Below are 43,970 nucleotides of genomic sequence, written 5' to 3' on the forward strand. Positions count from 1 at the left end.
GGCAGCCGCGCGATGGTCGTCTACCGCCTGCCGCTCAACGAGGTGGTGTTCGACTTCTACGACCGTCTGAAAAGCGCCACCAAGGGCTATGCGAGCTTCGACTACCAGCTCGACGGCTATGAGGAGGGCGATCTGGTCAAGATGCAGATCCTCGTCAACGCCGAGCCGGTGGACGCGCTGAGCATGATCGTCCACCGCGCCCGCGCCGACATGCGCGGCCGCGGCATGTGCGAGAAGCTGAAGGACCTGATCCCCCAGCACATGTTCCAGGTCCCGATCCAGGCGGCCATCGGCGGGCGGATCATCGCCCGCGAGACGATCCGGGCGCTGCGCAAGGACGTGACCGCGAAGTGCTATGGCGGCGACGTCAGCCGCAAGCGCAAGCTGCTCGACAAGCAGAAGGCCGGCAAGAAGAAGATGCGCCAGTTCGGCAAGGTCGAGATCCCGCAGGAGGCTTTCATCTCCGCGCTGAAGATGGATTCTTAGGTCGCTTGCCCCGCAGATTTGTGCAGATTAGCAAGCTGCTCTGCTAAGAATGCAGAAATCAACCCCTCCATTTCTTTCACAATATCGTCAGAAAATCCGCTCTCTTTATATCTCTCGTCAGCAGCTTCGATTGCATCATAATAGGGCTTTCTGTTCTCAAGTATCTGCTCTGGTATCGTTTTCACGCCGGGTAAAAATAGCTGTTCCTTTACACAAAGAACAACATACGATGCGGCCCGTGATGTTCTCCCATTTCCGTCGGTGAATGGGTGAATCCAATTCAGTCTCCACATGACAAACGCGGATAGGTGTATGGCAGACTTTGTCTGCCAATTATCATTAACATAATCGCACATTTCTTCCACCAATTCGGGAACTTGATGCGCACCTGGCGGAATGTGTTTCGACTTTGATATGCTGACTGAGCAAGGTCGAAAATTTCCAGCAAATTGATCGATTCCGCTGATCGCTACCCTGTTCAAGTCAAGCAATAAGGACGGCCTTAGCTTGAATGGGCGTGAGCCATCGACAGTTGAATATATGATACTTTGTACGCGCTCCGCTTGGCGGAGCGCGTTCGCCGCTTCTAATCGGGCTTTTTCGTCCGTGTCCTCTGCTACGAGGACCTTTTCGGGTGTGCTGTGCCTACGGTCGTCGACCATGCCAAGTCAGCCGTTTGCCCGTGCCCGCTTCCTGTCCTCAGCGTCCACCATTTCACGGGTAATGCGTTCATTTTCAAATGACGCATTTCCATAGGCGAAACTTCTGCGCTGTTCAGCTACATCATCATCGGTCACCTTGACTTTGCGCGCCTCTGCCAAAAGATATTCTAGGCGCTTCGTTTGCTCGTGGGTCATCGTCCGCCTCCTCAGGGTTATATTTTTGATCTTGATCTTAGTGCGTTGACGCATCGCTAACCACCAAAAACTTCGTGTCAGCTCACATCCACTATGCGCACCTTACACACTGTAAGCGCTTCGTCAGGCCTGATTCTCTCTGGATATCTCACTAGGAAACGGCTCACACGAACCTCGGATTGTGAAGCCAGCCTTGTCAGGTGGTGGCCCTAAACAGATGTCCTATATCAACACTTACCGCACCCGCGCCTGCGCCAGCACCCCGGTGATCGTCTCCTCCCCGAGGCTGCGGCACGCCTCCAGCCGGTGCAGCCCTTCCACCAGCACGAAGCGGTCGCCGTCCTCGCGCACGCGGATCGGCACGCGCAGGCCCTCCTCCAGGATGCTCTCGGCCAGCGCCGCCGCCTTCGCCGCGTCGAAGCCCTGCTTGCGCTTCACCGGCACGTAGATCGCCGCGATCGGGAATTCCTGCTTCTTCAGCACCGCCGCCTCCCTCAGCCGCCCGCGCGCCATTCGGCCCCGTCATACTGGCCCGCCATACTGCCCCCTCAGGCCCGCTCCGCAAAGAGGGCCCCCGCTCTTGCGGCGCCGCAGGGGGCGACGCATAACGCGCGGACGGCGCAGGCGGAGACGCGGGAGAACGGCATGGCGCAGGGCGACGCGACAGGGGACCCGACGCAGGCGGGCGAGGCGCTGCTGGTCGAGCTGACCGACGGGCTGATGCGGCTGACGCTCAACCGCCCCGACCGGCTCAACGCCATCGACCCCCCTCTGGCCGAAGCGCTGCTGCGCGCGCTCGAGCGCGCCGAGGACGACGACGCGGTGCGCGCGGTGCTGCTGCGCGGGGCGGGGCGGGTGTTCTGCGCGGGCTGGGATTTGCGCGAGCGCGACCCCGGCGGTCCGGAGGCGCCGAGCGATCTGGGCGCCTCGCTCGAAGCCTGGATGATCCCGCTCATCGAGGAGCTGCGCCACATCGAGAAGCCGGTGATCTGCGCCGTCCACGGCGCGGCGGCGGGGGCGGGGGCCAATCTGGCGCTCGCCTGCGACATCACGCTGGCGGCGCGCTCGGCGACCTTCTCACAGGCCTACATCGCGGTCGGGCTGATCCCCGACGCGGGCGGGACGTGGTTTCTCACCCATCTCGTCGGCGAGGCGCGGGCGCGGGCGCTGGCGATGACCGGCGCCGCGATCGACGGCGCGACCGCCGCCGAGTGGGGGATGATCTGGCGCGCCGTGGAGGACGACGCGCTGGAGGCCGAGGCCGAGGCTTTGGCGCGGCGGATGGCGCAGGGCCCGACCGTTGCGCTCGGCCTGACGAAAAAGGCGATCCGCGAGGCGGCGACGCATGGGCTGAGCGTGCAGATGGAGATCGAGCGCGGCCTGCAGCGCGAGGTCGGGCGGATGCCGGACTACGCCGAGGGCGTCGCCGCCTTTTTCGAGAAGCGCCCGCCGCGCTTCACGGGGCGCCGGCGCTGATCCGCCCTTTCCTCTCTGCCCGGCGCGCTATTTTGCAGAGGGTCGCTTCGGGAGGGTCGCCGATGTCCGCGCCGCGCATCGCCTTCATCTGTCTGCTGCTCGCCGCGGCGCCGGCCGCCGACGCGTCGCTCGGCGGGGCCGCGCGCTACGATCTGAGCATCGGCGGCATACCCATCGGCGAGGCGCAGCTGCGCGCGCGCGTCGAGGGCGCGCGCTACGAGATCGCGGCGACGGCGGATGTCGGCTTCCTGTTCTGGGGCGGGGAAGGGGAGGCGCGCGCCTTCGGGGCGGCGCTGGTCGCGCCCGTCCCCGATCTCGCGCCCGAGGCGTACCGACTGGCCTATCAGGGCGTCACGCGCCCCGGCGCGGTGGAGATCGATTTTCTGGACGGCCGCGCGGCGCGGCATCTGCGGACGCCGCCGATCCCGCCCGAATACGCCGCGAACCGCGTCGAGATCGCGCCCGCCCATCTGGAGGGCGTCCGCGATCCGCTCAGCGCCTTCGTGGCGCCGGCGCCCGCCGACATCGACCCCGACGCGCTGTGCCGGCGCGTGCTGCCGGTCTTCAACGGCTATGTGCGCTTCGACATCGTATTGGAGGGGGCGCTCGACGCCGCCCCCGCAGCCGACGGCGCCGTCGCCTGCGCGGCCCGCTACGCGCCGGTTTCGGGCCATCGCGCGGACAGCGAGGGCGTCGCGCGGCTCAGGCGGCCCGGGGCGCTGTCGGTCAGCCTGTCGCCGCTCGCGCCCGGGCTGTGGGGCCCGCACGCCATCGCCGTGGAGACGCGCTTCGGCCCGTTCCGGCTGGAGCGGCGCTGACCCGCGCAAACGCCTGAGGCTGAAGCGCTCCGCCCGGACGCCGCGACGCCGGCGAAGCGGCGGGGCGTCGCTTGAGCCGACGCGCGCGATGGCGCAGAAGAGTCGGCGCAGGCGAGGCGGGGAGAGCGCGATGCGGGCGATGCGGGTGCACGGAAAGGGCGAGCGGCTGCGGCTCGACGAGGTCGCGGCGCCGGCGCCCGGACCGGGTCAGGCGCTGCTGCGGGTGCGCGCCTGCGGGCTGAACTTCGCCGACACGCTGATGGTTTCGGGCTCCTATCAGGAGACGCCGCAGCTTCCCTTCGCCCCCGGCATCGAAGTCTGCGCGACGGTCGAGGCGCTGGGGCCGGGGGCCGGGGGCGTCGAGATCGGCGCGCGGGTCGCCGCGATCACCGGCTGGGGCGGTTTCGCCGAGATGGCGCTCGCCCCGGCGGCGGCCTGCGCGCCGATCCCCGAGGCGATGCCGGACGAGGTGGCGGCGGGGCTTCAGGTGGCCTACGGCACGAGCCATGTCGCGCTCGGCCATCGCGCGCGGCTGGCGCCGGGCGAGCGGCTGCTGGTGCTCGGCGCGGCGGGGGGCGTGGGGCTGACCGCCGTCGAGATCGGCAAGCTGATGGGCGCGGAGGTGATCGCGGTGGCGCGCGGAGCGGAGAAGCTGGCGCTCGCGCGCGAGAAGGGCGCCGACCATCTGCTCGACGTGCAACCCGAGCAGTTGCGCGACGCGGTGAAGGCGCTGGGCGGCGCGGACGTCGTCTATGATCCGGTCGGGGGCGCCTTCTGGCGCGAGGCGTTCCGCGCGGCGAATTTCGGGGGTCGGCTGATCCCCATCGGCTTCGCCAGCGGGGAGGTCCCGCAGATCCCCGCCAACATCCTCATGGTGAAGAATCTCGATGTGATCGGGCTCTACTGGGGCGCCTATCTGCGGCACGCGCCGCATGTGCTCGCCGACAGCCTGCGCCAGTTGCTCGCATGGTGGGAGGAAGGCCGCATCGCGCCCCATGTCAGCCATGTCCTGCCGCTGGAGCGCGCCGAGGAAGGGCTCGACTTGCTGCGCTCCCGTCAGGCGACCGGAAAAGTCGTGCTGACGATGTGAGGCGGCTTCAGCGCAGCGCGTAGGTCGCGAGTTCGGCGTAGCTCGGCCCCGCGCGGCCCAGATGGGAGCGGTAGAGGTGGAACGCCTCCACCGCGACCGGGCCGGCCAGAAACGCCGCGCGCGCGGCCAGCGCCTTGGCGGCCTCCGCGCTGGACACCGTCCCCGGCGCGATGCGCGAAAGGGTGACATGCGGCGTGTAGCGCTCGGCGGGGATGTCGAGGCCGGCGCCGCGCGCGGCTTGCAGGACTTTCGCGCGCAGATGGTCGAGCGCGGGCTCGGGGCGGACTGCCGCGTAGATCAGCTTCGGCTTGGCGCCGCCGAACGCGCCGGCGCCGTCGAGCGTGACCCAAAAGCGCGGCGCGTCGATCGCCGAGAGAGCGGCGTGCAGGTCGACCGCGACCGGCTCCGCGATCTCGCCGAAGAAGGCGAGCGTGAGGTGCAGGTTCTCCGGCGCGACGCGCCGCCCCGGCAGGCCGCGTTGCAAGAATTCGAGGCGCTCCCGCAGATCGGGGGGCGGGGCGATGGCGGCGAACAGGCGCAGCATCGGCTCAGTCGGCGCGGGCGCGCCCGGCGAGTTCCAGAACGAGCGGGCCGATCCGCTCCACGATCTTGGCCACGCCATCCGCGTTGGGGTGAAGCCCATCCGACTGCCAGAGCGCGCGGTCGGAGGCGACGCCATCGAGGAAGAACGGGTCGAGAAGCGCCCCGTGCCTCTCCGCAAGCTCGGGATACATCGCGTCGAAGGCCGCCTTGAACTCCGCCCCGTAATTGAGCGGCGCGCGCATGCCCGACAGCAGCACAGGCAGGCCGCGCGCATCCGCCTCGGTCAGGATCGCGTCGAGATTGGCGCGCGAGGCGGCGGGGTCGATGCCGCGCAGCAGGTCGTTGCCGCCGAGCGCCACGATCAGCGCGTCGGCGCCCTCCGCGAGCGACCAGTCGAGCCGCGCGAGCCCGCCCGCCGTCGTATCGCCGGAGACGCCGGCGTTGACCATCGTCACATCCGGCGCGCCGTTCTCGCGCAGCCATGCTTCGAGCTGAGGGACGAAGCCCTCCTCGGGCGGCAGGCCGTAGCCATGGGTGAGGCTGTCGCCGAGCGCCACGATGCGCAGCGGCTCGGCGGCGGCTGCGGGGAGCGCCAGCAGCAGAAGGGCCGCGACGAGGTTGCGCGCAGCCCCTCGCGCCCCATATCGCAGCGCAGCGCACCCCATCCGGACGAGGCCCATGACCGCCCCCGCACATGACCCGATCATCGAGCTGCGCGACGTGCGGCTGACGCTGCCGAGCCGCGCCGGCGCTGTCGAGATCCTCCGCGGCGCGGGTCTGACGGCGCGCGCGGGCGAGACAGTGGGGGTTGTGGGTCCGAGCGGGTCCGGCAAGTCGTCGCTCCTGATGATCATGGGCGGGCTCGAGCGGGCGACGGGCGGCGTGGTCCGGGCGCTCGGCCGCGATCTGACGGCGATGGGCGAGGATGCGCTGGCGCGCTTCCGCCGCGATCATATGGGGGTGGTGTTCCAGTCCTTCCACCTCATCCCGACGATGACGGCGCTCGAAAACGTCGCCGCGCCGCTGGAGCTGGCGGGCGCACGCGACGCCATGGAGCGCGCGGAGGCGGAACTCGCAGCGGTGGGCCTCGCGTCGCGGGCCGACCATTACCCCGCGCAGCTTTCGGGCGGCGAGCAGCAGCGCGTGGCGCTGGCCCGCGCGGTCGCGCCGCGCCCCGCCATCCTGCTCGCCGACGAGCCCACCGGCAATCTCGACGAGAGCACCGGGGCGGGCATCGCCGATTTGCTGTTCGATCTGCGCGACCGCCACGGCGCGACGCTGATCATGGTCACCCACGCGCCGGAGCTGGCGGCGCGCTGCGACCGAGTGGTGCGGATGCGCGACGGCCGCACCGAAGGCGAGGACGACCATGCCGAGGAGCGCGCCGCCGCAGCCGCCGAGGCCGAAGCCGCAGCACACGCCGCCGCAAGGGCCGCGGAATGAGCCTGCGCGCAGGGCTCGTCGCGCGCTTCGCGGCGCGCGAATTGCGGGGCGGGCTCAAGGGCTTCCGCACCTTTCTCGCCTGTCTGGCGCTGGGCGTCGCGGCAGTGGCCGCGGTGGGCTCGGTCCGCATGGCGATCTCCGAAGGGCTCGCGCGCGAGGGCCGGGCAATCCTCGGCGGCGACGCCGAACTCGAATTCGTCTATCGCGGCCCGACCGAGGAAGAACGCGCCTGGATCGAGGCGACGGCGTTAAGCTACTCCGAAACCGTCGATTTCCGCTCGATGGCCGTGGTCGAGCGCGGCGCGGCGGTCGAGCGCGGCCTCACCCAGCTGCGCGGGGTGGACGCCGCCTATCCGCTCGTCGGCGCCGTCGAGCTCGACCCGCCCCTGCCGCTCGCGGAGGCTCTGGGCGCGCGCGACGGCGTGTTCGGCGTGGTCATGGAGCCCGTGCTGATGGAGCGGCTCGGCGTGAGCCCCGGCGACGCGATCCGCCTTGGCGACCGGCGCTTCGAGCTGCGCGCGGCCCTGATCTCGGCGCCCGATCAGGCCGCCGGCGGCTTCGGCCTCGGCCCGCGCACGCTCGCGCTGCGCGAGGGGCTCGACGGCTCGGGCCTGCTCGCGCCCGGCTCGCTCTACGAGACCGAATTGCGCATGACGCTCCCCGAGACCGCCGATCTGGCGGGCTTGCGCGCCGATCTGGCCGAGACTTTCCCCGAAGCCGGCATCCGCTGGCGCGACCGCACCGAGCCTGCGCCGGGGGTCGAGCGCTTCGTGCAGCGCATCGGCTCCTTCCTCGTGCTGGTGGGGCTCGCCTCGCTGGCGGTGGGCGGGGTGGGGGTCGCGGCGGCGGTCGGCTCCTATCTCGACGAAAAGACCTCCACCATCGCGACGCTCAAGACGTTGGGCGCGTCGGGCTCGGAGATCTTCGCCATATATCTCGCGCAGATCGGGGCGCTGGCGGCGCTCGGCATTGCGGCCGGGCTGGCGCTGGGCGGCTTCGGGCCGGCGCTGATCGGGCCGCTCTTCGCCGATCTGATGCCGCTGCCCGCGCTTTTCGGCGTCTACGCCCGCCCGATGGCCGAGGCCGCGCTCTATGGCGGGCTGACGGCGCTCGTCTTCGCGCTCTGGCCGCTCGCGCGGGCGCGCGAGGTGCGCGCGGCGGCGCTGTTTCGCGACGTGGCGGCCCCGGCGCGGGCATGGCCGGGGCGGCGCGACCTCGCCGTGATCGCAGGGCTCGCCCTCGCGCTCGTCGGCGCGGCTGTGGCCTTCTCCGGCGCGCCCCTGTTCGCCGCCTGGTTCGTCGGCGGGCTCGCCGCGGCGCTCGCGGCGCTGCTCGGCGCGGCTGCGTTGGTGCGCTGGGGCGCGGGGAAACTCGCGCGGGGGCGGCTCGCGCGCGGGCGCCCGGCGCTGCGGCTCGCGCTCGCCTCGGTGGGCGGGCCGGGGGGCGAGACGGCGGGGGCGGTTCTGTCGCTCGGGCTCGGACTGACGGTGCTCGCGGCCATCGGTCAGGTCGATGTCAACCTGCGCAGCCTGATCGAGCGCGAACTGCCCGAGCGCGCGCCCGCCTTCTTCTTCGTGGACATCCAGAACGCCCAGCTCGACCCGTTCCTCGGGATCGCAGGCGGGATCGAGGGTTTCCAGTCCGTCGCCACCGCGCCGATGCTGCGCGGCGTGGTGACGAAACTCGACGGCGTTCCGGCGGCGGAGGCGAAGATCGACCCCGACGCCGCCTGGGTGCTGCGCGGCGACCGCGGCGTGTCCTATTCCGCCCGCCAGCCCGACGCGGCGGTGGTCACCGAAGGCGCATGGTGGCCGGAGGACTATTCCGGCCCGCCGCTCGTCTCCTTCTCCGACGGCCATGCGCGCCAGCTCGGCCTCGGGATCGGCGACAGCGTCACCGTCAGCGTGCTCGGGCGCGAGATCACCGCCGAGATCGCCAATCTGCGCGTCGTGGAGTTCCGCGACATGGGGATCAACTTCCTGATGATCTTCGACCCCGGCGCCTTCGCCGGCGCCCCGCACACCCACATCGCCACCGTCTATGCGGCGCCGGAAGCCGAAGGCGCGCTGTTGCGCGACGTCTCCAACGCCTTCTCCAACGTGACCGCCGTGCGCGTGCGCGACGCGGTGGACCGCGTGTCCTCCGCGCTCGGGCAATTGGCGGCGGCGGCGCGATGGGGGGCGGCGGTGACGCTCGCGACCGGGCTCGTCGTGCTGATCGGGGCTGCGGCGGCGGGAGAGCGCAAGCGCGTCTACGAAGCGGCGGTTCTCAAGACGCTGGGGGCGGCGCGGGCGCGCATCCTGTCCTCCTTCGCGCTTCGGGCGGGGATAACGGGGGCCGCGGCGGGGCTCGTGGCCATCGTCTTCGGTGGGCTCGCGGCCTGGGGGGTGATCACCCAGGTCATGGAGGCGGAGTTCGTCTTCGCGGCGGGGTCTGCGGCGGCGGTCGTGCTGGGCGGGGCCGCGGCGAGCCTTCTGGCGGGCCTCGCCTTCGCCTGGCGACCGCTTTCGGCGCGGCCTGCGCGGGTGTTGCGGGCGCGGGAGTGAAAGAGGCGGCGGCGCCAGCGTGATTCGATGTCGATTCGGATGGCGCGGCGCGACGCTTTGCGCCGAATCCGGTTGAAACGCGCTTCGGGCTACACGATATCTCGCCAGTGAGTTACAACGTCCTCGGGGAATGCGGGGACGTCCGGGATCAACTGCAAGGCAGAGAGGGCAATGGCTCAGTACGAACAGGCGGTCAACCGCACCGGCGTAGGCGTCCAGCAGATCGATGCTGGCCTCCGCGCCCACATGAACGCGATTTACGGCCTGATGGGCGTGGCGATGCTCGTCACCGGCTTCGTCGCGTATATCTTCGGGCAGGATCTGCTCGCGGCGATGGAGACGGGCGCGACCCGGATCATCCCGATGGGCGTCCTCGCCACGCTCTACAGCTCGCCCATGGTCTATGTGATCATGTTCGCACCGCTGCTCGTGGTGTTCGGCTTCGCGGCGATGGTCCACCGGATGAGCCACGCGACGGCGCAACTGGTGTTCTGGGGCTTCGCGGCGCTGATGGGCCTGTCGATCGCCACGATCTTCGTGCGCTTCACGGGCATCTCGATCGCGCAGACCTTCTTCGTGACCGCCATCGCCTTCCTCGGGCTGAGCCTCTACGGCTACACCACGAAGAAGGACCTCAGCGGCATGGGGACCTTCCTGATCATGGGCGTGATCGGCCTCGTGGTCGCGTCGATCGTCAACATCTTCCTGCAGTCGGAAGCGCTGATGTTCGCGGTGTCGGTGATCGGCGTTCTCGTGTTCGCCGGCCTGACCGCCTACGACACTCAGCGGCTCAAGAGCGAATACGTGATGATCACGCAGATGGGCGGCGGCCAGCGCGAGCTGAACGCCTCGGCGGTGTCGGGCGCGCTCAGCCTCTATCTGAACTTTCTCAACCTGTTCATGTTCCTGCTCCAGTTCATGGGCCAGTCGCGCGAGTGACGGCCTGACCTTCAGGAACGGACTTCGGAGGGCCGGCGGCGACGCCGGCCCTTTTTCTTTTGCGCCGTCGCTTCCGCGCGCTCCGGCGTTTGATCCCCAGCGCCCGCGCGCCTAGGTTCCCGGCGCGCGCCGCTTCGCGCCGGAGGTTCCGCCACATGCGCCTTGCGCCCATCCTCGTTCTCGCCGCCGCGCTGGCGCTCGGCGCGCTCGCCCTCCTTCGTCTGAACGCTGGCGCCGAGGGGCTGAGCGTGGCGCGCGTCGCCGTCGAGGGGACGCCGGCGACGCTGCACTGGCGCGATGGCGCGCCGCCCGGCCCCGCGGTGCTGATCGCGCACGGCTTCTCCGGGTCGGCGCGGCTGATGGAGGCCTTCGCGCTCGATCTGGCGCAGGCGGGCTATCTGGCGGTCAGCTACGACGCGCTCGGCCATGGCCGCAATCCGGCGCCTCTGTCGGGCGACGTCGCGCGGGAGGACGGGGCGACCGAGCGGCTGCTCGCCGAGATGGCGACGGTGGCGCAGTGGGCGCGCGCCCAGCCGCAGTCGGACGGGCGGATCGCCGTTCTCGGCCATTCGATGGCCGCCGACATCGTCGTGCGCCACGCCCAGCGCCATCCCGAAACGCAGGCGGTCGTCGCGGTCTCGATGTTCTCGCCCGTGGTGACGGCGGACAGCCCCCGCAACCTGCTGGTCGTGGTCGGCGCGCTGGAAGGCGGATTGACCGACGAGGCGGTGCGGGTGCTGCGGCTCACGGCTGGGCCAGAGGCGGGCGAGGGCGAGACCTTCGGGGATTTCGACTCGCCGGGGTTTGGGGCGCGGCGGGTCGTCTTCGCCGATGGCGTCGAGCATGTCGGCGTGCTGTTCGCGACCGAGAGCCTGCGCGAGGCGCGGGGTTGGCTCGACGCGGCGTTCGGGCGGACTTCCGACGCCGCTCCGCCGCGGGCCCGGGGGCCGTGGATCGTCGCGCTGATCGCCGCCGCCGTCGCCGCCGCCTGGCCGCTGTCGCGCCTGCTGCCGCGCCTCGCCGAGCCGTCTCGCGCCTTCGGCTGGCGCGACGTGGCGCTGATCGGCGGTCTGCCGGCTGTCGCGACGCCGCTGATCCTGTGGCCGACCGACATCCGCTTTCTGCCGATCGCGGTCGGCGACTATCTGGCGCTGCATTTCGCGCTGTTCGGCGCGCTGATGTGGCTGGGATTGGCGCTGCGCCGAGGGCTTCCGAAGGGCGGCGTCTCGACGGGTCGGCTCGCGCTCGCCGCGCTGGCGGCGGCGCTCTTCGCGCTGGTCGTCGTGGGCGGCGTGATCGACCAGTTCGTCACCAGCTTCGCGCCCACGCCCGAGCGGCTTCCGCTGTTCGCCGCGCTGCTGCCCGGAACGCTGCTCTATTTCCTCGCGGACGAGCGGCTGACGCGGTCCGGCCCGCCCGGCGCCTATGCTGCGACGAAGCTTCTGTTCCTCATGTCGCTCGCGCTCGCCGTGGCGCTGAACCTGCCGCGCCTCTTTTTCCTGATCATCCTCGCGCCGCCTTTGGTCGCGTTCTTCGCGGTGTTCGGTCTGTTCAGCTACTGGGCGCACCGGCGGACCGGGCATTGGGCGGTGGGGGGGCTCGCCAACGCCGCCATCTTCGCGCTCGCCATCGCCGTCACCTTCCCGATGGTCGCGGGCTGAGGGCGTCAGAGATCCGGCAGGCTCGGCGCCAGCGCGCCGCCGAGGCGCAGCGGGGCGACGCTGCGGGCGCGCCCGGTCGCGTCGTCGGTCTCCACGAAGACGCCCGACAGCGTCGCGGGGCCGGAGGCGGGCTCGAAACGGTCGCCCGTCATGCCGGTGACGAAGCGGCGCAGCGGCTCCTTGCGGTCCATCCCGATGACGCTGAGATAGTCGCCGCACATGCCGGCGTCGGTCTGATAGGCGGTGCCTTTCGGCAGGATCATCGCGTCGGAAGTGGGCACATGGGTGTGGGCGCCGACGACGAGGCTCGCCCGCCCGTCGAGCCACCAGCCGGTCGCCATCTTCTCCGACGTCGCCTCGGCGTGGATTTCGACGATGGCGGCGTCGACGCCGGCGCCCAGCGGCGCGGCCTTGAGCGCCGCATCCAGCGCGGAGAACGGGTCGTCATAGGGCTTGCTCATGAACACCCGACCGAGCGCCACCGCGACGGCCACCTTGCGCCCGCGCGGGGCTGGGAAGATGCGGAACCCCGCGCCGGGGGCGGCGCGCGCGATGTTGAGCGGGCGCAGGATGCGCGGCTCGCGGTCGAGCGCCTGCAGCATGTCCTTCTGGTCGAAGGCGTGGTCGCCGAGGGTGACCGCGTCGGCGCCGGCGGCGAGGATGTCCTCGGCGATCTTGCCTGTGCAGCCGAAGCCGCCGGCGGCGTTCTCGGCGTTCACGGCGACGAAATCGAGCCGCAGTCGCGCGCGCAGGCCCGGAAGCTCCGCCACCACCGCGTCGCGCCCCGACCGCCCGACCACGTCGCCGAGATAGAGCAGCCGCATCAGCCGGCCTTTCCGAACAGGATGGGGCCGGTCTCGGTGACGACGGCGTCGAGCGGCGCGTCATGCGGGTCGGCGGGGAGGCTCGCCACTTCCTGCGCGGCGAAGGCGAAGCCGATTGCCCGGACCGGGCCCTGCGCGCGCAGCGCCGCCAGCGTGCGGTCGTAATAGCCGCCGCCATAGCCGAGCCGCGTCCCCCGCCGGTCGAAGGCGAGCAGCGGGACGATCAGCGCGCGCGGCGTAGTCTCGGCGCCGTCGGTCGGCGCGGCGCAGCCGAAGCCGTCGCGGACCAGCGCGCCGCCCGGCCGCCAGATCCGGAAGACCAGCGCCGCGCCGCGCGCGACCACGACCGGGACGCAGACCGCGACGCCGTCCTCGTGGAGCGCTGTCATGGCCGGCGCCGGATCGATCTCGGAGCGGATGGCCAGATACCCCGCGACCGGCCCCCCCGGCGCGCCGATCAGATCGCGCAGATGCGCGCAGGCCGCGCGCGCGGCGTCCGGGCCGATGCGCGCCTGCGCTTCGGCGCGCCGGGCGAGGGCTTCGGCGCGCAGCGCGGGCTTGCGGTCGGCGGCGGTCGGCGCGGGATCGACATGTCGGCGGTCGGTCATGCGTCGGGTCCGGCGATGCGGGAGGGCGGCGGGTCCATCGCGACCGTGGAGGCGCAGATCCTCGCGAGCCTGGTTGACCAGGTGGGCGCCAGGTGCTTCAGGCCACGACCCGAGGCAGAGCCGGCTCCCGCGAGAAGTTTTAAGGCCACCGGGATTCAGTCCCCTCACGGGAAGGACAGAGCCCGCCTGCGTTCAACATAGCCCTGACCGGGGAGATTGGAAAGGCGCGGGTCAGGATGCGCCGCTCCGCTCATGCGCGGCGATGAGCGCGTCGAGCCGGTCGAGGCTCTCGCCGAGCGCCGGGGCGTCGGCTTCCGGCGCGGCGGCGCCCTGAGTGGCGCGCAGCTGCGCCTCGGTCTCGTGCAGCCGGTCGGCCATCATCAGCGCGGTCATCAGCAGGAGGCGCGCCTCGCCGATGATGCCGCCGGCGGCCGACAGCGCGCGCGCCTCGCCGTCGAGCATCGCGGCGAGCGCGCGCAGATGCGGCTCCTGACCGTCGTCGCAGGCGAGGCGGTAATTCCGGCCCGCCACCGACACGTCGAGCTCAGCCATGTCCCTGCGCTCCCGTTGCGGCGCCGGCCCGCGCGCTCTCGGCGCGCGCGGCGGCCTTGAGGTCGGCGATGGCGGCGTCGAGCGCGTCGGCGGCTTCTCGGCGCAGCCGCGCGTCATGGGCGCGGGCGGCCTCGGCTTCGTCGAGGGCCGCCTTCAGCCGGGCGCGCTCGGTTTCGGCCGCGTCGGCGCGGGCGGTCGCGGCGGCGAGCGCCGCGTCGCGTGCGGCGAGCAGCCGGGCCAGGCGCCGCGCCAGCGCGTCGATCCGGTCCGCCGGGCCAGCGAAAACGCCGCGCTCTTCGTCCATGCTCTGACCTTTCCGCTCCGCCGCTTTGACGAATCGCAAATTCCTTCGACCGGTGATAGAATATGAGAGGAACTCGGTTCTGTCACATCCGGCGGTCGCTGGCCGCGCCTGCGGCGTGACCGGAACGCGGAGCAGCGCCATGTTCGAAACCGACCGACTGGCTGTGCGGCGCTATCGCCCCGCGGATCTCGCGGCCCATCTGCGCCTGCGCGCCGATCCGCTGGTGCGCCAGTTCATGCATTGGGCCGAGGACGAGGCCGCCTGGCCGCGCCGCGTGGTCGAGGCCGCCGCGCGACACCCGTTCGACGGGCGCGGCTGGATCAATCTCGCCGTGGCGCGGCGGCGCGACGGCGCGGTGATCGGCGATCACGGGTTGCGGGTGGAGGGCGGCGAGGCGTTCATCGGGCTCGCTCTGCTGCCCGAGGCGCGGCGCTGCGGCTTCGGGGCGGAGTTGGTGCGCGGCGCGACGCGGTGGCTCGCGGCCTCGGGCGTCGGGCGCTGCGTCGCCGAGATCGACTTCGGGAACGCGGCGAGCTTCGGGCTGTTCGAGCGGGCGGGGTTCCGCACCCTGCGCGAGGGCCGCGACGCCTTCGGGCCATTCGCCGTGATGTTTTGCGACCTCGCCGCCGCTGCGCCCGGCGACGTCGCCTGAGCGCTCAGAGCCTGTGCGCGCGCAGCGGCATCCCGCCTTCGGGCCGGAGGGTGAGGATCATCCGGGGGCGCGGGGCGAAGCCTTCGGGAAGGGCGAAGGCGAAGCGCGCGAGCACGGTCGCGAGCAGGATTTGCGCCTCCATCACGGCGAACCCCATGCCGATGCAGATCTTCGGCCCGGCGCCGAACGGCAGGAACGCGGCGCGGTGGCGACCCGCCGAGGCGTCGGGGGCGAAGCGGTCCGGCTCGAACGAGTCGGGCGCGTCCCACAGCAGGCGGTGGCGGTGCATCGCATAGACCGGCAGCATGATCGTGTCGCCCGGCCGCACCGGATGGCCGCCGATGTCGTCCTCCGCTTTCGCCGTGCGCGCGAGAAAGCCCGCCGGCGGGTAGAGCCGCAGCGCCTCGTCGATGGTCTGGCGCAGGAAGGGCAGGCGGGGCAGGTCGCCCGCCGAGGCCGCCCGGTCGCCGAGTGCGGCCTGCGCCTCGTCGCGCGCGCGGGCCTGGGCTGCGGGGTCGAGAGCGAGCAGATAGAGCGTCCAGGCGATGGTCAGCGCCGTCGTCTCGTGGCCGGCGACGATCAGCGACAGCAGGTTGTTGCGCTGCTCGGCGGGCGAGAGGGCGCGGCCCGTCTCCGCGTCGCGCGCGCTCATCAGCAGGTCGAGCAGGTCCGGCGCTTCGCCCTCGGCCTTCGGATTGGCGGCGCGGGCGGCGATGATCGCGTCGATCCGACGGTCCAGCGCGCGCCCGCCGGCGAAGAGCCGCCCGGGACGCGGAACCCAGTTCGGCGCGCCGAACACGTCGAGCAGCGACAGCTTGCCGGCCACCGTGATGAAGCGGTCGATGCCGCGGATCACCGCGTCGCGGTCGAGCGCCTCGCGCCCCGACAGCGCGGCCTCGGTGATCACGTCGAATGTGGCGGCGACCGAGGCCGCGCTGACATCCGCCGTCTCGCCCGCATCCGCCGCCGCGCCGATCCGCGCCGACATCGCCTCGGCGGCGGCGGTCATGGCGGGGGCGAAGGCGTCGAGATTGCGCGGCTGGAACATCGGCGCCATCGCCCGGCGCTGCCAGCGCCAGCCTTCCCATTCGGCGGTCAGCAGGCTGTCGCCCTCGCGCGGCTTCAGCACGCGGCGGGTGATGTCGGAACGGGGGTAGTCGCGCGCGCGGGTCTTGAGCACATGCTCGACCCATTCCGGCGCCATGATCATCATCCAGCGCGACGCGCCCAGACCGATCATGCCGCCGCCCGAGAGGATCGGTTCGCGATAGGCGGGCGCGGGGATCAGCTCCAGCACGTTGCGCCGGGCGGTGCGGAACGTGCCCCACAGGCCCAGCGGCTTCGGCGGCGCAGGAACGCCCACGGGGAACGGCGGATCGACGAGGTCGCGGGGCATCTGCCGCCTCCTTGCGGATCGTTCTGGACGCAACGGCAGATAGCGCCGCCCGGCAGGCGGGCAAACCGCGCGCCATCTCCCCCATGCGAACGCGCAACTTTCGTTTCTCCTTGCGCATCGTTATAAGGCCGGCGACATCAACCCGCGCGCGGCGCGTGCTCAATGACATCGGGGGAAGACACATGGCGGTGAAGGTCGCGATCAACGGGTTCGGGCGCATCGGACGCAACGTTTTGCGCGCGCTGATCGAATCGGGGCGCACCGATGTCGAGGTGGTGGCGATCAACGATCTCGGCCCGGTCGAGACCAACGCGCATCTGATCCGCTACGACAGCGTGCATGGCCGCTTCCCCGGCACGGTGACGGTGGACGGCGACAGCATCGACGTCGGCCGCGGCCCGATCCGCGTGACCGCGATCCGCGATCCCAAGGAGCTGCCCTGGGGCGATGTCGACGTCGCGATGGAGTGCACCGGCATCTTCACCGACCGCGACAAGGCCGCCTTCCACCTCGCCAACGGCTCCAAGCGCGTGCTGGTCTCGGCGCCGGCGGGCGGGGCCGACAAGACCATCGTCTACGGCGTCAACCACGACGTGCTGACGAAGGACGATCTCGTCGTCTCCAACGCCTCCTGCACCACCAACTGCCTCGCCCCCGTGGCCTATGCGCTGAACAAGGCCATCGGGATCGAGAAGGGGTTCATGACCACGATCCACAGCTACACCGGCGACCAGCCGACGCTCGACACGCTGCACAAGGACCTCTACCGCGCCCGCGCCGCCGCGCTGTCGATGATCCCGACCTCGACCGGCGCCGCCAAGGCCGTGGGCCTCGTGCTGCCCGAGCTCAACGGCAAGCTCGACGGCGTGGCGATCCGCGTGCCGACGCCCAACGTCTCGGTCGTGGACCTGAAGTTCATCGCCGCGCGCAAGACCTCGGTCGCCGAGATTCAGGAGGCGATCAAGGCCGAGGCCGACGGTCCGCTGAAGGGGATCCTCGGCTACACGTTCGAGCCGCTCGTCTCCTCGGACTTCAACCATGACTCGCACTCCTCGGTCTTCCACATGGACCAGGCCAAGGTGATGGACGGCACGCTCTGCCGCGTGCTGAGCTGGTACGACAATGAGTGGGGCTTCTCCAACCGCATGCTCGACACGGCGACGGCGCTGGCGAAGACGATCTGAGGCGATCTGCGGATGAAGGAGGAACTGGCTGGACGCCTCGCAGACGCGGCATTCATGCTGGAGGATGCATTCCCAGGCTTCACCTGTCTGCGATGTGGTTACGACCAGTTCCTGCTTCGGCTCATCGTCGACGATGTTGCGGCGACCGAGAACGGAGAGTGCTACCTGATCGAGACCGCCTGCAAGCGGTGCGGCATGGTTGAGAAGCATCGGGTCGATCTTCTTCGCGACGCGCTGCTGTCGGAATCTCTGCCAAGGGCGTCTGATGCCTGATAAGTTTGAGCGAGAGGGCGTGACCGACCTTAACGCTGTTCGCGCAAAGAGGGTGGCGGGTGGCGGCGGCCCGGAGGATCCGATGATCGAAGCGCGCGTCTCAAGACTGGAGGAAGACTTCAAGGAGATCCGGCGCGACATCGCCTCGATGAAGGAAACGCTCGCCCGGATCGACGGGCGCGTGTCGTCGATGCCAACCGCCTTCCAACTCTACCTCGCCATACTCGTGACATGGGGCGCGGGCGCGGGGATCGCGCTGACGCTCATCCGCTTCGCCGCGCCCTGACCGGGGCGGGTTTCTCGACAGACCGCAGTCGCGGGGAGCAGCCGGAACGCCGATGGACCTCGCCGCCCTGATCCGCGACTTCATCACGCTGTTCGTGGTGATCGACCCCATCGGGTCGGTCCCGATCTTCATCCACGCCACGCGCAGCGCCCCCGCCGACCGGCATCGCGCCATCGCCGTGCGCGCCGTGCTGGTGGCGGGCGGCGTGCTGATGTTCTTCCTCGTGGCGGGCCAGCTCCTGCTCGAGGGCATCGGCATCTCGCTGGCCTCGTTCCGCATCGCGGGCGGGATCGTGCTGTTTCTCTTCGCGCTGTCGATGATCTTCGGCGACAGCAAGCCCGAGACTGAGCTCGCCGAGGCGGATGCGGACGATTCTATGGACAAGGCGGTGTTTCCGCTGGCGATGCCGTCCATCGCATCGCCGGGCGCGATGCTGGCGGTGGTGGCGCTGACCGACAACGACCGGTTTTCGGTCGCGCAGCAGGCCGTCACGGCGGGGTTGCTGGTCGGCGTGCTCGCGATCACGCTGGCGGTGCTGTTCGCCGCCGTCCCGCTCAACCGCCGGCTGGGGTCGTCGGGGGCGAGCGTGATAAGCCGGGTGATGGGGATCATCCTCGCCGCAGTCGCCGTCGATGCGGTGCTGCGCGCGCTGGTGGACATCGGCGCGCCGCTGTCTCTCGGGTGACGGCGCGCAGGGACTTATAGGGGGAGAGAAAGATCATGGGTTTCAAAACGCTCGACGACATGGACCTGGCAGGCAAGCGCGTGCTGACGCGGGTCGACGTCAACGCGCCGGTGCATGACGGCGTGGTGACCGACGACACGCGCCTGCGCGCCATCGCGCCGACCATCCGCGACATCCTCGCCCATGGCGGAAAGCCGATCCTGCTGGCGCATTTCGACCGGCCCAAGGGCAAGGTCGTCCCGTCGATGAGCCTGTCGCAAATCCGCCCCGCGCTCGAGGCCGCGCTCGGCGTTCCGGTCGAGTTCGTCGAGGAGTGCGTCGGCGAGGCCGCGGAGAAGGCCAGCCAGAAGCTCGCCCCGGGCCGCGCGCTGCTGTGCGAGAACACCCGTTTCCACCCCGGCGAGGAGGCCAACGACCCCGCCTTCGCCGCCGAACTCGCCAAACTTGGCGACGTCTATTGCAACGACGCCTTCTCCGCCGCCCATCGCGCGCACGCCAGCACCGAGGGCGTGACGTTCTACCTGCCGTCCTGCGCGGGGCGCCTGATGGAGGCCGAGCTCAAGGCGCTGGAGAAGGCGCTGACCGCCCCCGAGCGACCGGTGATCGCGGTGGTCGGCGGCGCCAAGGTCTCGACCAAGCTCGACCTGCTCGGCAATCTGATCTCGAAGGTCGACCAGCTGGTGGTCGGCGGCGCGATGGCCAACACCTTCCTGCTCGCCCAGGGCGCCCAGATCGGCAAATCGCTCGCCGAGCCCGACATGCTCGACACCGCGCGCGACATTCTGGCCAAGGCCGGGAAGGCGGGTTGCGAGATCATTTTGCCGTCGGACGTCGTCGCCGCCGAGGCCTTCGCGGCGAACGCCCCGCATGTGGTGGTTCCCGCGACGCAGACCCCGGACGGATCGATGATTCTCGACGCCGGCCCCGACAGCGTCGCCGAACTCGCCCGCCGCTTCGAAGGCGCCAAGACGCTGGTCTGGAACGGCCCCCTCGGCGCGTTCGAGCTGACGCCCTTCGACGCGGCGACCAATGCGGCGGCCTTGAAGGCGGCGGAGCTGACGCGCGCCGGCGAGCTGCTGACGGTCGCGGGCGGGGGCGACACTGTGGCTGCGCTCAACGCCTCCGGGGCGGCGAAGGACTTCTCCTTCATCTCCACGGCGGGCGGCGCGTTTCTGGAGTGGCTGGAGGGCAAGACCCTTCCGGGCGTCGCCGCGCTCTCGCGCTGAGACGCCCTAAAGCTGGGCGAGAAGCTCGATCCGCTTCTCGACCCCGCTCGGGCCGGCGGCGACCATGCGGTCGTAGTCGAACAGATGACGCAGATGCAGATAGCGCGCGCCGTCGATCATCTTGAGCTCCCAGCCGCAGAATCGCCGCGCCTCGACGATGTCGCGCAGCAGAAGCGCGACGTCGAAATGGCGGGGGTCGACCTGGATCGCGGCGAACAGCGCGTCGATCACGGCCTCCTCGCCTTCGATAACCTGGAAGAATTCGACCGCGTTGAAGAACAGCGCGCCGGTCACGCCGCGTGCGGCGTTTTTGCGGGCGCTCGTGCGGATGAGGTCGAGAAACTCGACGCTGCGCCCGTCGATCAGCGCCCGCGAGGCGTAGGCAAGTCTGCACAGCATCGCAATATCCTCGACCGGGCGGGGCCGAAGGTAGCAGAAGACCACTCAAGTCAGATTGACCGGGAGCAATTCCTCCGGCGCCGCGGCGCCGCATGGCGCCAAGGCGCCGGTTTGACGCCGGTCAAGGCGGGGCGAAGCTGCGCCGGCGACGCTCGGGGCGAGCCGCGTTGCGACGGCAGGGGGAAGACCGCATGGATCCGATCATCGCCAAACACGCCAACCGACGCGTGCCGCGCTATACGTCCTATCCGACCGCGCCGCATTTCGCGCCGGACTTCCCCGAGGCGACATGGCGGGAATGGCTGGGCGCGACGCCCCTCGACGCGCCGCTGTCGCTCTATCTGCATGTGCCGTTCTGCAAGAAGGTCTGCTGGTATTGCGGCTGCAACATGAAGCTCGCCGCGCGCGAGCAGCCGGTGCGCGACTATGCCGGGGTGCTCGCTACGGAAGTCGACCTGCTCGCCGGCGCGATGCCGGGGCGGATGCAGGTCGGCCATGTCCATTGGGGCGGCGGCACGCCCACCGCCATGCCGGCGGACTGCATGGCCGCCGTGATGACCCGCCTGCGCGAGGCCTTCGCCGTCCGCCCCGACGCGGAGATCGCCGTCGAGATCGACCCGCGCACGCTTGAGGATTCGATGGCCGCCGCGCTCGGCGAGATGGGCTTCACCCGCGCGAGCCTCGGCGTGCAGGAATTCGACGCCGACGTGCAGAAGACGATCAACCGCGTGCAGCCCTACGAGACCGTCCGCCGCGCGGTGGAGAACCTGCGCGCCGCAGGCGTCAACGCCATCAATTTCGACCTGATGTACGGGCTGCCCCGCCAGACCGTCGAATCTCTCGCCGCGACCGTCGAGCGCGCCGTCGACCTGCGCCCCTCGCGCATCGCGCTGTTCGGCTACGCGCATGTGCCGTGGATGGCCAAGAATCAGCGCATGATTCCCGAGGACACGCTGCCCGATCTGGAGGCGCGCTTCGAGCAGGCCGACGAGGCGGCGAAAATCCTCGTATCGCACGGCTATGAGCGCCTCGGGCTCGACCATTTCGCGCTGCCCTCCGACCCGCTGACCCGCGCCGCGCATACCGGTCGGATGCGGCGGAATTTCCAAGGCTACACCGACGACCAGTCCGAGCACCTGCTGGGCCTCGGCGCCACCTCGATCAGCCAGACGCCGCAGGGCTACGCGCAGAACATCGTCGAGACGGGCGCATGGGCGCGCGCGGTGAAGGCCGGCCAGTTGCCGGTGCATCGCGGGCGGGCGCTGATCGGCGACGACCGTCTGCGCCGCGACGTGATCGAGCGGATCATGTGCGACATGGAAGTCGACCTGCCCGCCCAGGCCTTCGCCCATGGCGAGACGCCGGACTATTTCGCCACCGAGATGGAGGCGCTGAAGCCCTTCGTCGAGGACGGTCTCGTCGAGATGCGGCAGGGCCGGGTGCGGGTCGCCGATCGGGGTCGGCCAGCGCTGCGCGCCATCGCCGCGGCCTTCGACGCCTATCTGGCGCAGGGCGGCGGCGGGGCGCGGCACGCCATCGCGGTCTGAGCGGGCGCAGCGCGGCTTTTGCGCTGCGGCGAAAACGGTTGACCGGTCGGGCGCGCGCGGCTAGCGGATCACGGGTCTGTCCGCCCCCGCACAGGAGCCGCATCCGATGAAAGCCAGCCGCGCCGTCCAGAAGATCCTCGCCAACTACGAAGGCGAGACCCCCGGGGTGAAGGCCCAGCTCTGCCGCATGCTGATGGCCGGCAAGCTCGGCGGCACCGGCAAGATGGTGATCCTGCCGGTCGATCAGGGCTTCGAGCACGGCCCGGCGCGCAGCTTCGCCCCGAACCCCGCCGGCTACGACCCGCATTACCACTATCAGATGGCCATCGACGCGGGGCTGAACGCCTACGCCGCCCCGCTGGGGATGATCGAGGCGGGCGCCGACACCTTCGCCGGCCAGATCCCGACCATCCTTAAGGTGAACTCCTCCAACTCGCTGGTGCCGAAATCGGCGCCCTACGATCAGGCGATCACGGCCTCGGTCGAGGACGCGCTGCGGCTCGGCTGCTCGGCGATCGGCTTCACGATCTATCCCGGCTCGGCGGCCGGGCTCGACATGTTCGAGGAGATCGCCGAGATGCGCCGCGAGGCCGCGTCGCTCGGCATCGCGACGGTGATCTGGTCCTATCCGCGCGGCGAGGACCTCTCCAAGGCCGGCGAGACCGCCATCGACGTCGGCGCCTACGCCGCGCAAATCTCGGCGCTGCTCGGCGCGCACATCATCAAGATCAAGCTCTCGACCGACCATCTCGAGCAGGACGAAGCCCGAAAGGTCTATGAGGGTCAGAAGATCGACGTTTCGACCCAGGCGGCGCGCGTGGCGCACTGCATGCAGGCGGCGTTCGGCGGCCGGCGCATCGTCGTGTTCTCGGGCGGCGCCGCGAAGGGCGCCGACGCGGTCTATGACGACGCCCGCGCGATCCGCGACGGCGGCGGCAACGGCTCGATCATCGGGCGCAACACCTTCCAGCGCCCGCGCGACGAGGCGTTGGCGATGCTGGCCAAGCTCATCGAGATCTACAAGGGCAAGGACTGACGCGCGGGCGGCGGCGGCGCTGGCGCCGTCGCCATCGCCGGCCACGCGCTCCAGCCGCCGAACAGCCGTTCGCAACGCGCGGCCATCGTCAGGAGCAGCGGCTCGCCGCCGAGATCGGCGACGAGCTGAAGCCCCACCGGCGATCCGTGCGCGTCGCGCCCGCATGGCGCGCTGAGCGCCGGGCAGCCGATCGCGTTGACCCATCCGGTGTAGATCGCGTGGCCGCGCGGGCCGACCGCGACGCCGTCGATTTCGGGCGGGTGGCTTTCGCCTTTCGGCCAGGGCTGCGCTGCGCAGGCGGGGGTCAGGATCAGGTCGATCTCGGCGAAGGCCCGGCTCGCCGCGCTGCGCAGCCGGTCGATCTCCTCGATGATCGCGAGCAACCGGGTCGCGGGGAGCGCCGCGCCCTCGTCGGCCATCGCGCGGTATTTCGGGCTCGCTTGCGCGAAGCCGGGGAGGGTCTCGGCGAGGCGCGCAAGGCCGATCTTCGCGATCTCGGGCCACATCGCCGACAGGGGGGCGACATCGAAAGGCAGGGCGCCCTCCGTCACCGCGCAGCCGTCGGCGGCGAGCGCCGCCGCGGCCTCGCGGAGGCGCGCGGCGATGACGGGGTCGAGCGGCGCGTCGCCGAAGCGCTCGACGAACAGGATGCGCGGGCGCTGCGGGACCGGCGCCTCGGGGGCCTGCGCCCGCGCGCGCGGGTCGCGCCGGTCGGGGCCCGCCAGCACCGCGTCGAGCAGCGCGAGGTCGCGCGCCGACCGGGTCAACCCGCCGACCACCTCCATGTCGAGCAGCACTTGCGGCAGGCCGCCGGCGCGCGCGTAGCGCCCGATCCCGGCCTTGAGGCTGAACAGCCCGCAATAGGCGGCGGGCCGGCGCAGCGAGCCGCCGCCGTCCGTGCCGAGCGCGAGCGTCGCCATCCCCGCCGCCACCGCGGCGACCGATCCGCCGGACGAGCCGCCGGGGGTGAGGTCGGGCGCCCAGGGGTTTCCGGTGTCGCCGAACAGCGCGTTGCCGGTGTAGCCCTCGACGGCGAATTCGGGCGTGTTGGTCTTGCCGAGCGCGACGGCGCCGGCGGCGCGCAGCCGGGCGACGGGAAGCTCGTCCTGCGCCAGCGGCGCATCGGGAAAGGTCGGCCCGCCCCAGCGCGCCGGCATGCCGCGCGCCGCCAGATTGTCCTTGAGCGCGACGGGAACGCCGTCGAGCGTCCCGAGCGGCGCGCCGGCCCGCCAGCGCGCCGCGCTCGCCTCGGCCTCTGCGCGGGCCTGCGGGTTCGGCGCGACGAACGCGCCGAGCGCGGGGTCGAGCCGGGCGATGCGGTCGCGCGCCGCCTCGAGCGCCTCCACCGGGTCGGCGCTTCCCGCGCGATAGGCCTCGACCAGTCCCGCCGCGTCGAGCGTCCAGAGATCGCTCATCCGTACATGCCCTGCGGGAGCCACAGCACGATCTGCGGAAAGGCGATGATCAGCAGCGTGAACAGCAGCATGATGACGACATAGGGGATCGCGCCCTTCACCACGTCGCGGAACGGGCCGCCATCGGTCCGCACGCCCTGCACGACATAGAGGTTCATGCCGACAGGCGGGGTGATCATCCCCAGCTCGCACATCAGCACGATGAAGATGCCGAACCAGATCGGATCGACCCCCACCGCCGTCACGATGGGCAGGGCGACGGGGATGGTCAGCACCTGCATCGACAGCACGTCCATGAACATGCCGAGGACCACGTAGAACACGATCAGCGCCAGCAGGAGCCCGGTCGCGCTGAGGCCCAGCGAGGCGACCCACGCCGTCATCGCCTGCGCGACGCCGCCGAGCGCCAGCGTGACGTTGAGCATGAAGGCCGCCGTGATGATCAGCAGGATCATGCCGGAGGTGCGGGCGGTCTGGCGGAAGGCGGCGTCCATCAGCGCCCAGTTCAGCCGCCCCTCGCGCCACACGAAGACCAGCGCCGCCACAACGCCGAGGGCCGCGGATTCGGTCGGCGTCGCGATCCCGGCGTAGATCGAGCCCATCACCACGCCGAAGATCACCGCCGGCGGCGCCAGCCAGCGCAGAGCGGCGAGCTTCTCGCGCAGCGGGGCGGCGACGTCGGCGGTCGCGCCGCCGTCGCGCAGCAGCGACTCGATGGCGATCCACGCCATGAAGCAGGCGGTGAGCAGCAGGCCGGGGACCAGCCCCGCGATGAACAGCCGCCCGATCGATTCGTTGGCGAGCGAGCCGTAGATCAGCAGGTTCACGCTCGGCGGAATGAGGATCCCGAGCGTGCCGCCGGCGGCCAGCGAGCCGAGCGCGCGGGCGGGGTCGTAGCCGCGGGCGTCGAGCGCCGGCAGCGCCACCGTGCCGACCGTCGCCGCCGTGGCCACGGACGAGCCCGAAGTCGCCGCGAACAGCGCGCAGCAGCCGATATTGGTGTGCAGCAGCCCCCCCGGCAGCCGTCCCAGCCACAGCGCGAGCGCGCCGTACATCCGGTCCGCCACGCCCGAGCGCAGCAGCAGCTCGCCCAGCAGGATGAAGAGGGGGATCGCGGTGAGCAGGTTCTCGTTGAGCACGCCCCACACAACGGGGCCCATCGCGTTCAGCAGCGGCCAGCCATAGAGCAGCACGCCGCCGACCACGCCGAGCAGCACCATGATCGCGGCCACCGGCAGGCTCGCCAGCAGCAGGGCCATCATCGCGAGGAACCCGCCGAGGACCGCGCCTACGCCCATTGCGCGGCCCCCGTCACCGCGACGCCCCCGATTGCAGCTCCTCCGCGAGTTCCTCCATTGCGCCGCGCGGGTGGAACTCGGAGGTCAGCCCGGCGCGACGCCCGCTCCAGTAGAGCCAGGTCGCCCGCACGCCGAGCAGCACGGCGGTGAGCGCGAACAGGCACAGCGCGCCGAACCACAGCGCCTGCGGCCAGATCAGCGGCGTCGCCCAGGGCGTCGGCGCCGTGCTGCCATAGGCCAGCGTGTCGGCGATGGTGTCGCGCGAAACCCAGACGAGGAACGCGCCCAGCGCGCTCATCGACAGCATCGCCAGCCAGTCCGCCAGCTCCTGAAAGCGCGCGGGCAGGCGGGCGTGCAGCACGTCGATGCGGATATGCGCGCGGTCCACCAGCGCCACCACGAAGGCGAGGCAGGAGCCGACGGCCAGCACGTAGCCGCCAAGCTCGTCAGCGCCTTCGAACGAGAAAGAAGCGACTTTGCGCAGCACCGTCTCGAGCGCGATGAAGAGCGACAGGGCAACCAGAGCGACGCCGAAAAGCCGGCTGGCGTTGGCGGCGAAGGCTTCGAGCAGACGGTTGGTCGCGGCGCGTGCGGGCGCGCGGCTGGCGGGGCGCGCGGCCCCGCCCTCCACCTGCGCCATCAGAAGCCGACCTTCTTGCCGACGCTGGCCCTCCACCCCTCCGAGCAGCCCGGATTGGTCTTGTCGCAGATCTCCGCCCAGGTCGGGAAGGAGATGTCCTTGACGGCGTTGGCGATCAGCGCGCGGTCGGCTTCGGTGATCTCGACCAGCTTCAGATCGTAGGTCTTGCCGGTCTCGCAGGGCGTCGCGCCGACATTGCAGCGCACGGCGTCGTCGAACAGCGTCTCGGAATAGGCCCAGATGTCCTCGATCAGCGCGTCGAAGCCGGCCTGGAGCTTGGTCTGATCCTCGGGCGACAGCTTGTTCCAGGCGTCGAGGCTGACGCCGTAGCCGTTCATCGCGAGCTGGAAGGCGATGGGCAGGGTGTAGGCGGTCACTTCCGGCCAGCCGGCGGAATTCGCCGAGCTCGGCCCGGTGATCGCGCAATCGACCACGCCGCGGGCGAGCGACTGGTGCACGTCGGGAAAGCTCAGCGGCACCGGCGTTCCGCCGACCGAGGACACGAAATTGGCGAGGTTCTGGTCGTAGACGCGCACCTTCAGCCCCTCGAGATCGGCGAGCTGCGCGATTTCGGGTTTGCAGAACAACACTTGCGGGCCGAACGGCCAGACGCCGAGCAGTTTGGTCCCGAACTTCGCCTGAAGCTGCGCATCCACCGCGTCCTTGTATGCTGCGACGGTCTCGCGCCCGGTCGCATAGTCGGGGTTCAGGCCCACGAGGTCGAGCCCGAGAATGGTCGGCTCGTCGCGCGACACCTGGCTGAGGCGCAGCGAGATGATGTCGAACAGCCCCGCCTTGAGGATGCGCAGCTGTTCGGTGTCCTTGATGCCGGTGACGTCGATGGGCTTGTAGTCCACCACGGCGTCGATGCCGGTGCGTTCGCCGAAATTCTCGAAGAAGGGCTGTTCGACGTTCTTCTGGATGTTGCCGGTCGCGACCGGCTGGCCCATCGCCTTGAAGCTGTAGGTCTGGGCGGCGGCGCCGGTGGCGAGCAGGGCGGCGACGGTCGCGCTGGCGAGGAACTTCATGCGGGTTCTCCTTGTCTTGCGTGAGAGGCGGGGGGGCGTTGGAACAGTCTTCCCCAGCCGGCGATTCCGGAAGGGTCGGCGCCGGCGGCGCAGAGCGCGCCCCAGGCGGCGACGGCGATGCTGTCGAGAACGGGAATCCCGGTCTCGGCTTCGAGGCGGGGGGCGACGCGCGTCCCGCGGAAATTGGTGCAATAGATCAGGATCGCGTCGGGCTTCGCGGCGGCGACGTCGCGGAACATGCCCTCGATCAAATCCTCGGCGAACTCGGCGAAGGAGAAGTTGCCGCGGTCGCCCAGATGCCGCTCGGCGACCGTCTCGAAGCCGGCGGCGGCGAAGTTGCGCAGGATCGCCGCCTGCACCTCGGGCAGATAGGGCGTGACGAAGGCGATCCGGCGCGCGCCGAAGGCCGCCAGCGCGTCGAGCGTGGCGAGCGTCGCCGTGGTGGCGGGCGCCCCGGTGCGCGCTTCGAGGGCGGCGCAGAGCGCGCGGTCGGCGTCGAAGCCGCGCCAGCCGCCCGAAGTGCCGTTCCAGACGATGGAATGGACTTTCGCGTCGGCCAGCAAATCGGCGGCGGCGAGAAAGGGCGCCGCGTCGAACTGGCCGAGCGCGGCGTCCGTCAGCGCGATTTCGGTCACGCGCAGCCGGGCGAAATGCGCGCTGACATGCGGAGCGCCGGCCAGCAGCGCCGCCGTAGCAGGCTCAAGCGCCGTGTTGGAGGACGGCGTCAACATCCCCAGACGGACTTGCGCCGCGCTCATGCGGCGGCGCCTTCGGCGATCAGCCGGGCGAGGGCGGGGTGGAGACCTTCGGAGGGTTTTCCCGGCGGTCGGGCGAAGCGGCCCCGATGCGCGCCGCGCGGGGCGAGCTTGGCCAGCGTCTCGGCCTGGCGCACCGCCGCCGAGACGGGGTCCACCAGCACGGCGGGGCAGTCCTCGGCGAAGGTCTCGGCGAGGCCCGCGAGCGGCGCGCCGCCGAGGATCACCACATCCGCCCCGTCTTCGAGCGCGCTTTCGCGGGCGAGGGCGAGCAGCATGTCGCGCATGGTCTGCGCGACCAGCGTCACTGGCCCCACCGCCTCGGGCGGCGTGCGCATGCCGACGAAACGTCCGGTCAGGCCGGCCTCGACGACGTTGTCGCGATACCAGGGGGTCATGCGCGGGGTGAACGTCACCAAGCCGAACGTCTCGCCGAGCATGCAGGAGGTCAGCATGGCGGCCTCGGCCATGCCGACGACGGGGATGTCGAACAGCTCGCGCGCCGCCCGCAGGCCCGGGTCGCCATAGGCCGCGATCACCACGGCGTCCGCGCCCTCGCGGTGCTCGGCGATCATCTCGAGCGCGATGGTCCCCGCGATCAGCGATTCCGCGCGCGAGGAGATGTAGGGAAAGCCCCGCGTCGCGGTGAGCGGCACGATTTCGGTCCCGGCGCTCGCCGCGCGCCGCGCCACGGCGGCGAGGCGGTCGGTCATCTCGCAGGTCATGTTGGGATTGACGAGCAGCAGGCGCGTCATGGCGCTCACCCCTGGATCATGCGGTTGAGCCCGACGGTCCGCGCGCCCAGGATCAGCGCGGCCAGCGCCATCAGGATCAGGCCGCTCGACATGGCGGCGATGCTCGGGTCGGGCTGTTCTTCGAGATATTGCAGCATCTTGATCGGCAACGTCTTGTTGCGCGCATCCGTCAGGAAGATCGAGATCGGGTAGTTGTCCATCGAGGCGAGGAAGGCGAAGAGCCCCGCCGTGAGGAAAGCCGGCGCGAGGTTCGGCGCCAGCACCTTCAGCGCCGCCCTGGGCCAGCTCATGCCCAGCGTGCGCGCCGCGTCGATCAGCGAGAAGTCGAAGCTCGCCATCGCCGCGAGCAGCGTGCGCATCACGAAGGGCAGGGTGATCAGGATGTGGCCGATCAGCAGGCTCCAATAGGCGTCGCGCAGGCCCATCTCGCGGAGGAACTGCAACAGCGCCACGCCCACCACGAGCCCCGGCATCATCAGCGGCGAGACCGAGAAGGTCGCGATGGCCGAGCGGCCCGGAAACGTCCCCTGCGCCACCGCCATCGCCACCGCCGTCCCCATGACGAGGCTGATCGCGGTGGAGACGAAGGCGAGGTTCAGCGACAGCGTCAGCGCCTCCATGAGCCCCGAGCGCCGCCCCATCGCCTCGTACCAGCGCAGCGACCAGTCGGGCGGCGGCAGGGTGTAGACCGAGGAGGCGCTGAAGGACACGACCACCGTGACGACCAGCGGCGCCATCAGAAAGACCACGGCGAAGCCCGCGATCCACCAGCTGACGCTGCGGGCGATGCGGTCGGCGCGGGTCATGCGCGGCCCCCCGACATCCGGGCGACCAGCCAGCTCGACCCCATCACCACCGCCACCGCGATCATCAGCAGGATCGCCGAGACGGTGGCGCCGAACTGTTCGTCGCGCAGGAACAGGAAGGAGCGCGCGATCAGCATCGACAGCACCTGCTGGCGCTCGCCCACGATCAGCGACGGGATCACATACATCGACACCGCCAGCGAGAACACGAAGGCCCCGCCGGCCACGACGCCGGGCGCGGTCAGCGGCGCGACGACCCGGGTGAAGCGGAACCAGGGCGTCGCGCCCAGCGAGGCGGCGGCGGCGGACAGCGCGGGGTCGATCTGGCGGATCACTGCGTAGATCGGCAGCACCGCGAAGGGCAGGAACACATTGGCCGCGCCGATGATCAGCGCCGTCTCGGTGAACAACAGCCGCAGCGGCTGTTCGACGATCCCGAGCCCCGTCAACATCTGGTTGATCGGGCCCTGCGTGCGGAACAGGATCGACCAGGCGAAAGCCTTGACGATCACCCCCACCGACAGCGGCAGCACCATCGCGGCGAGGATCAGCGTCTGCGCGAGCCCCTGCGCGCGCGCCAGCGCGAAGGCGGTGGGCCAGGCGATGAGGAGCGCGAGCAGCGTCGTCAGCGCCGCGACCCGGAGCGTGCGCCACAGCACGCTCATGTTGAAGGGGTCGGCGAAGAAGGCCGCATATGAGGCGAGCGTGAACGCGCCGTCCGCGTCGCGCAGGCTGTCGAGCAGCAGCAGCGCGAGCGGCAAGGCGTAGATCAGACCCAGATAGGCGAGGCCTGGCGCGGCGAGCAGCGCGAAGCGGTCGAGCTGCGGCAGGCGCAGCGGCGCGGGCTCGGCGCGGGCGGTCATGGCGCCGCCGGGTAGATCAGCGTTTCGGCGACCGGCCAGACGAGGCGCACGCTCGCGCCGACAGGCGGAGCGGCGACGGCGCCGGCCATCTCGCACAGGATGCGGTCCTCGCCTTCGGCGGCGCCGTGCAGATGGGTTTTCGAGCCGAGGCACATGACGTCGGCGACGGTCGCCGAGATGGCGTTGGCGCCGGGCGGCGGGGCGTCGGCGAGCGCCACCAGTTCCGGCCGCACCCCAGCCAGCGCCAGAGCGCCGAACGGCAGGGCGCCCGGGCCGCGCACCCGGCCATGCGCCGTCTCGATCTCGACGATGCCGCCGACCGAAGCCGTGACGCGCCCGGCGAGCCGCGTCGACAGCCCGACGAAATCGAGTGCGAAGGGCGTGGCGGGGCGGGCGTAGAGCTCGGCGGGCGGCGCGAACTGCTCGATCCGGCCCTTGTTCATCACGGCGATGCGGTTGGATACGGCCAGCGCCTCGTCCTGATCGTGCGTGACGAAGACCGCCGTGATGCCGCGCGCGCGCAGCAGCGTCTTGAGCTCGACCTGCATGGTTTCGCGCAGCTTGCGGTCGAGGGCCGAGAAAGGTTCGTCGAGCAGCAGCAGATCGGGCTCGACCACCAGCGCGCGCGCCACCGCCACGCGCTGCTGCTGCCCGCCCGACAGCGCCGAGACCCGCCGCCTCGCGAAATCGGACATGCGCACGAGACTCAGCGCCTCGGCCACCCTCGGCCCGATCTCCGCGGCTCGCCGCCCGCGCGCCTTGAGCCCGAAGGCCACGTTCTCGGCCACGTCGAGATGCGGAAACAGGGCGTAGTTCTGGAACACCACCGAGACGTTGCGCCGGTGCGCGGGCGTGCGGGTCACGTCGCGCGCGCCGATGGCGACGGCGCCCTCGTCCGCCTCGACCAGCCCCGCGATCAGGCGCAGGAGCGTGGTCTTGCCGCAACCCGAAGGCCCGAGCAGCGACACCAGCTCCCCCCGCGCCACCGCGAAGTCGAGCCGGTCGATCACGCGCGCCCCGCGATAGCTTTTCGAGACCGCCGCGACGTCGAGATATCGGGCGTCGCCCACCGCCTCGGGAAGAGGCGGCGGCGACGCCACGGGTCGCGCCGCCAGCGCCATCAGGCCGCCATCAGCTTGTCGAAGCGGTCGATCCATGCGGCGCGGTTGGCCGACACGAAAGCCCAGTCGGGCGAGAACACGGAAATCCCCTCGGGCAGCGCGACGCTCGCCTTCGCTTCGGTGTTGGCGGGCAGCGAGGAGGCGAATTCGGCGAGCCGGGTCTGCAAATCCGCGCTCAGCATCTCGTTCATGTAGGCGTCGGCGAGCTCGGGGTTGGGGCCGCCCTTCACCAGCGTGATCCCCGAGGGCATGGCGAAGATGCCCTCCTGCGGGGCGGCGAGGTCGACCGGCGCGCCCTCGACCTTGCGCGGCAGCGCATAGGACGAGAAGCTGCCCGACAGCATCGAAATCTCGCCCTGCTCGAGCAGGTTGAACGCCTGGCTCATCACCGAATAGGTGGTCAGCAGGTTCGGCTTGAGGGCGGCGAGCTTCTCGAAGGCCGCGTCGGTCTCGTACTGCGCCTCGGCCATCGGCTTGCCGGTGGCGAGTTGGGCGGCGGCGAAGAGCGTCCACATGCCTTCGGTGTTCTGCAGGCCGGGGATGATGACCTTGCCCGCAGCCTCCGGCGCCCAGAGCGCCTCCCAGCTCGGAACTCCGCTCATCAGGCCGGTGTTGTAGGCGATCCCGGCCCAGGGCTGGACGTAGTTGCACCACATCCCGTCCATGTGGGTCGCGCCCTCGCGCAGCTTCGCCATGTTGGGAACGATCGCGGGCGTCGCCGGGCGCAGCAGACCTTCCTCGACGGCGAGGATCATCACGGGATCGTCCATCTGCACGACCGAGAGATAGGGCGCGGCCTTGTTGGCGCGCATCTTCTCGAGGTTCACGGTGGATTTCGTGCCTTCGAAGAGGATCGTCGCGCCGAACTTCTCCTTCATGTGCGGCAGCACGATCTGCTCCATCCAGATGGTGTGGCTGCCGGCGCATCCCACGACGATTTCGTTGGTCTGCGCGCGCAGGATCGCGGGCGCGGCGAGAGCGCCGGCGGTGGCGAGGGCGGTTGTGCGGAGGAAGGCGCGGCGGGTGGGCCCGCGCGGGGCGAGGCGGTCGATCATGGTCGGCTCCCTGTCGGCGCGCGACGGATCGCGCGAATGGAATTCCATTTTCAGCCAGAGTCGGCGCGCGGCGATCCTTTCGCAAGGGTTAATCTCCCAGATCGACGGCATGACCTGAAAGGCGCCCGAGCGTTGGGCGCGAACGGAGGCCAGCTGCTCAAAGATCGGGCGTTGTCGCAGACGCAAGGGGAGGGGGTGGACGGCTCAGCCGGTCGTCGCGCAGGCGTCGCCGCCGGCCAGCGCTTCGGCGACCGAATGCCCGGTGGCGGCGAGATGCGCCCGCCAGACCGCATGGGCGGCGGCGGCGTCGCGGGCGCGGAAGGCGCGCATCAGGGCCTCGTGCTCGGCGACCGCCTGCCGCCAGCGCGCGGCGTTCATGATCGCCATGTAGCGCCCCCTGCGCGCCAGCAGCATCAGCCGCCGCCGGCTCTCGGCGAGGACCGGGTTGCCGCAGCCCTCCACGATCAGATCGTGGATCGCGCTGTTGACGTCGAAATAGTCGTCGAGGCGCGCGGCGTCGTACTCGGCCAGCATTTGCGCGTGCAAGACCTCGAAGCGCGCGAGCAGATCGGCGTCGAGGTTGCGCGCCATCCGTTCCGCAGCGGCGGCTTCGAGCGCGCCGATGGCGTCGAACAGGTCGATCGCAGCGCGTCCGTCATAGGCGGTGACGCGGGCGCCGCGATTGCGCGAAATCTCCACCAGCCCGTCCTGCCGGAGAAGTTTCAGCGCCTCGCGCATCGGCGTTCGGGACACGTCGAGTTCGGCGCAGAGCCGCCGCTCGACGATGCGCTGGCCCGGCGCCAGGGCTCCGCGCACCACCATGTCGCGCAGCTGGTCGGCCACCTTCTCGGCCAGCGCGACATGCCCTGGCGGCGACTCCTGCGCGAAGTCCGCCGCAGCGCGCGTCATGGGCGCTCCGCCGGGGCGAAGGCCGGCAGACCCATTCGGGCGCGCCAGTGCCGGGCGATGTCGCAGCGGCGCGCGAACCAGACGTCCGGCGTCGCGCGCATCCGCTCCAGCAGCGCCTCCAATCCGCCGATCCGCCCCGGCCGGCCGATGATGCGCAGATGCAGCCCGACCGACATCATCTTCGGCGCGGTTTCGCCCTCGGCCATGAGCCGCGCGAAAGCGTCGCCGCAATAGCGCGCGAAATCGGCGCCGAAGACGAAGCCGCCCTGTTTCGTGAAGCGCATGTCGTTGGTGTCGAAGGCGTAGGGCAGCACCACATGCGGGCGCCCCGCGACCTCCACAAGATAGGGCAGATCGTCGTTATAGGCGTCGCTGTCGTAGAGAAATCCGCCTTCTTCGACGAGGAGGCGACGGGTGTTCGCCGACGCCGACGATCGGGTGTGCCATCCGACAGGGCGAGAGCCCGCCGCCGCTGCGATGGCCGACACCGCGCGCGCGATCACGGCGCGCTCCTGCGCTTCGTCCATATTGGCGTGGCGCTCCCACAGCCAGGAATGCGCGCTGATCTCGTGGCCGCGAGCGAGGATGTCGCGCGCCATCCAGGGCGACCGTTCGAGCGCGCGGGCCGATGCGCTGAAGGTCGCCTTGACGCCGAAGCGGTCGAGCGTCTCGGCGATGCGCCAGTAGCCGGCGCGCGCGCCGTACTCGAAATGGCTCTCCATGCACAGATCGGGCGCGCCGACCACTTCCTCGACCACTTCGTGCACGGTCTCGTTGCACGGGTCGCCATCGCCGATGCTGAGCTCCGCGCCTTCCTCGACATTGACGACGACCGAGACGGCGAGGCGCGCGCCGCAAGGCCAGTTCGGGTCGAAGGGCCGTCCCCCGCGCCCGAAAAAATCGCGGCGGTCGGGCCGGGGGAGAGGGGAGGCGGTATCGCCGCTCGGGTCGAACGCCATGCGCTGCTCTTCGCTTCGCGTCGATCCGGGGCCGGGCGCCGCGCCGGCGACGCGCAGCCGGCCCGGCGTCAGACTGGGCCGGGCCGGATGCGGCGGTCAATCCCGCTCGGCATTCTCCGCTGCGGCCTCCTCGAGCGAGGGATCGACGGCCGTCCCGCGCGAGCGCCTCTCGGGCGCCGAGATGCGGGCGGGCGCTTTCGGCGCGGCGTCGGCCTGACGGATGTGGATGTCGGTCTGGGGGAAGGGGATCGAGATGCCGGCGGCGTCGAACGCCTCCTTCACCTGGCGCGTCAGGTCCCAGTACACCGTCCAGTAGTCGCCGCTGCGCGTCCATGGCCGCACGATGAAGTCGACGGAGCTCGCGCCGAGAGCCGCCACCCGGATCACCGGCGCGGGGTCCTTCAACACCAGCGGATGCGCGCCGACGACCTGCTCCAGCACGCGCTGCGCCTCCTCGATGCTGTCGTCGTAGCCGATCCCGAACGTCAGATCGACGCGGCGGGTCGGGCTGGTCGTTACGTTGGTGATGGTGTTGCCCCACACCGCCTTGTTGGGGATGACGATCACCTGATTGTCCGGCGTGACGACGGTCGTCGCGACGATGCTCACCGCCTTCACCGTGCCCGCGGTTCCGGCGATGTCGACGAAATCGCCTTCGTCGAAGGGGCGGTTGATCATGATCATCAGCCCCGATGCGAGGTTGCCCAGCGTGTCCTGAAAGGCGAAGGCCATGATGAAGGACGCGCCGCCGATCAGCGCGAAGACCGGCGAGATGTCGATCCCGAGCCCCGCCAGCACGATCAGCAGCCCGAAGGCCATCACGAGCCAGTAGACCAGCATGGCGAGGAAGGCCTGCAGCAGCTTCGACAGGTTCGGCACCCGACCGAAGCCCCGGCGGGCCACCCGCCGCACCACCCGCGCCACGATCAGCAGCCCCAGCAGCGAGGCGACGATCACGCCGGTCTGGATGGCGAGCCTTATCCCGCCTTCCTCCGACATCGCCCAGGCCAGCGCCTGCTTGGCGAGCGTTTCGGCGTCGGCGGTGCGGGTTTCCTCCACCACGATGGAGTTGCGATAGGCGCGGAACTGGGCGATCGCCGCCGCGTCGCCGCCCTTCTTCTCCCAGCTGTCCACGACCGTGCCGTAGAGGCGGAACAGATGGTCGCGCTCCTGCGTGCGGTCGATCAGGCGCTCGCGGATGCGGTCGGCGGCTTCGGCCTCTTCGGTGCGCAGCAGCGCGACCTGCGCGTCCGCGACGCGCTGCGTCGCGCTCTTGACGATGTCGAGCCAGGCGGCGGCGGCTTCCGCCAGCTCCGGCTCGGTCAGGGGAACGAGGCGGAAGGTCAGTTCTTCGGGCGGGATCGCCGGGTCGGTCACTTCGGACGGAAGCGTCGAGGCGGGCGCTTCAGCGGCGGCGGGCGCGTCCTGCGCGGCTTCCTGCGCGGGCGCGACGAGGGCGAGCGCCGCCCAGAGCATGGCCGCGATCGCGAGCCTCAAAATCTGCATGCGAACCTCCGAAATCCGGTCGGGGGTTCCTTAACGCGATGCGGCGGCGCTCGCAAAGAACGCCGCCGCAAAATTCTTCCGACCGATCAGAGCGACGCGACGACCGCCGTGCGCAGCGCACCGTAGCCGTTGAAGCGCGTGGCCGTCACCGAGCCGTAAGCGCCCATTGCGTCGAAGACGAGCCAGTCGCCTTCGGCCAGCGCCGCCGGAACGTCGGGCTGGCCCGGCAGACGGTCGAGCGAATCGCAGGTCGGGCCGAACAGGACGGCGGGGCGGGTCGGGCCGTCATGCGCGGTTCCGTCGGCCTTCAGCGCGCGGAAGGAATGCGTCTGACCGAGCACCGGGAACTCGTCGAGACCGCCATAGATGCCGTCGTTCAGGAACACTGCCCCGTCCTCGCGCACCAGCTTGACCTTGGCCGCGAGCGCCATGCTGTCGGCCACCATCCCGCGCCCGGGTTCGCAGACGAGCGCCGGCGCGTCGTCGCCGAACGCCTCGCGCGTCGCCCCTTCGATCGCCGCGAAGAAGCCCTCGAGGTCGAAATGGTCGCCATAGAGCGCCGCGGGGAAGCCGCCGCCCACGTTCAGACGCGCGATCCGCACGCCCGCCATCTCCGCGATCTCGGCGGCGCGGCGGATGTAGGACACCCAGGCGAAGGACGTCTCGCACTGCGTGCCGGGGTGGAAGGTCAGGCTCGGGGTCATGCCGAGCGCCGCGGCCTCGGCCAGCAGCGCCGCCGCCTTCTCCGGGTCGGCGCCGAACTTCGAGCCGAAATCATAGGCCGCGCCCGCCACCGGCAGCCGGAAGCGCACCGACGCCTCGATCTGCAGCCCCTGCGTCATCTCCGCGAGCTTGGCGAGTTCCACATGGCTGTCGAACGAGAAGGTCCGCACCCCATGCGCCAGCGCGAAGGCGATCTCGTCGCGCGCCTTGGCGGGGTTGTGGTAGTGCATCGCCGCATCCGGGGCGAGGCGATGGATGAGGGCGATCTCGTCGGGGGAGGCCACGTCGAAGCCGCGCACACCCGCCGCGATCAGCGACAGGAGCACCGCCGGCTCGCTGTTGGCCTTGACCGCGTAAGTGGTCAGACCCGGGAAGCCCGCGAGAAACCGTCTGGCCGTCCGCTCGAGCGCGGAGGGCGCGAAGAACAGCACCGGCGCGTCGGGGCGCTCGGCGGCGAGATAGGCTTCTGGGGTCCGCCAGATCGGCGCGGTCGTGCTCATCCGTGGGGTCTTCCTCTCGGCAAGGGGCGCCATCTCGCTGACGGCCCTCAGGGTATAACAGTTCAGATTGTCGGAGTTGACCAGCCGGATTTGCGAATCGCCGTGGAAATCTCGGCGGAACGCCGTTAATCTGACGATATGACGAAAGCAGACCTCGACGACACCGACCATGCGCTGATCCGGCTCCTGCGCCGCGACGCCCGCACGCCCACCGCCGAGCTCGCCCGTCGCCTCGGCGTCTCCCGCACCACCGCGCAGGCGCGCATCGAGCGGCTGGAGCGGCAGGGGGTGATCGGCGGCTACACCATCCTGACCGGCGACGCTTACGACCCCGGCGTGATCCGCGCCACGGTTCTGATTCAGGTCGAACCGCGGATGACCGCCGCCACCGTCGCCGCCCTGCGCAAGATGCGCGAAGTGGAGGGGCTGTTCACCACGGCGGGGCGCTTCGACATGGCGATCCAGCTCGCCTCCGCCGGCACGCCGCAGCTCGACGCAGCGCTGGACCGGATCGGCGAGATGGAGGGCGTGCGGGGGATGGAGAGCCTGATCCACCTCACCGCGAAGATCGACAAGCGGCGCTGAACGGGGGAGGTTGACGCTCCGTCAGTTCAGCCAGCGCTTGCGGCGGCGGTAGCTGCGCACGTCGCGAAAACTCTTGCGGCCCTCGGCGGCCATGCCGAGGTAGAATTCCCGCACGTCCGGGTTCTGGCGCAGCGCGTCGGCCGGACCGTCCATCACGATCCGCCCCGATTCCAGAATGTAGCCGTGATGGGCGTAGCGCAGCGCGACGTTGGTGTTCTGCTCGGCGAGGAGGAAGCTCACCCCCTGCTCCTCGTTGAGACGCTTCACGATCTCGAAGATCTGCTCCACCAGCTGCGGCGCCAGCCCCATCGAGGGCTCGTCGAGCAGGATCGTCTCCGGGCGGCTCATCAGCGCGCGCCCGATCGCCACCATCTGCTGCTCGCCGCCCGAGGTGTAGCCCGCCTGGCTGCGCCGCCGCTCCTTCAGCCGCGGGAAATAGGCGTAGACCATCTCCAGATCATGGGCGACCGCCTCGCGCCCGTCGCGCCGGGTGAAGGCGCCGGTGAGGAGGTTCTCCTCCACCGTCAGATGCCCGAAGCAGTGCCGCCCCTCCATCACCTGGATGACGCCGCGGCGCACCAGATCGGCGGGGGCGGCGCCGGTGATCGGGTCGCCGCGATAGAGGATCGAGCCCTTGGTGACTTCCCCGCGCTCTGATTTCAGCAGGTTCGAGATCGCCTTGAGCGTGGTGGACTTGCCCGCCCCGTTGCCGCCGAGCAGCGCCACGATCCCGCCCTTGGGCAGGCTGAGCGAGACGCCCTTCAGCACCAGCGCGACGTGGTTGTAGATCACTTCGATGTTGTTGACGGCGAGCAGCGTCTCCATGCCCGCCAGTTCGGCCTCGTCGCGCATCGCCCGTCCTCTCCCGGTCGAAGACCGCGCCGCCGGTCGGGCGGCGCGGCGAGGCCCGTCAGTCGCAGGTCCGCGGCGTGATGCCCGCTTCCTGCGCGAAGGCCGTCGAATCCGCCTCGATCAGCGGGCCGATGATCTCGCGGTCGGGCGCGATGAAGTCGGTGATCAGGACGAACTTTTTCTCGGTCGCGTCCCATTGCTGGATCATGCCGACGCCGGGGCCCCCGTGATCGGCGCAGCTGACCGAGAAGGGCGCCGCGAAGCCCGGCAGGCCGATTTCCGAAAGGCGCGCCTCGGTGATCTCGAGCGCCTCCATCCCGTCGCGCATCATCACGGGCGTGATCTTGGAGACGCCATGGATTTCCTGCGCCTTGCGCGCGGCTTCCGCCGCGAACATCGCCGCCATCATGCCGCGGTTGTAGAGCACTGTGCCGAGATTGGATGCGTCGCCCGCCGCCTTGCCCGCGTCGAGCACGTATTTGCGCAAGTCCGCATAGATCGGGTAGCCGTCGCCCACGCCGTGCATGGTGACCGCCTTGTAGCCATGCGCGCCCTCGCCGGCGGGCGCCACGTCGTTCTCCGAGGCCGACCACCAGACGCCGATGAAGCGGTCCATCGGGAAGCGGATCGAGACCGCCTCCTGAATCGCGACCTGGTTCATCACGCCCCATCCCCACATCGTCACGAAATCGGGCCGATCACGGCGGATCTGGAGCCACGTCGCCTTCTGCTCCTGACCGGGATGGTCGACCGGCAGCAGCATCAGCTCGAAGCCGTGCTTCTTCGACAGCTCCTCCAGCGTGCGGATCGGCTCCTTGCCATAGGCCGAGTTGTGATAGACGAGCGCGATCTTCTTGCCTTCGAGGCTCCCGCCCTCGACGTCGAGCATGTGCTTCACGATCACCGAAGCCGCATCCCAGTAATTCCCCGGGTAGTTGAACACCCAGGGGAACACCGTTCCGTTCGCAGCCGAAGTCCGGCCATAGCCCATGGTGTGAAGCGGGATCTGGTCGTTGGTGACTTTGGGGATCAGCTGGTAGGTGATGCCGGTCGAGAGCGGCTGATAGACCAGCACGCCGCGCCCCTTGGTGCTCTCGTAGCACTCCACCCCTTGCTCGGTGTTGTAGGCGGTCTCGCAGGTGAGATACTCGATCGGCTCGCCGCCGATGCCGCCGTCGCGCGCCTGAAGAAGTGTGAAATAGTCGGCGTAGCCGTCGGCGAAGGGCACGCCGCCGGGCGCATAGGGCCCGGTGCGGTAGTCGAGCCCGGCGAAGACGAGCTGCGCGCTCGCAGCCGAGGCCATGCCGAGAAATGCGGCGGTCGCCAGAAGGGTCTTTCTCATCGGTCGTCTCTCCCTGTAGGTCGGCGCGCCCGTTGCGGCGGGCGTCGGTTCGGCGGAATTCAGTAGGGGAAGGGCCAGGTGCGCAGCCGCTCCTTCGTGGTCGCCCAGAGCCGCGCAAGGCCGTGTGGCTCGACGATCAGGAACAGGATGATCAGCGCGCCCAGCGAGGTGATCTCGACATATTTCGCGAAGGCCGTGCCGAGCAGGAACAAATCCACCAGCACGGTCTTGAGCAGGATCGGCAGCAGCACGATGAAGGCCGCGCCGAGAAAGCTCCCCAGCATCGAGCCGAGGCCCCCGATGATGATCATGAACAGCACTTCGAAGGAGACGTTGATCCCGAACGCCTCCGTCGGCTCCGCCGCCCCGAACCACACCGCGAAATAGAGAGCGCCGGCCAGCCCGACGAAGAAGCTCGACACGCCGAAAGCCGAGAGCTTGGCGCGCAGAGGGTCGACGCCGATGATCTCGGCGGCGATGTCCATGTCGCGGATCGCCATCCAGCTCCGCCCGATCCGCCCGCGCACGAGGTTCTTCGCCACAAAGCCGAAGATCACGACGAAGGACAGCGCGAAGAGATAGGTCGCCCAGGGTTCCGCCCCCGCCCCGGTCACCTGCACGCCGAAGGCGGTGCGCTCGGGCGCGGTGATCTGGCCGGTGGCCGAATAGTTGTAGAACCACGGCACCTTGTTGAAGAGCCACACAAGGAAGAACTGCGCGGCGAGCGTCGCCACGGCCAGATAGAACCCCTTGATCCGCAAGCTCGGCAGCCCGAAGGCGATCCCCACCGCCGCCGTCATCGCGCCCGAGGCCAGCACCACCAGCGTCATGTCGAGCCCGGGGAAACCCGTCATCAGCTTGTAGGCGGTGTAGGCCCCCACCGCCATGAAGCCCCCTGTCCCTAGGCTGAGCTGCCCGCAATAGCCGGTGAGCAGGTTCAGCCCGATGGCGGCGAGGCTGTAGACGAGAAAGGGGAGAAGGATCGATTTCTCCCAGTAGCTGTCGATGAAGACCGGCACGACGAGGAACGCGACCGCCATCAGCGCCCAGAACGCGTAGCGATCCTGCGCGATGGGAAATATCTGCTGGTCGGCGGCGTAGCTCGTCTTGAAGTCGCCGGTCTCGCGATAGATCACCGAAGCGCTCCGAACGGCTTCGGCGTTTCATGGGCGACCCGACGCGGCGCCGACGCCTCGATCCGCGCGCGCCGCAGCGCCCGCAGGCCCTCCCGCATGGCCACCAACAGGCCGAACGCCACCAAAGCGAGCAAAGCGAGCTTGATCGTCATGGCTAGACCCTCTCGATGATCTTGTCGCCGAACAGGCCTTGCGGCCTGACCAGAAGAAACGCGAGCGCAAGCACATAGGCGAACCAGTTCTCGATCGCGGTGAACCAGCTCGCCTGAAGGCCGAACAGGGCGTTCATGGTCGATCCCAGATAGATCTCGGCCCATTTCTCGCCGACGCCGATGATCAGCCCGCCGAGAATGGCGCCGGGGATGGACGTGAACCCTCCCAGAATGAGCACCGGCAGCGCCTTGAGCGCAATCAAACTTAACGAAAATTGAACGCCCGACTTTGCGCCCCACATCACCCCCGCCACCAGCGCGACCGCCCCCGCGATGGACCACACGATCACCCAGATCATGCGCAGCGAGATGCCCACCGACAGCGCCGCCTGATGGTCGTCGGCCACCGCCCGCAGCGCCCGCCCGATCCGCGTGTATTGCGAGAAGGCCATCAGCGCGAGCACCAGCGCCCCCGCCACGACCGCCGCAGCGATCTCGAGCTTCTCCACGTAGAGGTCGAAGCGGTCGAGGAAGAAATCCGACGCACCGCTCGGAAGGCCCACGTCGATGGGTCGCACCTGCGAGCCCCAGACGATGTCGCCCACCCCTTCCAGCACATAAGCGAGCCCGATGGTCGCCATGAACAGGATGATCGGCTCCTGATTGACCAGATGGCGCAGCACCAGCCCCTCGATGGCGAAGGCGACGCCGATCATAACCAGCAGCGTCAGCGGGATCGCGGCCAAGGGCGGCAGCCCGAACTCCATCATGAAGCCCGCGCAGAACATGCCTGCGAAGAGCGCCATAACCCCTTGCGCAAAATTGAATATCCCCGAGGACTTGAAGATCAGCACGAAGCCGAGCGCGACGAGCGCATACATCACCCCTGCAAGCAGCCCCGAAATCGTGACTTCCATAAAGAACAGCCGGTCGCGCGCGTCGATGCTCGCGAGCCACACGAGCCCATAGGCGAGAAAGGCGAGCAGCAGCGCGAGCCCTATCCCTTCGGGCGTGGCGGCGCGGCGGGCGAGCGCGCTCATCGGACCGCCTCAGTCATGCGCCACTCCCAGATAGGCGTCGATCACGTCCTGGTTGGCGCGCACCTCCGCGGGCGTCCCGTCGCCGATCTTGCGCCCGTAATCGAGCACGACCACCCGGTCGGAGATGTCCATCACCACCCCCATGTCGTGCTCGATCAGCGCGATGGTCGTGCCGAACTCCTCGTTCACGTCGAGGATGAAGCGGCTCATGTCCTCCTTCTCCTCAACGTTCATCCCCGCCATCGGCTCGTCGAGCAGCAGGAGTTTCGGCTCGGCGGCCAGCGCGCGGCCCAACTCCACCCTCTTCTGCAACCCGTAGGGCAGCGCGCCGACCGGCTTCTTGCGGATGTGCTGGATCTCGAGGAAGTCGATGATCTTCTCGACCTGCTCGCGGTGGCGGATCTCCTCGGCCTCCGCCGGGCCTTTCCAGATCGCCTGCCAGCCCATATGCGCGCGCATCATCGTCAGACGCCCGGTCATGATGTTGTCGAGCGTGCTCATCCCCTTGAACAGCGCGATGTTCTGGAAGGTGCGCGCGACGCCCTGCCGGGCGATCTGGTGCGGGCGCATCCGCGGGCGACGCGCGCCGCGGAACCACACCTCGCCCTCCTGCGGGTGGTAGAAGCCGTTGATGACGTTGAGCATCGACGACTTGCCCGCGCCGTTCGGCCCGATGATCGCGCGGATTTCTCCTTCGCGGATGTCGAAGCTGATGTCCTTGAGCGCGGTCACGCCCCCGAAGCGCAGCGTGATGTTGCGCACCTCCATGACAACGTCCCCGATGCGGCGGGGCTGGAGGCCGTGGCGCTCCTCGACCGCCGCATAGGTCGCGTCGTCCGGCGCGGCCTCGGCGACATATGCGAGCGGGCGGTTCACGCGGCGCGCTCCGTCGCGGCGATGGGCTGGACGGCGGCGTCCCTGATCTCGAGCGTCGCCGCCACCACCCCCTTTCGCCCGTCCTCATAGGTGACTTCGGTCTCGGCGCGGACGCTGGCCGAGCCGTCGTAAAGCGCCTCGATCAGCGGCGCGTAGCGCTCGGCGATGATGCGGCGGCGCACCTTGCGGGTGCGGGTCAGCTCGCCGTCGTCGGCGTCCAACTCCTTGTGCAGCACCAGGAAGCGGCGGATCTGGCAACCCGCGAGCATCGGGTCTTCGGCCAGGCTGCGGTTGACCGCCTCCACATGGCTCTGCATCCGCGCATAGACCTGCGGATGCCCCGCCAGCTCCTGATAGGAGGCGTAGGCGATGTTCTCGCGCTCCGCCCAGGCGCCGACGGCGGCGAGGTCGATGTTGAGGAACACCGCGCAACAGGGCCGCTCATGCCCGAAGGCGACCGCCTCCAGAATGTCGGGGAAGAACTTCAGCTTGTTCTCGACGTATTTCGGCGCGAACAGCGCGCCGTCCTGAAGCCGCCCCACATCCTTGGCGCGGTCGATGATTCGCAGATGCCCGGTTCCCTCCTCGAAGAAGCCGGCGTCGCCGGTGGCTACCCAGCCTTCGGGGTCCTTCGTCTCGGCGGTGGCTTGCGGGTTCTTGTAGTATTCGACGAACACGCCCGGCGAGCGGTAATAGACTTCGCCGTTCGCCCCGATCCGCACCTCCACCCCCGGCGAGGGCACGCCCACCGTGTCGGCGCGCACTTGCCCGTCGGGCTGCTGGGTGATGAACACGCTCGCCTCGGTCTGGCCGTAGAGCTGCT

General features: G+C 70.1%; 47 protein-coding genes and 2 pseudogenes. 17 read left to right on the forward strand and 32 right to left on the reverse strand.

The window, feature by feature from the left end:
- A pseudogene (locus tag V7Q31_RS07455) lies at window positions 1-486 on the forward strand (elongation factor 4); the annotation flags it as partial.
- Here V7Q31_RS07455 and V7Q31_RS07460 read toward each other — a convergent pair.
- The 3 genes from V7Q31_RS07460 to V7Q31_RS07470 all read right to left on the reverse strand — a co-directional run bounded on the left by V7Q31_RS07460 (window position 483) and on the right by V7Q31_RS07470 (window position 1,826).
- On the reverse strand, window positions 483-1,148 hold the full coding sequence (locus V7Q31_RS07460) for a Fic family protein (protein WP_333833065.1): 666 nt from the start codon (window positions 1,146-1,148) through the stop codon (window positions 483-485). The pseudogene V7Q31_RS07455 and the gene V7Q31_RS07460 overlap by 4 nt on opposite strands.
- A gap of 6 nt (window positions 1,149-1,154) precedes the next feature.
- Complete coding sequence (locus tag V7Q31_RS07465) at window positions 1,155-1,343, reverse strand: hypothetical protein (protein WP_333833066.1); 189 nt, start codon at window positions 1,341-1,343, stop codon at window positions 1,155-1,157.
- Between the two features lie 234 nt (window positions 1,344-1,577).
- Complete coding sequence (locus V7Q31_RS07470; protein ID WP_333833067.1) at window positions 1,578-1,826, reverse strand: ParB N-terminal domain-containing protein; 249 nt, start codon at window positions 1,824-1,826, stop codon at window positions 1,578-1,580.
- Between the two features lie 162 nt (window positions 1,827-1,988).
- Here V7Q31_RS07470 and V7Q31_RS07475 point away from each other — a divergent pair, with 162 nt between their 5' ends.
- The 3 genes from V7Q31_RS07475 (at window position 1,989) to V7Q31_RS07485 (ending at window position 4,727) form a co-directional block, all read left to right on the forward strand.
- Window positions 1,989-2,819 carry an enoyl-CoA hydratase-related protein gene (locus tag V7Q31_RS07475; protein ID WP_333833068.1) on the forward strand — a complete coding sequence of 277 codons (831 nt, stop codon included), beginning with the start codon at window positions 1,989-1,991 and terminating at the stop codon, window positions 2,817-2,819.
- Between the two features lie 62 nt (window positions 2,820-2,881).
- Window positions 2,882-3,637, forward strand: coding sequence for a DUF3108 domain-containing protein (locus tag V7Q31_RS07480; RefSeq protein WP_333833069.1), 756 nt, complete (start codon window positions 2,882-2,884; stop codon window positions 3,635-3,637).
- Window positions 3,638-3,767: 130 nt separating this feature from the next.
- Window positions 3,768-4,727 (forward strand): NADPH:quinone oxidoreductase family protein, encoded by a 960-nt coding sequence (locus V7Q31_RS07485; protein WP_333833070.1) that lies wholly within the window; start codon window positions 3,768-3,770, stop codon window positions 4,725-4,727.
- 7 nt (window positions 4,728-4,734) lie between these two features.
- Here V7Q31_RS07485 and thpR read toward each other — a convergent pair whose 3' ends face one another.
- Entirely contained in the window at window positions 4,735-5,271 is a 537-nt protein-coding gene (thpR, locus tag V7Q31_RS07490) for an RNA 2',3'-cyclic phosphodiesterase (protein ID WP_333833071.1), read from the reverse strand.
- A gap of 4 nt (window positions 5,272-5,275) precedes the next feature.
- Window positions 5,276-5,950 (reverse strand): arylesterase, encoded by a 675-nt coding sequence (locus V7Q31_RS07495; protein ID WP_333833072.1) that lies wholly within the window; start codon window positions 5,948-5,950, stop codon window positions 5,276-5,278.
- Here V7Q31_RS07495 and V7Q31_RS07500 point away from each other — a divergent pair.
- The 4 genes from V7Q31_RS07500 to V7Q31_RS07515 all read left to right on the forward strand — a co-directional run bounded on the left by V7Q31_RS07500 (window position 5,949) and on the right by V7Q31_RS07515 (window position 11,859).
- Complete coding sequence (locus V7Q31_RS07500; protein WP_333833073.1) at window positions 5,949-6,713, forward strand: ABC transporter ATP-binding protein; 765 nt, start codon at window positions 5,949-5,951, stop codon at window positions 6,711-6,713. The two genes, V7Q31_RS07495 and V7Q31_RS07500, sit on opposite strands and share 2 nt — an antisense overlap.
- Window positions 6,710-9,259: an ABC transporter permease gene (locus V7Q31_RS07505; protein ID WP_333833074.1), complete on the forward strand. Its 2,550-nt coding sequence runs from the start codon at window positions 6,710-6,712 to the stop codon at window positions 9,257-9,259. Before V7Q31_RS07500 ends, V7Q31_RS07505 begins: the two co-directional genes overlap by 4 nt.
- A gap of 171 nt (window positions 9,260-9,430) precedes the next feature.
- Window positions 9,431-10,198 carry a Bax inhibitor-1/YccA family protein gene (locus tag V7Q31_RS07510; protein ID WP_333833075.1) on the forward strand — a complete coding sequence of 256 codons (768 nt, stop codon included), beginning with the start codon at window positions 9,431-9,433 and terminating at the stop codon, window positions 10,196-10,198.
- A gap of 155 nt (window positions 10,199-10,353) precedes the next feature.
- Entirely contained in the window at window positions 10,354-11,859 is a 1,506-nt protein-coding gene (locus V7Q31_RS07515) for an alpha/beta hydrolase (RefSeq protein WP_333833076.1), read from the forward strand.
- Between the two features lie 5 nt (window positions 11,860-11,864).
- Here V7Q31_RS07515 and V7Q31_RS07520 read toward each other — a convergent pair whose 3' ends face one another.
- From V7Q31_RS07520 to V7Q31_RS07535, 4 genes are all read right to left on the reverse strand, one after another.
- Window positions 11,865-12,683 (reverse strand): TIGR00282 family metallophosphoesterase, encoded by an 819-nt coding sequence (locus V7Q31_RS07520; RefSeq protein ID WP_333833077.1) that lies wholly within the window; start codon window positions 12,681-12,683, stop codon window positions 11,865-11,867.
- A complete protein-coding gene (locus V7Q31_RS07525) occupies window positions 12,683-13,291 on the reverse strand; it encodes a 5-formyltetrahydrofolate cyclo-ligase (RefSeq protein WP_333833078.1) in 609 nt (202 codons plus the stop codon). The genes V7Q31_RS07520 and V7Q31_RS07525 overlap by 1 nt, the downstream gene beginning before the upstream one ends.
- A gap of 231 nt (window positions 13,292-13,522) precedes the next feature.
- Entirely contained in the window at window positions 13,523-13,843 is a 321-nt protein-coding gene (locus tag V7Q31_RS07530) for a cell division protein ZapA (RefSeq protein ID WP_333833079.1), read from the reverse strand.
- Window positions 13,836-14,147 (reverse strand): hypothetical protein, encoded by a 312-nt coding sequence (locus V7Q31_RS07535; protein WP_333833080.1) that lies wholly within the window; start codon window positions 14,145-14,147, stop codon window positions 13,836-13,838. The genes V7Q31_RS07530 and V7Q31_RS07535 overlap by 8 nt, the downstream gene beginning before the upstream one ends.
- 139 nt (window positions 14,148-14,286) lie before the next feature.
- Between V7Q31_RS07535 and V7Q31_RS07540 the strand changes: the two genes are divergently transcribed.
- Complete coding sequence (locus V7Q31_RS07540; RefSeq protein ID WP_333833081.1) at window positions 14,287-14,799, forward strand: GNAT family N-acetyltransferase; 513 nt, start codon at window positions 14,287-14,289, stop codon at window positions 14,797-14,799.
- Between the two features lie 4 nt (window positions 14,800-14,803).
- Here V7Q31_RS07540 and V7Q31_RS07545 read toward each other — a convergent pair whose 3' ends face one another.
- On the reverse strand, window positions 14,804-16,195 hold the full coding sequence (locus V7Q31_RS07545; RefSeq protein ID WP_333833082.1) for a cytochrome P450: 1,392 nt from the start codon (window positions 16,193-16,195) through the stop codon (window positions 14,804-14,806).
- Window positions 16,196-16,377: 182 nt separating this feature from the next.
- Between V7Q31_RS07545 and gap the strand changes: the two genes are divergently transcribed.
- The 5 genes from gap (at window position 16,378) to V7Q31_RS07570 (ending at window position 19,849) form a co-directional block, all read left to right on the forward strand.
- Window positions 16,378-17,379 carry a type I glyceraldehyde-3-phosphate dehydrogenase gene (gene gap, locus V7Q31_RS07550; protein ID WP_333833083.1) on the forward strand — a complete coding sequence of 334 codons (1,002 nt, stop codon included), beginning with the start codon at window positions 16,378-16,380 and terminating at the stop codon, window positions 17,377-17,379.
- 12 nt (window positions 17,380-17,391) lie between these two features.
- A complete protein-coding gene (locus tag V7Q31_RS07555; protein WP_333833084.1) occupies window positions 17,392-17,652 on the forward strand; it encodes a hypothetical protein in 261 nt (86 codons plus the stop codon).
- Window positions 17,653-17,734: 82 nt separating this feature from the next.
- Window positions 17,735-17,938 carry a hypothetical protein gene (locus V7Q31_RS07560; protein ID WP_333833085.1) on the forward strand — a complete coding sequence of 68 codons (204 nt, stop codon included), beginning with the start codon at window positions 17,735-17,737 and terminating at the stop codon, window positions 17,936-17,938.
- A gap of 52 nt (window positions 17,939-17,990) precedes the next feature.
- Complete coding sequence (locus tag V7Q31_RS07565) at window positions 17,991-18,623, forward strand: MarC family protein (RefSeq protein WP_333833086.1); 633 nt, start codon at window positions 17,991-17,993, stop codon at window positions 18,621-18,623.
- Between the two features lie 35 nt (window positions 18,624-18,658).
- Complete coding sequence (locus tag V7Q31_RS07570; RefSeq protein ID WP_333833087.1) at window positions 18,659-19,849, forward strand: phosphoglycerate kinase; 1,191 nt, start codon at window positions 18,659-18,661, stop codon at window positions 19,847-19,849.
- A 6-nt stretch (window positions 19,850-19,855) separates the two neighbouring features.
- On the opposite strand, the gene V7Q31_RS07575 is transcribed toward V7Q31_RS07570, so the two are convergent.
- A complete protein-coding gene (locus V7Q31_RS07575; RefSeq protein WP_333833088.1) occupies window positions 19,856-20,248 on the reverse strand; it encodes a BLUF domain-containing protein in 393 nt (130 codons plus the stop codon).
- 191 nt (window positions 20,249-20,439) lie between these two features.
- Here V7Q31_RS07575 and hemN point away from each other — a divergent pair, with 191 nt between their 5' ends.
- Both hemN and V7Q31_RS07585 read left to right on the forward strand, forming a co-directional pair.
- Window positions 20,440-21,795, forward strand: a complete 1,356-nt coding sequence (gene hemN, locus V7Q31_RS07580; RefSeq protein ID WP_333833089.1) for an oxygen-independent coproporphyrinogen III oxidase — start codon at window positions 20,440-20,442, stop codon at window positions 21,793-21,795.
- Window positions 21,796-21,901: 106 nt separating this feature from the next.
- Entirely contained in the window at window positions 21,902-22,831 is a 930-nt protein-coding gene (locus V7Q31_RS07585; protein WP_333833090.1) for a class I fructose-bisphosphate aldolase, read from the forward strand.
- On the opposite strand, the gene V7Q31_RS07590 is transcribed toward V7Q31_RS07585, so the two are convergent.
- The 14 genes from V7Q31_RS07590 to V7Q31_RS07655 form a co-directional block, all read right to left on the reverse strand.
- Window positions 22,813-24,246 (reverse strand): amidase, encoded by a 1,434-nt coding sequence (locus V7Q31_RS07590; RefSeq protein ID WP_333833091.1) that lies wholly within the window; start codon window positions 24,244-24,246, stop codon window positions 22,813-22,815. The genes V7Q31_RS07585 and V7Q31_RS07590 overlap by 19 nt on opposite strands.
- Window positions 24,243-25,544: a TRAP transporter large permease gene (locus tag V7Q31_RS07595; RefSeq protein ID WP_333833092.1), complete on the reverse strand. Its 1,302-nt coding sequence runs from the start codon at window positions 25,542-25,544 to the stop codon at window positions 24,243-24,245. The genes V7Q31_RS07590 and V7Q31_RS07595 overlap by 4 nt, the downstream gene beginning before the upstream one ends.
- 13 nt (window positions 25,545-25,557) lie before the next feature.
- Window positions 25,558-26,184 (reverse strand): TRAP transporter small permease subunit, encoded by a 627-nt coding sequence (locus V7Q31_RS07600; protein ID WP_333833093.1) that lies wholly within the window; start codon window positions 26,182-26,184, stop codon window positions 25,558-25,560.
- Window positions 26,184-27,212, reverse strand: a complete 1,029-nt coding sequence (locus tag V7Q31_RS07605) for a TRAP transporter substrate-binding protein (RefSeq protein ID WP_333833094.1) — start codon at window positions 27,210-27,212, stop codon at window positions 26,184-26,186. The genes V7Q31_RS07600 and V7Q31_RS07605 overlap by 1 nt, the downstream gene beginning before the upstream one ends.
- Window positions 27,209-27,970: a maleate cis-trans isomerase family protein gene (locus tag V7Q31_RS07610; RefSeq protein WP_333833095.1), complete on the reverse strand. Its 762-nt coding sequence runs from the start codon at window positions 27,968-27,970 to the stop codon at window positions 27,209-27,211. The genes V7Q31_RS07605 and V7Q31_RS07610 overlap by 4 nt, the downstream gene beginning before the upstream one ends.
- Complete coding sequence (locus V7Q31_RS07615; RefSeq protein ID WP_333833109.1) at window positions 27,967-28,722, reverse strand: aspartate/glutamate racemase family protein; 756 nt, start codon at window positions 28,720-28,722, stop codon at window positions 27,967-27,969. The genes V7Q31_RS07610 and V7Q31_RS07615 overlap by 4 nt, the downstream gene beginning before the upstream one ends.
- Before the next feature lie 5 nt (window positions 28,723-28,727).
- Window positions 28,728-29,528, reverse strand: coding sequence for an ABC transporter permease (locus V7Q31_RS07620; RefSeq protein ID WP_333833096.1), 801 nt, complete (start codon window positions 29,526-29,528; stop codon window positions 28,728-28,730).
- The gene (locus V7Q31_RS07625) at window positions 29,525-30,391 is read right to left on the reverse strand and encodes an ABC transporter permease (protein WP_333833097.1); all 867 of its coding nucleotides are present in this window, start codon (window positions 30,389-30,391) and stop codon (window positions 29,525-29,527) included. The genes V7Q31_RS07620 and V7Q31_RS07625 overlap by 4 nt, the downstream gene beginning before the upstream one ends.
- Complete coding sequence (locus V7Q31_RS07630) at window positions 30,388-31,512, reverse strand: ABC transporter ATP-binding protein (protein ID WP_333833098.1); 1,125 nt, start codon at window positions 31,510-31,512, stop codon at window positions 30,388-30,390. Before V7Q31_RS07630 ends, V7Q31_RS07625 begins: the two co-directional genes overlap by 4 nt.
- Complete coding sequence (locus V7Q31_RS07635; RefSeq protein ID WP_333833099.1) at window positions 31,512-32,567, reverse strand: extracellular solute-binding protein; 1,056 nt, start codon at window positions 32,565-32,567, stop codon at window positions 31,512-31,514. The genes V7Q31_RS07630 and V7Q31_RS07635 overlap by 1 nt, the downstream gene beginning before the upstream one ends.
- A gap of 204 nt (window positions 32,568-32,771) precedes the next feature.
- Window positions 32,772-33,476 (reverse strand): GntR family transcriptional regulator, encoded by a 705-nt coding sequence (locus V7Q31_RS07640; RefSeq protein WP_333833100.1) that lies wholly within the window; start codon window positions 33,474-33,476, stop codon window positions 32,772-32,774.
- Window positions 33,473-34,435 carry a polysaccharide deacetylase family protein gene (locus tag V7Q31_RS07645; protein ID WP_333833101.1) on the reverse strand — a complete coding sequence of 321 codons (963 nt, stop codon included), beginning with the start codon at window positions 34,433-34,435 and terminating at the stop codon, window positions 33,473-33,475. Before V7Q31_RS07645 ends, V7Q31_RS07640 begins: the two co-directional genes overlap by 4 nt.
- A 96-nt stretch (window positions 34,436-34,531) precedes the next feature.
- On the reverse strand, window positions 34,532-35,941 hold the full coding sequence (locus tag V7Q31_RS07650) for a mechanosensitive ion channel family protein (protein ID WP_333833102.1): 1,410 nt from the start codon (window positions 35,939-35,941) through the stop codon (window positions 34,532-34,534).
- Between the two features lie 86 nt (window positions 35,942-36,027).
- The gene (locus V7Q31_RS07655; protein ID WP_333833103.1) at window positions 36,028-37,164 is read right to left on the reverse strand and encodes a type III PLP-dependent enzyme; all 1,137 of its coding nucleotides are present in this window, start codon (window positions 37,162-37,164) and stop codon (window positions 36,028-36,030) included.
- 138 nt (window positions 37,165-37,302) lie between these two features.
- Between V7Q31_RS07655 and V7Q31_RS07660 the strand changes: the two genes are divergently transcribed.
- Window positions 37,303-37,749 carry an Lrp/AsnC family transcriptional regulator gene (locus tag V7Q31_RS07660; protein WP_333833104.1) on the forward strand — a complete coding sequence of 149 codons (447 nt, stop codon included), beginning with the start codon at window positions 37,303-37,305 and terminating at the stop codon, window positions 37,747-37,749.
- Window positions 37,750-37,770: 21 nt separating this feature from the next.
- On the opposite strand, the gene V7Q31_RS07665 is transcribed toward V7Q31_RS07660, so the two are convergent.
- The 7 genes and pseudogenes from V7Q31_RS07665 to V7Q31_RS07695 form a co-directional block, all read right to left on the reverse strand.
- Window positions 37,771-38,601, reverse strand: coding sequence for an ABC transporter ATP-binding protein (locus V7Q31_RS07665; RefSeq protein WP_333833105.1), 831 nt, complete (start codon window positions 38,599-38,601; stop codon window positions 37,771-37,773).
- A 58-nt stretch (window positions 38,602-38,659) separates the two neighbouring features.
- Window positions 38,660-39,943: an ABC transporter substrate-binding protein gene (locus V7Q31_RS07670; RefSeq protein WP_333833106.1), complete on the reverse strand. Its 1,284-nt coding sequence runs from the start codon at window positions 39,941-39,943 to the stop codon at window positions 38,660-38,662.
- A 59-nt stretch (window positions 39,944-40,002) separates the two neighbouring features.
- Window positions 40,003-41,079 carry a branched-chain amino acid ABC transporter permease gene (locus V7Q31_RS07675; protein WP_333833107.1) on the reverse strand — a complete coding sequence of 359 codons (1,077 nt, stop codon included), beginning with the start codon at window positions 41,077-41,079 and terminating at the stop codon, window positions 40,003-40,005.
- Window positions 41,076-41,231 carry a hypothetical protein gene (locus V7Q31_RS07680; protein ID WP_333833108.1) on the reverse strand — a complete coding sequence of 52 codons (156 nt, stop codon included), beginning with the start codon at window positions 41,229-41,231 and terminating at the stop codon, window positions 41,076-41,078. Before V7Q31_RS07680 ends, V7Q31_RS07675 begins: the two co-directional genes overlap by 4 nt.
- A gap of 2 nt (window positions 41,232-41,233) precedes the next feature.
- Window positions 41,234-42,148, reverse strand: a complete 915-nt coding sequence (locus tag V7Q31_RS07685; RefSeq protein WP_333833110.1) for a branched-chain amino acid ABC transporter permease — start codon at window positions 42,146-42,148, stop codon at window positions 41,234-41,236.
- 132 nt (window positions 42,149-42,280) lie between these two features.
- Window positions 42,281-43,039 carry an ABC transporter ATP-binding protein gene (locus V7Q31_RS07690; RefSeq protein WP_333833111.1) on the reverse strand — a complete coding sequence of 253 codons (759 nt, stop codon included), beginning with the start codon at window positions 43,037-43,039 and terminating at the stop codon, window positions 42,281-42,283.
- 104 nt (window positions 43,040-43,143) lie between these two features.
- Window positions 43,144-43,970: pseudogene (locus V7Q31_RS07695) on the reverse strand (long-chain fatty acid--CoA ligase); the annotation flags it as partial.

This window comes from Rubrimonas sp., assembly GCF_036788415.1.
In the GTDB taxonomy this organism is placed as follows: Bacteria; Pseudomonadota; Alphaproteobacteria; order Rhodobacterales; family Rhodobacteraceae; genus Rubrimonas.

Coding starts and splice junctions, on each gene's coding strand:
- V7Q31_RS07465 (WP_333833066.1), bottom strand. CDS start 1,343: ATGACCCACGAGCAAACGAAGCGCCTAGAATATCTTTTGGCAGAGGCG.
- V7Q31_RS07555 (WP_333833084.1), top strand. CDS start 17,392: ATGAAGGAGGAACTGGCTGGACGCCTCGCAGACGCGGCATTCATGCTG.
- V7Q31_RS07645 (WP_333833101.1), bottom strand. CDS start 34,435: ATGGCGTTCGACCCGAGCGGCGATACCGCCTCCCCTCTCCCCCGGCCC.
- V7Q31_RS07615 (WP_333833109.1), bottom strand. CDS start 28,722: ATGACGCGCCTGCTGCTCGTCAATCCCAACATGACCTGCGAGATGACC.
- V7Q31_RS07640 (WP_333833100.1), bottom strand. CDS start 33,476: ATGACGCGCGCTGCGGCGGACTTCGCGCAGGAGTCGCCGCCAGGGCAT.
- V7Q31_RS07685 (WP_333833110.1), bottom strand. CDS start 42,148: ATGGAAGTCACGATTTCGGGGCTGCTTGCAGGGGTGATGTATGCGCTC.
- V7Q31_RS07495 (WP_333833072.1), bottom strand. CDS start 5,950: ATGGGCCTCGTCCGGATGGGGTGCGCTGCGCTGCGATATGGGGCGCGA.
- V7Q31_RS07625 (WP_333833097.1), bottom strand. CDS start 30,391: ATGACCGCCCGCGCCGAGCCCGCGCCGCTGCGCCTGCCGCAGCTCGAC.
- V7Q31_RS07545 (WP_333833082.1), bottom strand. CDS start 16,195: ATGCCCCGCGACCTCGTCGATCCGCCGTTCCCCGTGGGCGTTCCTGCG.
- V7Q31_RS07475 (WP_333833068.1), top strand. CDS start 1,989: ATGGCGCAGGGCGACGCGACAGGGGACCCGACGCAGGCGGGCGAGGCG.
- V7Q31_RS07590 (WP_333833091.1), bottom strand. CDS start 24,246: ATGAGCGATCTCTGGACGCTCGACGCGGCGGGACTGGTCGAGGCCTAT.
- V7Q31_RS07520 (WP_333833077.1), bottom strand. CDS start 12,683: ATGCGGCTGCTCTATCTCGGCGACGTGGTCGGGCGGTCGGGGCGCGAC.
- thpR (WP_333833071.1), bottom strand. CDS start 5,271: ATGCTGCGCCTGTTCGCCGCCATCGCCCCGCCCCCCGATCTGCGGGAG.
- V7Q31_RS07665 (WP_333833105.1), bottom strand. CDS start 38,601: ATGCGCGACGAGGCCGAACTGGCGGGCATGGAGACGCTGCTCGCCGTC.
- V7Q31_RS07620 (WP_333833096.1), bottom strand. CDS start 29,528: ATGACCCGCGCCGACCGCATCGCCCGCAGCGTCAGCTGGTGGATCGCG.
- V7Q31_RS07505 (WP_333833074.1), top strand. CDS start 6,710: ATGAGCCTGCGCGCAGGGCTCGTCGCGCGCTTCGCGGCGCGCGAATTG.
- V7Q31_RS07565 (WP_333833086.1), top strand. CDS start 17,991: ATGGACCTCGCCGCCCTGATCCGCGACTTCATCACGCTGTTCGTGGTG.
- V7Q31_RS07560 (WP_333833085.1), top strand. CDS start 17,735: ATGATCGAAGCGCGCGTCTCAAGACTGGAGGAAGACTTCAAGGAGATC.
- V7Q31_RS07575 (WP_333833088.1), bottom strand. CDS start 20,248: ATGCTGTGCAGACTTGCCTACGCCTCGCGGGCGCTGATCGACGGGCGC.
- V7Q31_RS07570 (WP_333833087.1), top strand. CDS start 18,659: ATGGGTTTCAAAACGCTCGACGACATGGACCTGGCAGGCAAGCGCGTG.
- V7Q31_RS07480 (WP_333833069.1), top strand. CDS start 2,882: ATGTCCGCGCCGCGCATCGCCTTCATCTGTCTGCTGCTCGCCGCGGCG.
- V7Q31_RS07630 (WP_333833098.1), bottom strand. CDS start 31,512: ATGGCGCTGGCGGCGCGACCCGTGGCGTCGCCGCCGCCTCTTCCCGAG.
- V7Q31_RS07610 (WP_333833095.1), bottom strand. CDS start 27,970: ATGAGCGCGGCGCAAGTCCGTCTGGGGATGTTGACGCCGTCCTCCAAC.
- V7Q31_RS07515 (WP_333833076.1), top strand. CDS start 10,354: ATGCGCCTTGCGCCCATCCTCGTTCTCGCCGCCGCGCTGGCGCTCGGC.
- V7Q31_RS07655 (WP_333833103.1), bottom strand. CDS start 37,164: ATGAGCACGACCGCGCCGATCTGGCGGACCCCAGAAGCCTATCTCGCC.
- V7Q31_RS07595 (WP_333833092.1), bottom strand. CDS start 25,544: ATGGGCGTAGGCGCGGTCCTCGGCGGGTTCCTCGCGATGATGGCCCTG.
- V7Q31_RS07650 (WP_333833102.1), bottom strand. CDS start 35,941: ATGCAGATTTTGAGGCTCGCGATCGCGGCCATGCTCTGGGCGGCGCTC.
- V7Q31_RS07635 (WP_333833099.1), bottom strand. CDS start 32,567: ATGATCGACCGCCTCGCCCCGCGCGGGCCCACCCGCCGCGCCTTCCTC.
- V7Q31_RS07690 (WP_333833111.1), bottom strand. CDS start 43,039: ATGGAGGTGCGCAACATCACGCTGCGCTTCGGGGGCGTGACCGCGCTC.
- gap (WP_333833083.1), top strand. CDS start 16,378: ATGGCGGTGAAGGTCGCGATCAACGGGTTCGGGCGCATCGGACGCAAC.
- hemN (WP_333833089.1), top strand. CDS start 20,440: ATGGATCCGATCATCGCCAAACACGCCAACCGACGCGTGCCGCGCTAT.
- V7Q31_RS07485 (WP_333833070.1), top strand. CDS start 3,768: ATGCGGGCGATGCGGGTGCACGGAAAGGGCGAGCGGCTGCGGCTCGAC.
- V7Q31_RS07535 (WP_333833080.1), bottom strand. CDS start 14,147: ATGGACGAAGAGCGCGGCGTTTTCGCTGGCCCGGCGGACCGGATCGAC.
- V7Q31_RS07525 (WP_333833078.1), bottom strand. CDS start 13,291: ATGACCGACCGCCGACATGTCGATCCCGCGCCGACCGCCGCCGACCGC.
- V7Q31_RS07585 (WP_333833090.1), top strand. CDS start 21,902: ATGAAAGCCAGCCGCGCCGTCCAGAAGATCCTCGCCAACTACGAAGGC.
- V7Q31_RS07460 (WP_333833065.1), bottom strand. CDS start 1,148: ATGGTCGACGACCGTAGGCACAGCACACCCGAAAAGGTCCTCGTAGCA.
- V7Q31_RS07600 (WP_333833093.1), bottom strand. CDS start 26,184: ATGGCGCAGGTGGAGGGCGGGGCCGCGCGCCCCGCCAGCCGCGCGCCC.
- V7Q31_RS07530 (WP_333833079.1), bottom strand. CDS start 13,843: ATGGCTGAGCTCGACGTGTCGGTGGCGGGCCGGAATTACCGCCTCGCC.
- V7Q31_RS07680 (WP_333833108.1), bottom strand. CDS start 41,231: ATGACGATCAAGCTCGCTTTGCTCGCTTTGGTGGCGTTCGGCCTGTTG.
- V7Q31_RS07605 (WP_333833094.1), bottom strand. CDS start 27,212: ATGAAGTTCCTCGCCAGCGCGACCGTCGCCGCCCTGCTCGCCACCGGC.
- V7Q31_RS07540 (WP_333833081.1), top strand. CDS start 14,287: ATGTTCGAAACCGACCGACTGGCTGTGCGGCGCTATCGCCCCGCGGAT.
- V7Q31_RS07670 (WP_333833106.1), bottom strand. CDS start 39,943: ATGAGAAAGACCCTTCTGGCGACCGCCGCATTTCTCGGCATGGCCTCG.
- V7Q31_RS07510 (WP_333833075.1), top strand. CDS start 9,431: ATGGCTCAGTACGAACAGGCGGTCAACCGCACCGGCGTAGGCGTCCAG.
- V7Q31_RS07660 (WP_333833104.1), top strand. CDS start 37,303: ATGACGAAAGCAGACCTCGACGACACCGACCATGCGCTGATCCGGCTC.
- V7Q31_RS07500 (WP_333833073.1), top strand. CDS start 5,949: ATGACCGCCCCCGCACATGACCCGATCATCGAGCTGCGCGACGTGCGG.